Annotated in this window: 59 protein-coding genes (1 of these 59 only partly in view); 31 read left to right on the top strand and 28 right to left on the bottom strand. The window is 44.4% G+C overall.

Going from position 1 to position 56286, the window contains the following annotated elements; all coding sequences use genetic code 11:
* The 3 genes in view from pstC to pstB are tightly spaced (at most 55 nt apart) and all read left to right on the top strand, a layout consistent with a single transcriptional unit that may run on beyond the window.
* Nucleotides 1–461: the 3' portion of a phosphate ABC transporter permease subunit PstC gene (pstC, locus tag BS19_RS18740; protein WP_038177417.1), read on the top strand. 469 nt of this gene lie to the left of the window's left edge; 461 of the gene's 930 nt are visible here — the last part of the coding sequence; the start codon falls outside the window, past its left edge; the stop codon is at nucleotides 459–461.
* Between the two features lie 35 nt (nucleotides 462–496).
* Entirely contained in the window at nucleotides 497–1360 is an 864-nt protein-coding gene (gene pstA / locus BS19_RS18735; RefSeq protein WP_038177566.1) for a phosphate ABC transporter permease PstA, read from the top strand.
* Between the two features lie 55 nt (nucleotides 1361–1415).
* Nucleotides 1416–2165: a phosphate ABC transporter ATP-binding protein PstB gene (gene pstB / locus BS19_RS18730; RefSeq protein WP_038177416.1), complete on the top strand. Its 750-nt coding sequence runs from the start codon at nucleotides 1416–1418 to the stop codon at nucleotides 2163–2165.
* Nucleotides 2166–2623: 458 nt separating this feature from the next.
* On the opposite strand, the gene BS19_RS18720 is transcribed toward pstB, so the two are convergent.
* Together BS19_RS18720 and BS19_RS18715 are read right to left on the bottom strand one after the other, a co-directional pair.
* Nucleotides 2624–3574 (bottom strand): curlin, encoded by a 951-nt coding sequence (locus BS19_RS18720; protein ID WP_038177413.1) that lies wholly within the window; start codon nucleotides 3572–3574, stop codon nucleotides 2624–2626.
* Nucleotides 3575–3627: 53 nt separating this feature from the next.
* Nucleotides 3628–4263 (bottom strand): minor curlin subunit CsgB, encoded by a 636-nt coding sequence (locus BS19_RS18715; protein ID WP_038177412.1) that lies wholly within the window; start codon nucleotides 4261–4263, stop codon nucleotides 3628–3630.
* Nucleotides 4264–4668: 405 nt separating this feature from the next.
* Between BS19_RS18715 and BS19_RS18710 the strand changes: the two genes are divergently transcribed.
* Genes BS19_RS18710 through BS19_RS18700 form a run of 3 tightly spaced genes read left to right on the top strand, consistent with a single transcriptional unit; the run spans nucleotide 4669 to nucleotide 6401 of the window.
* Nucleotides 4669–5127 (top strand): curli production assembly/transport protein CsgE, encoded by a 459-nt coding sequence (locus tag BS19_RS18710; protein WP_038177411.1) that lies wholly within the window; start codon nucleotides 4669–4671, stop codon nucleotides 5125–5127.
* A gap of 46 nt (nucleotides 5128–5173) precedes the next feature.
* On the top strand, nucleotides 5174–5551 hold the full coding sequence (locus tag BS19_RS18705) for a curli assembly protein CsgF (protein ID WP_051686585.1): 378 nt from the start codon (nucleotides 5174–5176) through the stop codon (nucleotides 5549–5551).
* A 13-nt stretch (nucleotides 5552–5564) separates the two neighbouring features.
* Nucleotides 5565–6401 (top strand): CsgG/HfaB family protein, encoded by an 837-nt coding sequence (locus tag BS19_RS18700; RefSeq protein ID WP_038177408.1) that lies wholly within the window; start codon nucleotides 5565–5567, stop codon nucleotides 6399–6401.
* Nucleotides 6402–6485: 84 nt separating this feature from the next.
* On the opposite strand, the gene BS19_RS18695 is transcribed toward BS19_RS18700, so the two are convergent.
* On the bottom strand, nucleotides 6486–7856 hold the full coding sequence (locus BS19_RS18695; protein WP_038177407.1) for a YjiH family protein: 1371 nt from the start codon (nucleotides 7854–7856) through the stop codon (nucleotides 6486–6488).
* A 240-nt stretch (nucleotides 7857–8096) separates the two neighbouring features.
* Entirely contained in the window at nucleotides 8097–8762 is a 666-nt protein-coding gene (locus tag BS19_RS18690) for a YoaK family protein (protein WP_038177406.1), read from the bottom strand.
* Between the two features lie 208 nt (nucleotides 8763–8970).
* On the opposite strand from BS19_RS18690, the gene BS19_RS18685 reads away from it, so the two are divergent.
* From BS19_RS18685 to shyA, 3 genes are all read left to right on the top strand, one after another.
* Entirely contained in the window at nucleotides 8971–9582 is a 612-nt protein-coding gene (locus BS19_RS18685; protein ID WP_038177405.1) for a hypothetical protein, read from the top strand.
* 102 nt (nucleotides 9583–9684) lie between these two features.
* A complete protein-coding gene (locus tag BS19_RS18680; RefSeq protein ID WP_038177403.1) occupies nucleotides 9685–9984 on the top strand; it encodes an isoamylase early set domain-containing protein in 300 nt (99 codons plus the stop codon).
* 151 nt (nucleotides 9985–10135) lie between these two features.
* Nucleotides 10136–11440 carry a peptidoglycan DD-endopeptidase ShyA gene (gene shyA, locus BS19_RS18675; RefSeq protein ID WP_051686579.1) on the top strand — a complete coding sequence of 435 codons (1305 nt, stop codon included), beginning with the start codon at nucleotides 10136–10138 and terminating at the stop codon, nucleotides 11438–11440.
* 77 nt (nucleotides 11441–11517) lie between these two features.
* Here shyA and ppsA read toward each other — a convergent pair whose 3' ends face one another.
* Nucleotides 11518–13905: a phosphoenolpyruvate synthase gene (gene ppsA, locus BS19_RS18670; RefSeq protein WP_084186073.1), complete on the bottom strand. Its 2388-nt coding sequence runs from the start codon at nucleotides 13903–13905 to the stop codon at nucleotides 11518–11520.
* 155 nt (nucleotides 13906–14060) lie between these two features.
* Here ppsA and ppsR point away from each other — a divergent pair, with 155 nt between their 5' ends.
* Nucleotides 14061–14894 (top strand): posphoenolpyruvate synthetase regulatory kinase/phosphorylase PpsR, encoded by an 834-nt coding sequence (gene ppsR / locus BS19_RS18665; RefSeq protein ID WP_038177400.1) that lies wholly within the window; start codon nucleotides 14061–14063, stop codon nucleotides 14892–14894.
* Here ppsR and BS19_RS18660 read toward each other — a convergent pair.
* The 7 genes from BS19_RS18660 to BS19_RS18630 all read right to left on the bottom strand — a co-directional run bounded on the left by BS19_RS18660 (nucleotide 14891) and on the right by BS19_RS18630 (nucleotide 20224).
* Nucleotides 14891–15628, bottom strand: coding sequence for a substrate-binding periplasmic protein (locus BS19_RS18660; RefSeq protein ID WP_038177399.1), 738 nt, complete (start codon nucleotides 15626–15628; stop codon nucleotides 14891–14893). The genes ppsR and BS19_RS18660 overlap by 4 nt on opposite strands.
* A 61-nt stretch (nucleotides 15629–15689) precedes the next feature.
* Nucleotides 15690–16472, bottom strand: coding sequence for a heme ABC transporter ATP-binding protein (locus BS19_RS18655; protein WP_038177397.1), 783 nt, complete (start codon nucleotides 16470–16472; stop codon nucleotides 15690–15692).
* Nucleotides 16472–17509 carry a FecCD family ABC transporter permease gene (locus BS19_RS18650; RefSeq protein WP_038177396.1) on the bottom strand — a complete coding sequence of 346 codons (1038 nt, stop codon included), beginning with the start codon at nucleotides 17507–17509 and terminating at the stop codon, nucleotides 16472–16474. Before BS19_RS18650 ends, BS19_RS18655 begins: the two co-directional genes overlap by 1 nt.
* A 12-nt stretch (nucleotides 17510–17521) precedes the next feature.
* Entirely contained in the window at nucleotides 17522–18367 is an 846-nt protein-coding gene (locus BS19_RS18645) for a heme/hemin ABC transporter substrate-binding protein (protein WP_038177395.1), read from the bottom strand.
* A gap of 14 nt (nucleotides 18368–18381) precedes the next feature.
* Nucleotides 18382–18792, bottom strand: coding sequence for an ExbD/TolR family protein (locus tag BS19_RS18640; protein WP_038177394.1), 411 nt, complete (start codon nucleotides 18790–18792; stop codon nucleotides 18382–18384).
* Nucleotides 18789–19493, bottom strand: coding sequence for a MotA/TolQ/ExbB proton channel family protein (locus tag BS19_RS18635; RefSeq protein WP_038177393.1), 705 nt, complete (start codon nucleotides 19491–19493; stop codon nucleotides 18789–18791). The genes BS19_RS18640 and BS19_RS18635 overlap by 4 nt, the downstream gene beginning before the upstream one ends.
* Complete coding sequence (locus BS19_RS18630; RefSeq protein ID WP_038177392.1) at nucleotides 19493–20224, bottom strand: energy transducer TonB; 732 nt, start codon at nucleotides 20222–20224, stop codon at nucleotides 19493–19495. Before BS19_RS18630 ends, BS19_RS18635 begins: the two co-directional genes overlap by 1 nt.
* Before the next feature lie 318 nt (nucleotides 20225–20542).
* On the opposite strand from BS19_RS18630, the gene hutX reads away from it, so the two are divergent.
* Together hutX and hutZ are read left to right on the top strand one after the other, a co-directional pair.
* Nucleotides 20543–21064, top strand: coding sequence for a heme utilization cystosolic carrier protein HutX (gene hutX, locus BS19_RS18625; protein ID WP_038177391.1), 522 nt, complete (start codon nucleotides 20543–20545; stop codon nucleotides 21062–21064).
* Between the two features lie 19 nt (nucleotides 21065–21083).
* Nucleotides 21084–21608 (top strand): heme utilization protein HutZ, encoded by a 525-nt coding sequence (hutZ, locus tag BS19_RS18620; protein ID WP_038177390.1) that lies wholly within the window; start codon nucleotides 21084–21086, stop codon nucleotides 21606–21608.
* A gap of 98 nt (nucleotides 21609–21706) precedes the next feature.
* Here the strand turns inward: hutZ and BS19_RS18615 are convergent, their stop codons facing one another.
* Together BS19_RS18615 and BS19_RS18610 are read right to left on the bottom strand one after the other, a co-directional pair.
* Nucleotides 21707–22258 carry a DUF924 family protein gene (locus BS19_RS18615; RefSeq protein ID WP_038177389.1) on the bottom strand — a complete coding sequence of 184 codons (552 nt, stop codon included), beginning with the start codon at nucleotides 22256–22258 and terminating at the stop codon, nucleotides 21707–21709.
* Between the two features lie 10 nt (nucleotides 22259–22268).
* Nucleotides 22269–23687 carry an aminotransferase-like domain-containing protein gene (locus BS19_RS18610; RefSeq protein WP_038177388.1) on the bottom strand — a complete coding sequence of 473 codons (1419 nt, stop codon included), beginning with the start codon at nucleotides 23685–23687 and terminating at the stop codon, nucleotides 22269–22271.
* Between the two features lie 99 nt (nucleotides 23688–23786).
* On the opposite strand from BS19_RS18610, the gene BS19_RS18605 reads away from it, so the two are divergent.
* Nucleotides 23787–24680 carry a DMT family transporter gene (locus BS19_RS18605; RefSeq protein WP_038177387.1) on the top strand — a complete coding sequence of 298 codons (894 nt, stop codon included), beginning with the start codon at nucleotides 23787–23789 and terminating at the stop codon, nucleotides 24678–24680.
* 119 nt (nucleotides 24681–24799) lie between these two features.
* Nucleotides 24800–25528, top strand: coding sequence for a substrate-binding periplasmic protein (locus tag BS19_RS18600; RefSeq protein ID WP_051686584.1), 729 nt, complete (start codon nucleotides 24800–24802; stop codon nucleotides 25526–25528).
* 63 nt (nucleotides 25529–25591) lie between these two features.
* Here BS19_RS18600 and BS19_RS18595 read toward each other — a convergent pair whose 3' ends face one another.
* Together BS19_RS18595 and nadE are read right to left on the bottom strand one after the other, a co-directional pair.
* Entirely contained in the window at nucleotides 25592–26140 is a 549-nt protein-coding gene (locus BS19_RS18595) for an MSHA operon transcriptional regulator (protein ID WP_038177385.1), read from the bottom strand.
* Between the two features lie 310 nt (nucleotides 26141–26450).
* Entirely contained in the window at nucleotides 26451–27278 is an 828-nt protein-coding gene (nadE, locus tag BS19_RS18590; RefSeq protein ID WP_038177384.1) for an ammonia-dependent NAD(+) synthetase, read from the bottom strand.
* Nucleotides 27279–27464: 186 nt separating this feature from the next.
* Here nadE and BS19_RS18585 point away from each other — a divergent pair, with 186 nt between their 5' ends.
* On the top strand, nucleotides 27465–27977 hold the full coding sequence (locus BS19_RS18585) for a nicotinate-nicotinamide nucleotide adenylyltransferase (protein WP_038177383.1): 513 nt from the start codon (nucleotides 27465–27467) through the stop codon (nucleotides 27975–27977).
* A 96-nt stretch (nucleotides 27978–28073) separates the two neighbouring features.
* Here the strand turns inward: BS19_RS18585 and BS19_RS18580 are convergent, their stop codons facing one another.
* Both BS19_RS18580 and BS19_RS18575 read right to left on the bottom strand, forming a co-directional pair.
* Nucleotides 28074–29921: a putative bifunctional diguanylate cyclase/phosphodiesterase gene (locus tag BS19_RS18580; protein WP_038177381.1), complete on the bottom strand. Its 1848-nt coding sequence runs from the start codon at nucleotides 29919–29921 to the stop codon at nucleotides 28074–28076.
* Between the two features lie 118 nt (nucleotides 29922–30039).
* Nucleotides 30040–30924: a LysR family transcriptional regulator gene (locus BS19_RS18575; RefSeq protein ID WP_038177380.1), complete on the bottom strand. Its 885-nt coding sequence runs from the start codon at nucleotides 30922–30924 to the stop codon at nucleotides 30040–30042.
* A gap of 111 nt (nucleotides 30925–31035) precedes the next feature.
* Here BS19_RS18575 and BS19_RS18570 point away from each other — a divergent pair, with 111 nt between their 5' ends.
* The 3 genes from BS19_RS18570 to BS19_RS20715 all read left to right on the top strand — a co-directional run bounded on the left by BS19_RS18570 (nucleotide 31036) and on the right by BS19_RS20715 (nucleotide 32813).
* Nucleotides 31036–32214, top strand: a complete 1179-nt coding sequence (locus BS19_RS18570; RefSeq protein ID WP_038177378.1) for a multidrug effflux MFS transporter — start codon at nucleotides 31036–31038, stop codon at nucleotides 32212–32214.
* Nucleotides 32215–32252: 38 nt separating this feature from the next.
* Nucleotides 32253–32603, top strand: a complete 351-nt coding sequence (locus BS19_RS18565) for a hypothetical protein (RefSeq protein WP_038177377.1) — start codon at nucleotides 32253–32255, stop codon at nucleotides 32601–32603.
* 75 nt (nucleotides 32604–32678) lie between these two features.
* On the top strand, nucleotides 32679–32813 hold the full coding sequence (locus BS19_RS20715; protein WP_281170154.1) for a hypothetical protein: 135 nt from the start codon (nucleotides 32679–32681) through the stop codon (nucleotides 32811–32813).
* Between the two features lie 134 nt (nucleotides 32814–32947).
* Here the strand turns inward: BS19_RS20715 and BS19_RS18560 are convergent, their stop codons facing one another.
* Together BS19_RS18560 and BS19_RS18555 are read right to left on the bottom strand one after the other, a co-directional pair.
* On the bottom strand, nucleotides 32948–33547 hold the full coding sequence (locus tag BS19_RS18560; protein WP_038177375.1) for a glutaredoxin domain-containing protein: 600 nt from the start codon (nucleotides 33545–33547) through the stop codon (nucleotides 32948–32950).
* Nucleotides 33548–33604: 57 nt separating this feature from the next.
* Entirely contained in the window at nucleotides 33605–34489 is an 885-nt protein-coding gene (locus BS19_RS18555) for a DMT family transporter (RefSeq protein ID WP_038177374.1), read from the bottom strand.
* A 245-nt stretch (nucleotides 34490–34734) separates the two neighbouring features.
* Between BS19_RS18555 and BS19_RS18550 the strand changes: the two genes are divergently transcribed.
* Entirely contained in the window at nucleotides 34735–36282 is a 1548-nt protein-coding gene (locus tag BS19_RS18550) for a DUF3369 domain-containing protein (RefSeq protein ID WP_038177373.1), read from the top strand.
* Nucleotides 36283–36431: 149 nt separating this feature from the next.
* The gene (gene trhO / locus BS19_RS18545; protein ID WP_038177372.1) at nucleotides 36432–37412 is read left to right on the top strand and encodes an oxygen-dependent tRNA uridine(34) hydroxylase TrhO; all 981 of its coding nucleotides are present in this window, start codon (nucleotides 36432–36434) and stop codon (nucleotides 37410–37412) included.
* Between the two features lie 92 nt (nucleotides 37413–37504).
* Here trhO and BS19_RS18540 read toward each other — a convergent pair whose 3' ends face one another.
* From BS19_RS18540 to norR, 4 genes are all read right to left on the bottom strand, one after another.
* The gene (locus BS19_RS18540; RefSeq protein WP_245609311.1) at nucleotides 37505–38839 is read right to left on the bottom strand and encodes an MATE family efflux transporter; all 1335 of its coding nucleotides are present in this window, start codon (nucleotides 38837–38839) and stop codon (nucleotides 37505–37507) included.
* Between the two features lie 186 nt (nucleotides 38840–39025).
* Nucleotides 39026–39634 carry an HAD family hydrolase gene (locus BS19_RS18535; protein ID WP_038177370.1) on the bottom strand — a complete coding sequence of 203 codons (609 nt, stop codon included), beginning with the start codon at nucleotides 39632–39634 and terminating at the stop codon, nucleotides 39026–39028.
* 24 nt (nucleotides 39635–39658) lie between these two features.
* Complete coding sequence (locus BS19_RS18530) at nucleotides 39659–40018, bottom strand: glutaredoxin family protein (protein ID WP_038177368.1); 360 nt, start codon at nucleotides 40016–40018, stop codon at nucleotides 39659–39661.
* Between the two features lie 91 nt (nucleotides 40019–40109).
* Entirely contained in the window at nucleotides 40110–41699 is a 1590-nt protein-coding gene (norR, locus tag BS19_RS18525; RefSeq protein WP_038177367.1) for a nitric oxide reductase transcriptional regulator NorR, read from the bottom strand.
* 237 nt (nucleotides 41700–41936) lie between these two features.
* Here norR and hmpA point away from each other — a divergent pair, with 237 nt between their 5' ends.
* Nucleotides 41937–43112: an NO-inducible flavohemoprotein gene (gene hmpA / locus BS19_RS18520; RefSeq protein WP_038177365.1), complete on the top strand. Its 1176-nt coding sequence runs from the start codon at nucleotides 41937–41939 to the stop codon at nucleotides 43110–43112.
* A gap of 40 nt (nucleotides 43113–43152) precedes the next feature.
* Here hmpA and BS19_RS18515 read toward each other — a convergent pair whose 3' ends face one another.
* The 3 genes from BS19_RS18515 to BS19_RS18505 all read right to left on the bottom strand — a co-directional run bounded on the left by BS19_RS18515 (nucleotide 43153) and on the right by BS19_RS18505 (nucleotide 44506).
* Nucleotides 43153–43695 carry a hypothetical protein gene (locus BS19_RS18515; protein WP_038177364.1) on the bottom strand — a complete coding sequence of 181 codons (543 nt, stop codon included), beginning with the start codon at nucleotides 43693–43695 and terminating at the stop codon, nucleotides 43153–43155.
* A complete protein-coding gene (locus tag BS19_RS18510) occupies nucleotides 43688–44227 on the bottom strand; it encodes a YaeQ family protein (RefSeq protein WP_038177363.1) in 540 nt (179 codons plus the stop codon). The genes BS19_RS18515 and BS19_RS18510 overlap by 8 nt, the downstream gene beginning before the upstream one ends.
* 69 nt (nucleotides 44228–44296) lie before the next feature.
* Nucleotides 44297–44506, bottom strand: coding sequence for a cold-shock protein (locus BS19_RS18505; protein WP_006960450.1), 210 nt, complete (start codon nucleotides 44504–44506; stop codon nucleotides 44297–44299).
* A gap of 376 nt (nucleotides 44507–44882) precedes the next feature.
* Here BS19_RS18505 and BS19_RS18500 point away from each other — a divergent pair, with 376 nt between their 5' ends.
* Complete coding sequence (locus tag BS19_RS18500) at nucleotides 44883–45089, top strand: alternative ribosome-rescue factor A (RefSeq protein ID WP_038177362.1); 207 nt, start codon at nucleotides 44883–44885, stop codon at nucleotides 45087–45089.
* Nucleotides 45090–45155: 66 nt separating this feature from the next.
* Here the strand turns inward: BS19_RS18500 and BS19_RS18495 are convergent, their stop codons facing one another.
* Complete coding sequence (locus tag BS19_RS18495; protein WP_038177361.1) at nucleotides 45156–46319, bottom strand: threonine/serine exporter family protein; 1164 nt, start codon at nucleotides 46317–46319, stop codon at nucleotides 45156–45158.
* A gap of 474 nt (nucleotides 46320–46793) precedes the next feature.
* Between BS19_RS18495 and BS19_RS18490 the strand changes: the two genes are divergently transcribed.
* From BS19_RS18490 to BS19_RS18450, 9 genes are all read left to right on the top strand, one after another.
* Nucleotides 46794–47150: a hypothetical protein gene (locus BS19_RS18490; RefSeq protein ID WP_038177360.1), complete on the top strand. Its 357-nt coding sequence runs from the start codon at nucleotides 46794–46796 to the stop codon at nucleotides 47148–47150.
* A 186-nt stretch (nucleotides 47151–47336) separates the two neighbouring features.
* The gene (locus tag BS19_RS18485; protein ID WP_038177563.1) at nucleotides 47337–48503 is read left to right on the top strand and encodes a D-alanyl-D-alanine carboxypeptidase family protein; all 1167 of its coding nucleotides are present in this window, start codon (nucleotides 47337–47339) and stop codon (nucleotides 48501–48503) included.
* Between the two features lie 168 nt (nucleotides 48504–48671).
* Nucleotides 48672–49028 carry a helix-turn-helix domain-containing protein gene (locus BS19_RS18480; RefSeq protein ID WP_038177359.1) on the top strand — a complete coding sequence of 119 codons (357 nt, stop codon included), beginning with the start codon at nucleotides 48672–48674 and terminating at the stop codon, nucleotides 49026–49028.
* Between the two features lie 60 nt (nucleotides 49029–49088).
* Nucleotides 49089–49304 carry a DUF3820 family protein gene (locus tag BS19_RS18475; protein WP_038177357.1) on the top strand — a complete coding sequence of 72 codons (216 nt, stop codon included), beginning with the start codon at nucleotides 49089–49091 and terminating at the stop codon, nucleotides 49302–49304.
* Nucleotides 49305–49342: 38 nt separating this feature from the next.
* Complete coding sequence (locus BS19_RS18470; RefSeq protein ID WP_038177355.1) at nucleotides 49343–49588, top strand: hypothetical protein; 246 nt, start codon at nucleotides 49343–49345, stop codon at nucleotides 49586–49588.
* Nucleotides 49589–49872: 284 nt separating this feature from the next.
* Entirely contained in the window at nucleotides 49873–51528 is a 1656-nt protein-coding gene (locus BS19_RS18465; RefSeq protein WP_038177354.1) for an ABC transporter transmembrane domain-containing protein, read from the top strand.
* Nucleotides 51525–53600 (top strand): peptidase domain-containing ABC transporter, encoded by a 2076-nt coding sequence (locus tag BS19_RS18460; RefSeq protein ID WP_038177353.1) that lies wholly within the window; start codon nucleotides 51525–51527, stop codon nucleotides 53598–53600. Before BS19_RS18465 ends, BS19_RS18460 begins: the two co-directional genes overlap by 4 nt.
* A complete protein-coding gene (locus BS19_RS18455; RefSeq protein ID WP_051686578.1) occupies nucleotides 53593–54918 on the top strand; it encodes an HlyD family type I secretion periplasmic adaptor subunit in 1326 nt (441 codons plus the stop codon). The genes BS19_RS18460 and BS19_RS18455 overlap by 8 nt, the downstream gene beginning before the upstream one ends.
* A gap of 15 nt (nucleotides 54919–54933) precedes the next feature.
* Nucleotides 54934–56286: putative Ig domain-containing protein (locus tag BS19_RS18450; RefSeq protein ID WP_038177351.1), on the top strand; the 1353-nt coding region annotated here is incomplete at its 3' end.

Below are 56286 nucleotides of genomic sequence, written 5' to 3'. Positions count from 1 at the left end.
ACATTTTTCAAGTGCCAGCGGGTAACACCATTTTGGCCGGTATCATTGTCTTGGGTGTGATGATTCTGCCAACCGTTATTACGGTATCAGAAACGTCCATTCGCGCTGTGCCACGCACCTATAAAGAAGGCTCTTTGGCATTGGGTGCTTCTAATATTTTTACGATATTCAAATTATTAGTTCCCGCGGCTCGCAGTGGCATTATGACTGGCGTCATCCTTGGTATTGGTCGTGCACTTGGTGAAACCATGGCGATCATCATGGTGATGGGTAACGCGCCTGCCATGCCTGAAGGAATTTTAGATTCCGCACGTACGTTGACGGCCAATATTGCGATTGAAATGTCATACGCAAGTGGTATTCATGCAAATGCGCTCTATGCGACGGGCGTGGTGTTACTGGCCTTCATTATGTCTTTGAACGCTATCCTTCTGTACTTAAATCGTGAGAAGGCGAGGTAATGACAATGTCTACAATCAATAACAGCGCAATGGCGATGCATAAGGTTAAGCTTAAAAAAGCTCGTCAAACCAAAGATAATATTCTGACCGCCTTTGTATGGGCAGCAGCAGCGCTTACGGTTGGTTTTCTATTCTGGATTATTTGGTACATCTTATCTAACGGTCTTCAGCATGTGGACTGGGCTTTTATCACTGACGACTACACACGAACAGGTGATGAGCATGGGATCTTTCCGATGATCATCTCAACTATTTATATGGTTTTTGCTTCGATAGCGGTTGCTGCGCCTCTGGGCATCATGACAGCTATTTATCTAACCGAATACGCCAAAGTGGGCAGCCGATTAGTTAAAATCATACGTTTTTGTACCGAGTCGCTTGCAGGGATCCCATCCATCATCTTTGGTCTGTTTGGTATGACCTTTTTTGTTGCGATTCTTGGTCTAGGCTTCTCGATACTTTCGGGGGCTCTGACTCTGAGTATTTTAATTCTTCCAGTGATCATCCGGACGACAGAAGAAGCGCTAATGGCAGTCCCACAGACATACCGTGAAGGTTCTTATGGGTTGGGCGCTTCAAAAATTTACACCATTTGGCGCTTAATTTTGCCAAGTGCCATTCCTGGTATCTTAACCTCAGTAATCCTGAGTATTGGTCGGGTTATTGGCGAATCAGCGCCAGTATTTCTAACCGCAGGGATGGTTGCACGAATTCCAGATTCGCTGCTTGATTCAGGCCGCACTTTGACGGTTCATTTATACAAATTGACGACCGAACTGTTTACGGTAGAAGAGTGGAACCAAGCCTACGGCACTGCGACCGTACTGATTGTTGTCGTGCTGCTTATCAACACGTTAACTAAACTGATTGCTAAGCGATTCAATACAGCAACTTACTAAACTTGCTGAGCATTTAAAGCGACACGACAGAATTATAGAATTAAGAGATATCGACATGAATAAGTTTAATATTGAAAACCTCGACCTATTTTACGGTGATAATCAGGCGCTTAAGTCAATCAACTTGCCAGTACCCGAGCGCCAAGTTACTGCGTTGATCGGCCCCTCTGGTTGCGGTAAGTCGACGTTACTGCGCTGCTTGAATCGTATGAACGACTTGATTGAAGGCGTCAAGATTACGGGGCGTTTAGAAATGGATGGTGGTGATATTTACGGCAACATTGACGTTGCTGATCTGCGCATCAAAGTAGGCATGGTGTTCCAAAAACCCAATCCTTTCCCGATGAGCATTTACGAAAATGTCGCTTATGGTCTGCGCGCTCAAGGTGTCAAAGACAAAAAGCATATTGATGAAGTAGTCGAGACTTCTTTGCGCAGCGCAGCGCTGTGGGACGAGGTTAAAGATCGCTTAAAATCGCACGCTTTTGGTTTGTCGGGTGGTCAGCAACAGCGTTTGTGTATTGCGCGAACCATTGCGATGGAACCGGACGTTATTTTGATGGATGAACCAACGTCAGCACTTGACCCAATTGCAACGCATAAAATTGAAGAGTTGATGGAAGAACTGAAGAAAAACTACACCATTGTTATCGTTACTCACTCGATGCAGCAAGCTCGTCGTATCTCAGACCGCACCGCTTTCTTTTTGATGGGGGAGTTGGTTGAACACAATGATACACAGGTCATCTTTAGCGAACCTAAAGACGACCGCACGCGCGGTTATGTTAATGGCGACTTTGGTTAAGTAAGTTTACAGGCACGAAAAATTATAACTATAAGCGATGGTACTTTGCCCCTCTATATTGAGGGGCTTTTTTATTAGCGATAGACAAGATTAGGTTGGTTTATAGGTTAGTTTGCACTGGTGGTTGAGGGTAAAAAGTGCGGTGTGGTCTGCACTTGTTAAGGACAGCTCAATAGGAAAATCAGAGTTGCTCAGGGACAGGCCTAGGCGTGAATTAGGGGTAAGTGAAGTGCTCACCGAACTGGAACCCGTGATTTTAATTCTGCTTCCAACTGGTGTATTTTGCTTAGTAGTAATCACTATCTGAATTGAGGTTGTATGCACTTCACACGCCAATTGCGCATAGTCTGATAGGTCGTACATATCGGTACCTTCAACGCTGAAAGAGCTAACGGATAAAACCAATAAAGCGGTACCATATGGCACCGCTTTTGATTTAGATAGAACGTTCATTGATGTTAGTTCTGAACGATGTTAACAGTGTTGTTGTTTGAAGCGTAACCACTAACCGTTGCTGAATCGTTAGCATTTTGCCATACCGAGATAGCATTGTTGCTTGAGTAGGCTAGATTAACCAATGCGTCAGAGCCGTTAGAGGTTTGATCGATTGAGATTTCGTTCAAGTCACTGTACAAACCAACATTAACGTATGCATCGTTGCTGTTGTGCTGACTAATGTCGATGTCGTTGCCATCACTGCCCCAGTAAACGCTAACACTTGCGTAGTTACTATCATTCTGAGTCACATCAATTTCATTGAGATCTGAACCACTACGCACACTCACATAAGCATCACTGTGGTCGCCGTTCTGAGTGGTATTGACAGTGTTGTCGTTGCTGTTTCTCACCAATACGTGCGCATCGTTTGCATGGCCGTTATTAACCACACTTGTTACGCTGTTATTGTTGCCGTTAACGATCTTAGTTTTGATATGGTTGTTATCAGCACCGCCACCGTTAAACTGAGCGACGGTAGTGTTACCATCACCACTGACGTCAACGTCTGCATCATTGTAATCACCGTCATCAACGCTGACAGTCGATGTATTGCCATTACCTGTTTGAACGATGTCTAGGTCGTTGTAACGATTAAGAGCACCTTCTGTCTCAATGGTTGCCGTGTTTTCGTTGCCGGTTTGCGTAATGTCAAACTGAGAACGAGAAGCATGAGTTGCATCAACCGTTGCTGTGTTTTCATTACCTGTTTGCAAGATAACCGTGTCGTTTTTATACGTATTAGTCATGTAGACGAAAGCATCATTACCTAGAGCTGGGTTGGCATGGGATGTATTTTGGGTAATTTGTACATCATCACCGTATGCAAACTGCAGCTCAGTTGTCGCTTCATTACCCGCGTAAGCCGCGCCTGATGCTAGAATAGCTGAGATTGTAATAGCTAACTTTTTCATGAATAGATCCTTTATTTGTCCATTTATAGTGATTTTATCCTTCACGTTGGGCATCACTGCCTAACGTAAATACCGCGATTCATATTGCTAAAAATGACGATCGAGTCACCGCCATCTTGTGTTATGCCGTAATTGGAGTTTCCTCTATCTACGACCAGTGCAAAGTTGTCGTTGTTTTCCTGAACAATACTGATATCACTACCACCATTGGTGTTGGTACAGGCTAAACCGCGACACTGCTTTAAATAAGCAAGGTTATTACTGCCACTTTGACTGATGTAGCTATTGTGACCGTACCCTGCTTGTTTAATCTCTGCGTAATTATCTTGTCCTTCAGATTGCTCAATCACCGCTAGATTTTCAGCGCCCGATTGAGAGATCGCAGCCTTATTTCCGTTGACATTACTCTGTATTACCTTGGCTTTGTTGGTTCCCCCGCCTTGGTTGTATTGAGAAATGACGACTTCGGAGTCAAAGGCATTTTCTAACACTACTTCTGCATAGTTATTAGCTGATAAATTCATTTCTGAAAGTTCGGAGTAAATGGTCGAACCTTGAGTATTGAACTCCCCAAATTCCGTCGACATCTCATCTGAGTATTCAATGTTTTTATTTCCAGCGTAGGCAGATGTAGCCATTAAGAAAGAAAAGACAACAAAACCTATGTTCTTTATTACTTGATTTTGCACCTTAACCTCCGATAAGAGTTGGATTAACTATCGAACTCGGATTAATTATGAGTTTTATACAGTTAAACTCAATGAACTTAGAATTGAAAATATAGATATTGATTTTTATTTTAGGTTTACCTTCTGGTAAAGAATGATAGGTAATAGTTTAATTTTTCAGGTTATTAATTTGGTACTTTATGATTAGACCTATACTAAGTTGTTGATTTTTATTTATTAAATTATTGTGTAATATTGATTTAATTTCTCGGTGTAATGTTTGTTTTGTTTATTCAATGAGATTTAAATCTGTCTCATAAATAAGATGGGCCTATTATTGAGTCTATTTTAAGTTTAATTATTAATTAATTGATATACCTTATTGTAAGTTTTAAGGTATTTCTGATTTAGGTATCAAGGGAATGTATGAATTTAAAGAATATAAGCCTGATCATCTTTGTTATTACCAGTTTTACCTCACAGCATGTTTTTTCTAGCGAGAGTAGCTTTGAAAACAAAGAGGAAATTGAGTCAAAGACGGATGCTTATATATTAGAAAACGAAGTGGACGGATTGATTATTGACCGAACGATGACAAGGTTAGGTGACGATTTTTATTTCTTTTTTTCTCAATATTTAAATGAAAGGCACGGTTCATTGAAGGAAAACTTAACAGTAAAAGAGCGACCTACAGCATTATCAGGAAGTATCATCAGTGTGCTACACCGCGAAAGAGTCATTTATAGAACGGCGTTGTCTCCGGGTAGGAAGCAAGCTGAAAATAAAGCGAAAGCTGCGATGAATGCGGTGACCTCTTACTTGATTCGGTGGAAAGCTCAATTGAGTTACCAAGATACTTTCGATCTTGAACGGGATGAGTTTTAAAAAGGGATTTACTATGAAATCAAAATTATTGAGCTATGGTGCGATCATGTTCTGTATCTCATCTTATTCTGCGTTAGCGACCGAATTGGTGTATACCCCAATTAACCCAAGCTTTGGCGGGAATGCACTCAACAGCTCTCACTTGTTCGGAGTGGCCAATGCGATTAACGATTATAAAGCACCTATTGATGAATCTGGGTTTGAAAGCGAGTCGTCATTAGAGAGGCTAGCAAATAGCCTAGAATCACGCTTGATAAGCCAGTTACTTGCTGATGTAGGTAATGGTAATACGGGTCAATTAGAGACCGACGACTTTTACCTAAACATTGTCGATGATAATGGCACTTTGATCGTGCAAATTGTCGACAAGGTTTCCGGTGAATCCACCGAAATTAAAGTTGCTGGCTTAAACCCTGATCAATAGAGTGAACAGAATAATGAAGAAACTGCTATTACTTCTTGTGATTGTTGGTCTCGGTGGATGCTCAAATTCAATGACGATTCCTGACGCAGACCAAGCTCCAACGTTAATGCCTCGTGGTGCGAGTTATCAGGATTTAGTTCAACTACCTTTGCCTAAAGGTAAGATCTTGGTTTCTGTGTATGATTTTCGCGATCAAACAGGTCAATACAAGCCTCAGCCAAACAGTAATTTTTCTACCGCGGTCCCTCAAGGCGGAACTGCATTGCTAACCGCCTCTTTGCTTGACTCTAATTGGTTTATTCCATTGGAAAGAGAAGGGCTACAAAACCTACTTACTGAACGGAAAATCATACGTGCAGCACAGAAAAAAGGTCAATCAGGTGTCAACCACGGTGATGACCTTTCAGCGCTAAGTTCAGCGAATGTCGTTATTGAAGGTGGAATTGTTGCCTACGATTCGAACATCAAAACGGGAGGGGTGGGGGCCAGATATTTAGGCATAGGATCTTCAGGAAAATACCGTACCGATCAAGTTACCGTTAATCTAAGAGCTGTGAACGTTACAACGGGTCAGATTCTGTTAAGCGTGACGACCAGTAAAACGATTTTTTCTCATGAATGGACGGCTGGGGCCTTCCGATTCATTGACTACAAAGACTTATTGGAAGTTGAAATGGGTTATACCAACAACGAACCAGTGAATGTAGCAGTGATGTCGGCGATTGACTCTGCAGTCATCCACCTGATTGTTCGTGGTATTGGCAAGGGGCTATGGCAACCCGAACATCGCGAGGACATTAAAGATCCACTTATCCAGAAATATGCACGTCAAACCCATCAGATCCTTTAATGAACAGAGCTATAGGCATCGCTCTTTAAAGTTTTTTGGATTAAAAAAGCCCCGATTTCGGGGCTTTATTGATATCAATATTGATTAGAAGATCAAGTGTGCAACACCTGCAATAACCGGAAGGGTGATCAGCGTGCGCAGGATAAAGATGGTGAACAGTTCAATCAAGTTAACCGGGATACGGCTACCAAGTAGCAATGCACCCACTTCTGACATGTAAATCAACTGAGTGACTGACATTGCAGCGATGACGAAACGTGTCATTTCATTGTCGATAGAGGCTGCAAGAATCGCTGGAATGAACATATCAGCGAAACCAACCACGATGGTCTCTGATGCCGCAACTGCTTCAGGTACGCCGAGTAGTTCTAGAAACGGAATAAATGGTTGGCCTAGAATGCTGAACACAGAGGTGTATTCGGCAATAATCAATGCAATCGTACCAAGCCCCATAACCACTGGTAGGACGCCAAACACCATATCAACCGCGTTACGAATGCCTTCTGAAAACACACTACGTACCGACTTCACTTGCGCTGCTTTGCTAAGGGCTAAGTGCATACCCCAAGAAAAAGTGGTGTGATCATGTGGAATCGCGTCAGCATCGCTGGCAGGTTTCGAACCATCGATAAAGGTGTCTTTTTTTAAGCTCAGTGGCGGTAGACGAGGAATAATCACCGCAGCCACAAAACCAGCTAAGCAGATCGCACCGTAAAATGGCAAGAATAGGTGCTCAAGTTCTACTTGGGCAATCACGACCAAGCTAAACGTTATTGAAACGGCAGAGAATGTAGTACCAACGACAGCGGCTTCACGCTGAGTATAAAACTTTTCTTCATACTGCTTGCTAGTGAGCAAGATACCGACAGAGCCGTCGCCAAGCCACGAGGCCATACAATCAATCGCACTGCGACCAGGAAGGTTAAACAGTGGGCGCATGATTTTGCTCAACAAGGTACCAAACAACTCAAGTAGACCAAAGTTAAGTAGCAGCGGTAGCAAAAGGCCTGCAAAAATAAATACAGAGAAAAGTGTCGGTAACAGGCCTTCAAGTACTAAACCACCAGTATTTTCTTCCCAAATGGCTTTTGGTCCAACTTGGAAAAACGTCATGATGACTGCAGCACCACCAATTAAACGAACGGCAAGCCACAATGAGCTCGGATTAAACAGTCCGTTAAGGAACGCATTATTTGCAATGAAAGTCGGCGTTTTAATACGACATGCTGCTGATGCGATTGCCATAAACGCAATGATAGCTGTCACGATGTGAACTAAGTAATCACCAAAAATGGCTTGAATAGACTTTGCTAAAACGGCAACGGGAATGGTGAGATCACCTTGATAGCTGATCGGCGCCATAAAAAGAAACAGGCCAACTAACGAAGGGATAAAAAACATCCAAAAGGTCGCTTTGCTTTTGGTCTGTTCGACAGATTGTGCGTTATTTTGCATATACTTCTCGAGTTACAACTAGTTAAATATCGTAGCCACTCCTTGTGGCATAGTTATTCACTAAACATCCATATTTTATCAAATTGGCGCAAGGTTAATAGCTTTTAACCTTGCTTGCAATACTATTCAATAAATATCGTTAAATATTCACTATAAAGCATTGAATATTTTGACGCATTCAGTTTAATGTGTCGAGGATGTTAAATTGTTTAAAATTGTGTTTCAAGCAAGAAGTGTCAATTAGTGATTTATATGTCGGTTGGCTATAAACAGCCAGTAGGTGACGGCCAAGGTAAGAGCGAGCAGTATCGGTACGATTAAGGCCGCAATCGAGAGACTTGCGTATAAGTTCGCGCCGATAATCCCACCGGATAGAAAACCACTGAAAATAAACAGAAACAGTTTCGCTTTGCGAAAATCAAAACTTTCACCACGTAATTTAGCGCCAATCATGATACCCAGATCCGTCATGATCCCCGTCATGTGGGTCGTGCGAATGATAGCGCCACTGAACGTTGTGATCATCGCGTTTTGCAAGCCACACGCTGCAGAAGCGAAATATTGCCCCGATTGATGGCCATTGCTGAGCAAGTAGTAAGATAAAGCCAGGAGGGCACTTTCGATACAAAGAGCGACCCCATAGCGTCTGCCAAGTTTCAGTGCGGTGCTTTCGATAAATGTGCCGCTGAGTGTCGCGCCAAACAAAAAGCTTAACAAAATCAGTAATAAGTGGCCGGTTTGTTGGTTGAACTCTAAGATAGATGTGCCAAGCAGCGTCACTGTGCCAGAGATATGTGACACGGCTTGGTGTTGAAAACCGAGTAATCCGATAGCGTTGACAATGCCAGCTAGCAAGGCGAGTAGAAAAGCGCCATATTCTACCCAGCGTGGAAGTTTTGAAATCACGATGTGCTCCTGTTGCTGAGGGGCGCAATTATAGTCCCACAATAAGGTTACTGATAGGGGGCTGGTCTAAAAAACCGTGTGATCAAATGAGCTTTTTCTAATGTTGTGGTTATGACCCTTTCTATTGTCGTTGCTAGGTTGTTGTATCTAGTCAAGCTAGCCTGATACCATAAGCAATCAAAAAAGCATTCGAGACAAAGCAACGCTAATGAAAAAACGTTTGTTACCTATCCCACTGATTTTGTTGATTCCCATTGTATTGTTAGTTGTTGTTTCGGCGGCAGGTCTTTATCGGTTCAGCTTATCAGATGAAGAAGTTTTGGCTAAGTTTCCCAGTTATTCCGCACAAAATGACACGATTATGCAGTCGTTGTTTTCACTAACTACACCTAATCCATGGACAATCAAAGTCCCTGAAAGTGGGGCATTCACCTTTATAAAAAGCAACAATCAGCCAAGAATTTATAGTGGTAAATATCAAGATGGCGTTGAAAGGGGAAGCGTGTCAATCGACACTCGTTATCTATTAAAAATTGCTGACAATCGTTACATCCACCCTTTAAGTGTCAGTAATCAAGGTTCTGGTGTCTTTTACTATTTAGCGCTCAGTCATTACGATACGGCTCGCCAACGTATGGTGAGTGAGAACGCACAACTGCTAGGTGACAGAGTCCATGTCGAGGGCATTGTTGTCGATGGTGATAGGGTAACGGTCACCATCCAAGAACGTGATGCTCATCAAGCGATGTCGGAGGATCCGACAAAAATAACCACTATACTGTTCAAGATAACTGAGCAAGATAGCTTAGAAAGGCAATAGTTGTGCGGCGAATATGCAGTATTGAGTATGTGTGATGAATTGCTTATTATTTAACCTAGCAAGTTATGAGATGGACCTTAATTGTCGTTAATGGAGTTAAATATGATCAATAAACGCTTTTTCAAAACCAAAGATGAAGTTGAAGTTACGTTTGAGCTCGATGCTGAACACGTTAATCAATCTGTTTGGATTGTTGCGGATTTTTTAGATTGGCAACCAACCGAAATGAAAAAAGTCGCTAAATCGAAGAGTTACAAGTTCAAAACACGCTTACCTAAAGACAGTCATTTTGAATTTAGGTACTTGGTCGATAAAGAAAAATGGGTGAATGACCCACAGGCTGATCAATACCGACCTAACGGGTTTGGTGAAGATAACGCCCTTGTTTCGACCTATCAGTAACGGTTATCGTTAAAGGGCTTACAGTTCATTTGAATCAATAAAGGCGCATTTTGCGCCTTTTTTACCTTAAAGTTGACATATCACAGGTGACAACTTCTAGAGAAATTCGTACTCTTAGGCCTTTGGTTATTTCAATTATTGGGTCAAATTTGTGCAATCTAGAAGTTTGAAGTCTCGCTTCCAAGAGTTATCGCGTCCAAAGAAGCTAGTATTATTAACACTGCCTATTCTTGCTGCGGTTGCTCTTTCGTCGTCTGAACGTGGCCGATACCATCGCACCATTGATCTTTCTCTTCCTGAATCAACGCTAGTTAATGACATTTTGTTAAGTAACGAAGTGACGGCTGATCTTCCTAGTTACGAGTACGAGATCAAAGCAGGTGATAACTTAAGCAACATTTTTAATCAGTTGGGCTTTGGTTACAGTGAACTGATGAAAATTATGGAAACGGATCTAAACTTTTTAGCGTTAGATACTCTCAAACCTGGCAACAAATTGCGTTTTTGGCGTGACGAAAACTCCCAAGCCTTGGCGAAAATGGAACTTGAGTTCAGCATGGTTGAACGAGCCGTTTACACACGAATGGAAGATGGTGGTTACGAATTTAGTGACGTCAAGATTCCTGGTGTTTGGAAGCCTTTGCCACTGGTCGGGGAGATCAATGGCAGTTTCTCACAGTCTGTTCATGCGCTTGGTTTAGGCAACAGTGAAGTTGAGCAAGTGGTCAGCTTGTTGAAAGATAAGATTAATTTCTCACGCGATCTAAGAGCTGGTGACCGTTTTGAAGTGGTTCAATCACGTCAGTTTGTGGATGATCAATTGACGGGGAATCGTGAAATACAAGCGATTAAGATTTACAACCGAGGACGAGTACTTTCAGCCTATCTGCATAGCGATGGTCAATATTACGATGCAAAAGGTGACAGTTTACAACGTGCCTTTCAGCGCAAGCCTGTCAACAGTAATTATCGGTTGAGCTCGCAATACAATCCGACACGCAAGCACCCCGTCACCGGACGTGTTGCACCGCACAATGGTACTGACTGGGCAACGCCGACAGGGACACCGATTGTATCTACTGGTGATGGTGTCGTGATCATGACACGCAAGCACCCTTATGCGGGTAATTACGTTGTGATTCAACATGGTAGTCGATACAAAACACGCTATTTGCATTTAAGTAAGATTTTAGTGCGTAAAGGACAAAAAGTGTCTCGCGGTCAACGTATTGGTCTGTCTGGTGCAACGGGGCGTGTGACTGGGCCACATATCCACTATGAGTTGATTGATAGAGGGCGTGCGGTTAATGCGATGAAAGCCAATATCCCAATGGCTAAATCCGTGCCTAATAATCAAATGGCCGCTTTTAAAGCCAAACGTGATGAGATGGATGTCATGCTCAAGCAGCGAGAAATTGAATTGGCTCAGCAGGTTAACCCTCAGCCAACCAGTTAATTGACACTAGTTATCAGTTTTAAATGATTAGACAAAATAAAAAGGCTTCCCCACGGAAGCCTTTGTTTTATCGCTAGTTACTTAGCTGCTTTGCCAAGTTTTAACCAGGTATCAATCACGGTATCGGGGTTGAGTGACACTGAGCTAATACCCTGAGCCATCAACCATTCAGCGAGGTCTTCGTGGTCCGATGGACCTTGACCACAAATACCGACGTATTTGCCCGCTTTAGTTGCGGCGTCAATGGCCATCTTCAACATGGCTTTCACCGCTGGATTACGTTCATCAAACAGGTGCGCAACGTCGCCTGAGTCACGATCAAGGCCCAGTGTTAGCTGAGTCATGTCGTTTGAGCCGATCGAGAAGCCATCAAAGTACTTGAGGAACTCATCCGCCAGAATAGCATTGGATGGTAGCTCACACATCATGATCACTTTTAGACCTTGGTCTCCTCGACGTAGATCGAATTTAGCCAATAGATCAATTACCGATGCCGCTTCACTCGGTGTGCGCACGAAAGGAATCATGACCTCGACATTTTTCAGCCCCATTTCATTGCGCACACGTTTAATGGCTTGTGTTTCTAGCTCGAAACAATCTTCAAACGCCGGAGAAATGTAACGAGAGGCGCCACGGAAACCAAGCATTGGGTTCTCTTCATGTGGCTCATACCCTTGTCCACCGACAAGATTGCTGTATTCGTTCGATTTAAAATCCGACATACGAACAATCACGCGTTTCGGCCAGAAAGCGGCGGCGATGGTGGCGATACCTTCGGTAAGCTTGCTGACATAAAAGTCGATAGGATCTTGGTAACCGCGAATACGCTGGGTGATCTCTGTTTTTATCTCATCGCTTTGTTGTTCAAAGTTAAGTAGCGCTTTCGGGTGAATACCAATCATTTTGTTAATGATGAACTCCAGACGAGCAAGGCCTACGCCTTCATTTGGAATTTGTGCAAAGTCGAAGGCACGATCTGGGTTGCCAACGTTCATCATGACTTTAGTTGGCAGCATCGGCAGCTCATCAACCGCAGAGCGCTTGACCTCAAAGTCTAATTCGCCTTGATAAACATACCCCGTTTCGCCTTCTGCGCAAGAAACCGTGATTGTCATACCGTCACTGAGGCTTGAGGTTGCGTGACCGCAGCCAACGATAGCGGGAATACCCAATTCACGAGCAATGATTGCCGCGTGGCAAGTACGACCACCACGGTTAGTGACAATCGCCGAGGCTTTTTTCATCACCGGTTCCCAGTCTGGGTCGGTCATGTCAGTCACTAAAACATCGCCTTCTTGCACCAGTGACATTTGATCCAATGAATCGACTAAGCGCACAATGCCTGAGCCAATACGCTGGCCAATAGCGCGACCTTCAATCAATACTTCTGCTTTGTTGTTAAGCTCGTAACGCTCGATAACGTTTTGTTCGTTTTGAGAGCAAACCGTCTCTGGGCGGGCTTGAACTATGTATAGCTTGCCATCAATGCCATCTTTGGCCCACTCAATGTCCATTGGACGTTGGTAGTGTTTTTCAATGATCATGGCTTGTTTAGCCAGCTCTTTGATCTCTTCATCGTTTAGAGAGAACTGGTTACGCTCTTGCTCGCAGGTGTCAATGATGTCGACTTGCTTACCAATTTCTTGATTGGTGGAGTAGATCATCTTGATGAGCTTTGAACCAAATGTTTTTTTCACGATTGGATGTTGACCCACTTCAAGCATTGGCTTATGGACGTAAAACTCATCAGGGTTAACCGCGCCTTGTACAACCATTTCACCCAGTCCCCACGATGAAGTGATGAAGACTACTTGATCGAAACCAGATTCGGTATCGAGGGTAAACATCACACCAGATGAGGCTTTATCAGAGCGCACCATACGTTGGATGCCCGCCGATAACGCGATGCCGCGGTGGTCGAAACCTTGGTGAACGCGATAAGAGATCGCGCGGTCGTTAAACAGGGAAGCGTAGACATGCTTGGTCGCTTCTAGCACTGCCTCAATGCCTTTGACATTAAGGAAGGTCTCTTGTTGACCTGCAAACGAAGCATCTGGTAAGTCTTCGGCTGTCGCTGAAGAGCGCACCGCGACTGATAATTCGTCATTGCCTTCAATCAGTGTTTGGTAGTTGTCGCGGATATCTTGTTCGAGTTCCGCAGGGAATGGGGCTTCTAATACCCATTGACGTATGATGGCACCTGTCTTGCGCAGGGCTTCTACATCGTCAACGTCTAGTTCATCGAGCAGTTGGTGGATGCGATTGTCCAATCCTTCAAAATCTAAGAATTGATTGAACGCATAGGAAGTGGTGGCAAAGCCATTCGGCACAGACACTCCAGCATTGGCTAGGTTTGAAACCATTTCACCAAGTGATGCGTTTTTTCCGCCGACTTTGTCGACATCTTCCATCGATAGACCATCGAACCAGAGGGTGTTCTTTTGCATGTACTTCTCCAGAAACATTGCAGCGTAGGGATTAAAGGCAAACGATTACGTAAAAGCACAAAAAAATTCACCAAGAATTTTTAAAGCTGTGGGGGACGTAACAGTCAGCCAGGTTTTATTATCGATATTATGTCGACTATCCTACTCAAAAGAATTTTAAAGTTTAAAATAAAATGCAAATTGAAAGTCAAAGTCGTGATGTGTTCTATGTTTCTGATGGAACGGCCATAACATGTGAGACATTAGGCCATGTTGTTTTGGGTCAATTTCCGTTTAAAGCCAATGAAAAAACCTTCCCGTTTGTTGAAAGTGAAGATAAATTGGCTGACCTGATCAAAGAAATTGAAACTTCCTACCAAACTCACGGCGTGAAACCGTTGGTGTTTTTCTCTCTGGTGATCCCACAGCTGCGACAAAAGCTATTGGCGTCTCACTGCTATGGTTATGATGTGCTCGAAAGTATTGTGCAGCGAGTACAAGATGATATTCAATTAGCCCCCAAACCTAAGTTGCAGCGCTCACGAAGTGTCGGGCGCGATAGCGTGAAGTATTTCGATCGAATTGCTGCGATTGAGTACACCTTAGCGCACGATGATGGCATCACCCTCAAAGGACTTGAAGAGGCAGACATTATACTGCTTGGCGTATCACGCAGTGGCAAAACGCCAACGAGTTTATACATGGCAATGCAGTTTGGGCTACGCGTTGTGAACTACCCATTTATCGATGACGATTTAGCACGCATGAAGCTGCTACCTGAGTTTGAAATTCATCGTCATAAATTGTTTGGCTTGACCATTAATCCCGAGCGATTGACACAGATTCGTCAAAATCGTTTAGCTGGCAGTGACTATGCGAGCAACGAGCAGTGTCTGCATGAATTACAAACCGTCGAAGCGCTGTTTCGCCGTGAAGCGATTCCTTATATCAATACCTCAGCACTCTCAGTTGAAGAGATTTCAACGCGGGTACTTGAGAGAACCGGTCTTAGGCGTCGTTTGCTCTAATTCTGCTCTCGTATCAAACGGAAGTAGTTGTCGAGTAACGTTTTCAGAGTAGGGGCACTCTCGAGCTGACGAGAGATCAACATATAAAATTTGTGCGGTTCCATGTTGGGGACCGCCAAAGACATGATGTCATCTTTGAGATAGGATTCCCCTCGTGGATTTTTATTGCCAGTCAATATCTCAGCCCAGCTAATATAGACCTCGCACTCACCGGTTTCCAACTGATTTAAAGAGTGTTGAATCGTGTGTCCTGAGCGTTCGATCGTGGTTAGCTCAAAATCTGAGTAGTTATAGTTGTGATTGCCGCAGACTTTGTAGTTGTTTAAATCGTCAACGTTGGAGATAACCAAACCATCAGGAAAATGCTTAACTGAAAACAAGTAGTAGGGGGTAACGGTGTAGTACCACTCGGTGTAGAGATAATCCTGCACTCGTTCTTCACTGTAAGATGCGCTAACGGATAGATCAAAACTGCCCGTCTTGGTACCTTTAAGGCAGCGTGACCATGAGGTCATTGTCATTTCATAGTCAATGCCATGCCGCCCTAGTGCTTGGTCGAGCACTTGTTTATCAAACCCTTTTACTTCACCGTCTTCTTGATAAATGTAAGGGCGCCAGTCAACCGCATCACCGCACACTTTTAACAGGGGGATGTCGTTAAAGGTGTGCGCGAAAACATTAACACCAATAACTAGGGTCACAACGAGCATTAGTCTGTGGGCAAAGTGCAGCATGGTTGTCCCTTTTGTTACGTATTCAGTCAAGAGTATAGTTAAGCTTTGCCCAGCTTACTGATTAGTTGTCAGGATGAATCTGCGGGAACCCTAACGTTGGATGCGTTGTCACTATGGCGTTGTAGTCATAGACATGTTTGAGCATAGCCACAGTAAGTGCTTGTTTTGGAGGTGCGTCACAGACAATATCTCCGTTGCGTAAAATGACCATGCGGTCAGCATACTGCGCGGCGAGGTTAAGGTCATGTAATACGACTACCACCGCCGCATTGGACTCGGTAGCTAATCGACGGGCGATTTTAAGCGTATTCTGTTGATGAGATAAATCCAGCGCTGATGTTGGTTCATCGAGCATGAGGATCTTTTTATCGGTGGATTTTTCAAGTTGAACTAAGACCCGAGCTAAGTGCAGCCGCTGTTTTTCGCCTCCAGATAGTGAGGGGTAGAGTCGCTTGGCAAGGTGCCATACATCGGTTAAACGCATGTATTTCTCGGCCACAGCGCGAGTCGCACTGTTGGTGAGTTTGAGCGGGATCGCGCCAAGTTCAACGACTTCATGGGCCAAAAAAGGAAAACTCAAGGTGCTATGTTGCGGCAACATAGCAAGATGTTGAGCCAGAAGATTGGCAGGCCATTGCTGGCGAGGTACATCGAAATAGCGTATATCACCCGTTGAGGGAATCTCGCCGCTGAGCAGCTTAAGTAAGGTGCTTTTGCCTGCACCATTAGGGCCAAGCAGTGCGGTCACTTCTCCACAGCGTATGTCGATATCAATGGCGTTTAACACAGCTCGGCCAGCAAAAGTCATCGACAGATGACGACCGGATAACGCAATGGCACTCATCAGAGTATTTTTCCTTTTTGCTGAAACAGTAAATAGATAAAAAATGGTGCACCAACCAGTGCGGTCACAATGCCAACCGGAAGCTCTGCAGGGGAAAGTGCAATGCGTGAAATCATATCCGCGCCGGTAAGCAGCAGTGCGCCCAGCAAGGCTGAAATCGGTAGCAACGAGGTATGATTGGGCCCTGAAATCATCCTGCCAAGATGGGGAATAACTAGACCAATGAAACCTATCATCCCTGCGACGCTGACGGTAACGCCAACGCCTACCGCCGTAAGTAAAATCAGTTGACGCTTGAGTTTTTGGAGTGGAATGCCTAAATGATATGCTTCGGCTTCACCAAGTAATAACGCATTAAGAGCCGTTGACTTTGCAATAAAAATTGTCAGTAAAAGACTCAGTGTTATCGTGCAAAGAATAAGACTAGACAAGTTTGCACCAGCGAGTGACCCCATTGACCATAAAGACAAATCGCGCAGCATCTGATCATCAGCAACAAAATTCAGATAACCAATCCCCGCACCAGACAAGGCACTAATTGCGACACCAGCGAGTAGCATAATGGTGACTGATGTGCCCATTTTACTCGTGCCTAGTTGGTAAACTAGCAGGGTCGTCAAAGCGCCGCCAAGAAAAGCAAACAGTGGAACAGCCGCAAGATTCATCAGTTGTGGGTAGTGCTGGAAGATATCGCTAAACAACACAATCGCTAGTGCGGCGCCGAGTGAGGCTCCTGCGGACACACCAATAATACCGGGCTCTGCCAGTGGGTTACGAAATAGCCCCTGCATGACAGTGCCACATATCGCGAGGATGGCGCCAACCAACATACATAACAATGTTCTCGGCAGGCGAATATCGTGAACCACTAAGTTGATGTGTGGCGCTAACTGCTCGGAGTGAAATAACAGGCTTTGCACACTTTGCCACAAAGTGATGTTCATCGGCCCGACGGTCACTGAACTTATCGCGGCGAGCAGCAAAATACTGCTAAATAGAATCATCAGGTAGCGTAGTGGAAGTCGACGTAATAACATTTTAATCTCTCGTTAGTGAAGCTGCGCGCTGATACGCTGTGCTTCAGCCAAGCTTTTTAGACCGAGGCCGCCCACCAATGCGTGTCCATCGACTTGGATAAATTGTCTGTTCTTACCCGCGGGTGTTGCGGCAAGCATCGGCATTTTTTTGAGAATTTCATCTGCGCCACCGAGAGCTTTATAACTGCGTCCACTAACCAAAATGACGTCAGGCTGCATTTCAATCATGGCTTCGGTGGATAAGGGTTTATACGAGGAGAGTGTTTTCGCCGCTGGATTCACGCCACCTGCGAGTTCAATGATCGTGTTGGGTGTGGTGTTCGCGCCTGCAACGTTCGCTGGTCGACCTTCGTGAAGCAGTAAAAACAGGACTTTTTTGCTCGTGCCGAGCGGATGTTTATTAGCTGCTAAAGTGTCGAGTTGCTGATTCACTTGTGCTTTTAACTGCAAAGCTTGCTGCTCGGCGCCAGTGATGGCTGCAATGTCATCAATACGCGCTAACAACCCTTGAGGCGTTGGTTCAGTGTTAATGATATCTACGCTGACCCCTGCTGCGCGAAGTTGGCTGAGTGCGGTTTTCGGCCCCATCTCATCTGAGCCAATTAATCGTGTCGCGCCCAGCGCGAGCAACCCTTCCGCAGACAGTTGACGATGGTAGCCAATGGTTGGCAATGATAACCCTTGCGGAATGTCACTCGTGACATCAACCGCGATCAATTTTTTTTGCTGGTTTAAGGCGAACAGCAACTCTGTCACGGTGCTACCGGCACTAATGATGCGCTCACTAGCAAAAGAAGTGATGGAAAATACCAGCAAAAGTAATGTACTTGAGAGGGTGAATAAACGTGAATTGAACATGATAGACTCGACTATTATTTTTCTTCGGTTAAAAGTTGGGTGGCTTGAATCCCATTTTGTTGCAAGAATCCAAGTAATTTGACTAGGTGTTGTACATCCGCGGTTTTATCGGCGGCGATTGCAATCGACTGCTGTTTTGCATGGTGTTCTTCGAGCAGAGCAAGGGTAAAGTTCTGCCAGTCAATATATGTTTTGCCATTAATGGCCCAGTGCGGTTGGTCAGCCAGAATATTAATGGTTAACGAATCACTTTCTACGGCTGACGTAACCGGCGAATCGGTTGCAGGCAGATCCACTTCTAACGATTCAAGCTTCACTGCGGCGGTAAGCATTAAGAACACCATGACAATGAAGATGATGTCTAGCAACGGAGTGAGATCAGGGCTAAAGCTCATTAGAGTGTCGCTTTTAGGTGCTTTGATCATAATGACGCTTCTGTGCTGATGAGATCATTGTCGCTTGGCGGTATAACATCCGTCAGCGAAGTTGGGGCGGGTTGCCAATGGATGCCTTCTAGCCATAAATTGACATAATTGAGCGTGTGTTCGAGCTTCGCTATGACTTTGTCTGCCCACAAGCCGAACAGCTGAGCGGCAGTAATGGCAGGCAGAGCAACCATCAAGCCCGCCGCGGTAGTGCGCATTGCGATGCCTAGTCCTTCTGCTAAATCATTGGGGGTGATGTTGCCAGATGACGCGGCAACGCCTTTAAACATCTCTATTAATCCAAGTACGGTTCCCAGTAAACCGATCAGTGGGCTGAGCACGCCAATTAAAGTCAATAAACGCAAGCCAGAGTGTAACTGGTGACGTTTCTCTTGTAGCCACATTCCTGCCGCGTCTTCACGCAGTGTTTTGGCAAAAGCGTGATGAGCCAATAACATGGCGACACCTTTGTATAACAATGGTCGTTTGGTTGACATCATTTCAGCCAGAGTTTCAATTTGCTGGCTGTCGGCCGGGGAAATCTGTTGCAGCTGTTGGCCAATGGCACGTTTGCCTACGCCTAAGCTAATCAAAACTTGAAAGAGTCGTTCAACGATGATCATTAAGGTGAGTGCTGAGCACACGATCAACGGCCAGGTCATTAAGCCCAGTTGCTGTTGTAAAAGTTGTATCTGTTCCATTATCGATCCAATTTAAAGCGAATAGGGATTTGCACGCGATGAGCCATGGTTTGACCATCAACAGAATGGGGCGAGAATTTCCAATCTTTTATCGCCTCCAATGCTGACTTATCGAGCAAGGTGGCCCCGGATGACGAAATCAATACTTGCTTTACTTGGTGGCCATTCTTATCAAGCCATATCTCATACAATGCCACGCCTTCGATGCCTCGTTTGCGCGCCATCCTTGGGTATTGCGGGGCGCGAGGGCGAGATAAAAACGAAGGATTTTCAATCATTACTGGTTCAGCGGTGACGCCTCGATTTGCGACCTGATTTGTTGTTTTCTCAGGTTGCTTTTTATCGACCTGTGGTTTTTGTAGCTCGGTCTTCTCGCTTGGTGTAGCCATCTTCGTTCGTGCTTGAGCCTTGGTTTGTTGGGGCGCTAGCTTGGGTTGATTGGGCGTATTATTCTCTCGTTTTTGGGTCTTAATCGGTGGCGATTTTTTTACGACCTGGTCGGTTGCGGTAGGTGCGAAAGTCTGACTCTGTGCTGGTGTGTTGGCTTTTTGGGGATCTAACACAGTTTCGGTCTTAACCGGAGCAGCGATGGCCTTAAAGTTAAGTGAAACCGACGTCGATTGTGAACCCACAGGCATAGCGAAAGCCTTGGGTTCGTGCGCCACGAACAGGACTATTGAGTGGGCTGCCAGAGATAAACTCGCGGCAATCGTGTATCGTTTGATATTCACTTGACTGTGCCTTTTACAAATCCTTGATGACTAAGATAAGTCAATTATTGCCCAACATGCAAATAATATCAATTATCAATTGCATTCGTATTTATAGCAATTTATGATCAGTGACAAATCAAAGTTAACTGCGCGAACTATAAGTTCAATGCATATCAAAGTATTCGATATATCAATTGGTTAGCTTGTATCTTTGTTGAGTGAAGCACATCAGCTTGTTTTGAGCGACTTGCCATATCGATGCTAATCGATTACGACTACAGTTTAACCATCAACAAAAAGCGCGCTTATGTTGTCGCTGTTTAATTGGAATAACTCATGGATTCATTATCACAACGAGTGGCTAAATTACTCGAGCAAGACCCCACGTTGCTGCCTGCGGCGATGGCCCAACAACTGAGTGTGTCAGAATTTGATGTGGTGGCGGCGTTACCAACAGAAATGACAGCGATTGTCGATGGCGCTCAAGCACAAGCGATCTTAGAAAATTTGGTTGGTTTTGGGCCAGTAACAACGATTGTTCACTCGTTTGGTTCAATCTTTGAAGTGAAAGCGCCTTTTCCAAAGGGCAAGTTGGCTCGTGGTTACTACAACCTAATCGGGAGTGAAGGTGAGCTACATGGTCATCTTAAACTCGATAACATCCAGCATGTTGCCTTGGTCAGCAAGCCATTTATGGGACGTGAAAGCCACTATTTTGGCTTTTTCTGTCCAGCCGGTAATAACGTTTTTAAAGTCTACCTTGGTCGGAATGACAAACGTGAATTGATCGCTGAACAAGTGGCCATCTTTAAGCAGTGGCAACAAGAATTTAACAACAGTCATTTGACAACAATATAGGCTAGCAAGGAGAGTGAATATGGATCAGCAGGTTAAGCAAGAGCGTTTACAAGGGCGTTTGGGCCCGGAAATTAAAGAGTTTCGCCAGCAACGTAAAACATTGCAATTGGCTACCGTTGATGCCGAGGGGCGCCCAAATGTCAGTTATGCGCCATTTGTACAAAACCAAGATGGCTATTTTGTGTTGATCTCAGAAATTGCTCGTCATGCACGCAATTTGCAAGTGAACCCGAACGTCTCAATCATGATGATTGAAGATGAAGAGAGCTGCAAACAACTGTTCGCCCGTAAGCGCTTAACCTTTGATGCCGTCGCTTCTGTGGTGAAGCGCGATAGCGAACAGTGGCAGCAAGTCATTGGCCAGATGCAAACCCGATTTGGTGAAATAATCGATGGGCTGAGTCAATTACAAGACTTCGTTTTATTTAATCTGAAGGCTGAAAAAGGTCTGTTTGTAAAAGGTTTTGGTCAAGCCTATCAAGTCGCCGGTGATGATTTAGTCGATTTCGTCCATTTGCAAGAAGGGCATAAAAAAGTCTCTTAGCCAACACTGTTGTGGTGGTGAAAGAGGTTGCGGTGGTGAAAGAGGCTGAGTTTGTCAGTCTCAGCAATTAAACTAAACGCTAGCGCCGCATGATTAGGCTAAAAGCTCGAATCAGGCTGTGTTAAAAACGCAATTTCTTGTGGGGTACTTTCACGGCCAAGGATCTCGTTACGATGAGGATAGCGGCCAAACTGATCGATAATGACTTTGTGTTTGAGCTCAAACTGATGGTTATTCTCCATGCCAGGCGTGCTAAATAATAGCACCGCTTGCTGATGAATCTGACGTGATTCGCTGTGCATAAATGGCATATACAGGAAGCTTCGTTGCTCTAATGACAGCGCTTGATCTAGGCCTAAACCAATAGCCTCTTGTGCGAGAGCTAACGCGAGTGGGTCTTGACTAAAAGCACGGGGTGTATTGCGGAAAATATTACGCGAGAACTGATCAAGGACAATCACTTCAGCGAGCCTACCTTGGGCACTGCTGCGCCAACTAACCAGTTCACATTGCGCCGCGCGCTCTACTAGGGGTAAGAATCGGGTTGTGATTTTCTGATCCAGTTCAAGGTTAGTCGTGAACCAATCTTTCGCTTCAAGTTCAGTAAACCAGAATTGAATCACATCTTCAGGCGGTATCGGTGTGTGCATAATCGACTCCTTAGCGGTTTACTTGATGATGGATGAGCTCAGCCAGCTTTGCAACGCCGTTTTTCCAGTCAGTGTGGGTTAGGAAGTTTGAGCAACTAAAACGAACACAGTGTCGATACTGCCCTTCGGTAGCAAATAAGGTTCCGGGAAGAATACTGATGTTCAGTGCTTTTGCCTGTTGATAGAGTTGCTCGCTGTCTAAATTTGCTGGCAATGATAACCAAACGAGAAACGATCCTTGCGGGCAATAAAGCTGATAACGGCCATTTAGGTTTGCGTAGGCATCCAGCGAACCCGATAACTGCTGGCAAAACATCCGCACATTGGTTTGGTATTCGCGTTGCATTCGTTTGACATGCTGTTTGTATTTGCCGCTATTGAGAAAGTCAGCCACCGCAGATTGCATCAGGTTGAGGCTGCCCATGTTGTCGCTGACTAGGAACTTCTCAATTTGGGCTTGATAGCGACCGGCAGCAATCCAACCAATGCGTAGCCTGGAATCAAGCATTTTCGAGAGCGAGTTGACATAAATGACTCGATCGCGCTTGTCGAGCGTTTTGAGTGGCGTAATGTTTTCATCAAAGGTGAGCGCGCCGAACACATCATCTTCAATAATGGCAACCGATTGAGCCGCATCAAGTAGCGCAAGACGTTTTTCTAAAGGCATCTTGGCCCCAGTAGGGTTGGTAAAGTTCGGCGTGACGACGATAACGCGAATTGGCCACTTGGTTACCGCTTGCGCCAATAAATCAGGATCCATACCACTGCGCGGACAGCTTGGTATTTCAATAACTTGCAAACCTAAAGATTCCATCAACAGCAAGTTACCGAAATAGCACGGCGATTCAACGGCGACAATATCACCTGGCTGGGTCAGCGCGCGCAGTGCGAGGCTAATCGCCTGCTGAGCACCATGAGTGACCGCGAGATCACTGACCGACACCTCGACACCAAGGTCTTGGCTTATCTTAGTTAAATGTCGAAGCAGCAGGGTATTTCCCGGAGGTAGTTGATAGTGGCTTGGAATCTGACTTTGCTGACGACTGTGACGACCGATTTCTGCATACAGCGTTTTTATCGCCGGGGTATCAATATTAGGATGTGCAGAGCCAGTGGCCAACCACTCGCGTTTAGGAGAATAGGTCAATATTTCTTTGCACAGCGACAACAGATCGACATGGTTAGGTTGTGTCACCTGCGATGCAACGTGATGTGGTGTCTGTACCCGATAACCTGATTTCGCCACCGCATAGATAACACCTTGTCCTTCTAACTCTTGATAAGCACGAATCACGGTATTTTTACTGACGTTTAGCTCGTTACTCAAATCGCGGATTGACGGTAGTTTGTCTTCGTTGGACAGTTGTCCTGCATGGATTCGAGTTTTGATATGGTCCTCGACCATTACGTATTTATTGTTGATGCCCATCCATCTGTACCCATATAAAAAGTCCAATCTGTGTCTTTATGATTTTTCTGTACCCAATAAAGTAGCCTGATATCTAATCAAAAAGCCAGAGGAAAGGCGATGTTAGTTCGATTAATTCCTTTTATATTTGTTGTGTTGTGGGCGTCTGGCTTTGTCGGCGCAAGGTTTGGTCTTCAATACGCTGAACCTGCGACCTTGCTTTCGATTCGTATGACCGCCAATGTTGCGCTATTTCTACTGCTTGTTGTCGTACTACGCAGACGAATCCCAACGGGAAAAATGCTATTCCACTGCGCGGTGGTTGGGGTATTAATTCATGGTTTCTATCTTGGGGGTACCTATTTGGCGATTAGTCTCGGTATGCCGGCGGGATTGAGTTCATTGTTGGTTGGCTTACAACCGATTTTGACCGTGTTGCTATTGGTGAGTTTTACCCAGCATGCCTTTAAGCCATCGCAATGGCTTGGCTTGATGCTTGGCTTTGTCGGCATCAGCTTAGTGTTGATGGGCAAAGTGGACTGGCAGTCAGATCAGCATCGCACCTTAGCGGTCGTGGTGTGCTTGGTCTCTTTGGTTGGTATTACTTTGGGAACCCTATATCAGAAAAAGTACTGCCAAGGTGTCGATATGGTCGGCAGTGCGGCTATTCAATATTTTGCGGCGGGCATGTTGTTCATCCCTTACGCGGTGAGCTTTGAAACCATGCAGGTTGAATGGAACTATTCATTGATTCTAACGTTAGTTTGGTTGGTGGTGGTACTGTCTTGTGTTGCGATTTTACTGCTTTTGTACATGGTAGAGCACGGTGCGTCGTCCAGTGTTGCGTCGGTGTTTTATCTAGTGCCGCCGACCACGGCGGTGCAAGCGTGGTTAATGTTTGACGAGTCGTTTGACGCTCTTGGTGCGCTCGGTTTTATGTGCGCTGCTGGCGCGGTGTATTTGGTGGCAAAAGCGCCACAGGTTGGCCAATTAAAATTACTTTTTAAGCATTAATTTATCATTGTGCTTAGAAGTTATGGGTTGAGTGAACTAACTTTAACTGAGACGCTGAATGGAGATGGCCTGTGATTGTACGTAATTTTATTTGCCAATCGGCCTGTGCTTTGTCGTTGATGTTGTCAATATCATCGGCTGTCGGCGCTGAAAACGACCTTCGAGAACTGGAGTTTTTTACAGAGGCTTACCCCCCAGCCAATTTTATTAAAGATGATCATATAACGGGTTATTCGGTCGATATTTTACTGGCGGCAAGTGCATTGGTAGGAGAGCCTATTACTTTGTCGCAAATTTCCTTACAGCCTTGGGCCCGCTCCTATCGTCGAGTGTTAACGCGCCAAAACACGGTTCTATTCTCCACAACGCGTTCCGAGCATCGGGAGGCGCTTTTTTATTGGGTTGGCCCTATCGTGGACATCAAAGTTGTCGTCCTTGCGCGTCGAGGAGACAATATTAAAATAGATAAACCGTTAGATATGGCCAAATACCGTATTGGTGCCATACGTGATGACATCGGTGAGCAGAGTTTGCTGGAACTGGGGGTTCCGCGTGCCGCGATGCAAGAAGCTATCGATGTGACGGTGCTGGCTGAACAGCTCCTGAAAAAGCGAATTGATTTATTGGTGTATGCCGAGCGTGCTGCTTACTGGTGGGCTCGACAAGTTGGGATTGATGCTGATTTATTTGAGCCGGTGTATGTGGTTAAAAAGGGCGATGTCTATTTTGCGGTTAACCGAGATAGTGATCCCGCTGTTGTCGAAAAGCTCCAAAAAGGATTAGATCTCCTTAAGCAAACTGATCAATCAGGGAGCAGTCGTTACCAAGAAATTCTGGATAAATATTAACGATGAGTGGAATCAAAGGCGCACTATGCTGCCTTTGATTGATCAGATTTTGGCTTTTTTGACTCAAACTTTGGCTTTTTTAACAAAGTAAGGGTTGTCGAATTTATTCGCACTTCCTAGTAGTGAAACCACCAGTTTGTTCCACAAAGTGACATCAAATTCCCCCTTCGGTATGGAAGGGTAGAGTGTATCGGCCTCTTCGTTGGCGTAGCGCATAAATTGCTTTTTCTTAATTTGGTTGTATTTATCTGCGACTCGGTTGTGTTTTGAAATCCACTCGCGTTTAAACGCGATTAATCCGGGTTGTGCTTGTTCTATGGGCAAACGAGAAAGGTAAATACGCTTATATGACACCTTACGGTCAAGCATAGTACGCATCGCCGTTTGAATATATTTACCGTGATTGGTGATCGAAATAGTTTCTTGGTCGAATCGCTGCACACACCAACCAGAAGGAAGAAAGGTAGGTTTGCGATATTGCTTATTACGCACTTCGATTGCCTGATGCATAATCAGATCAGAGGTGCCATTGAAGGTTTGTTGCCATTTACCGATTCGGATCTGGATAGCCGTTGGCAATCGATAAATATTAGTAAACTTATCTTGTTCCATATATGAATACACTATTTTGCGTCGATAGGTTTTAAATCAAGCACTTCAGGCGGCCAGAGGTCACCACAGATAGGTAGATTGAGTGCTTAAGCCAGCATAGTGTAGTGAAAACGCTCGCGACTAGCTAGTGATCAATAGCAACAAATAGTAAATTGTGTGACGGCTTAGCCTTACGTTGACGAAAGATATCAGTTAGCCTTATGCGCACATATGCGTCGCTATTAGTATGGTGTGCAACTTTATTTGACTACGACAAACAATAAGTTAAGCCCTTATCGAATGATAAGGGCGAAAATAGATCTAACGATGATTAGTCGTAAATTGTCGGAATCGGCTCACGCTTATGTTGGGTAACGGTATAGATGTGGACCAAACGCTCACAGACTTCTGGCGCAACAGGTTTACCTTCCAAAAAATCATCAATTTGGTCGTAAGTCAGATTAAGAGCTTCTTCATCGGCTTTCTGTGGTGCCAGCTCTTCTAGATCTGCGGTAGGTACTTTTCTGACTAGTTGCTCAGGGGCACCTAAGGTTTCAGCAACTTGGCGAACTTGACGTTTGCTTAAGCCAAACAGTGGAGCCATGTCGCAGGCACCATCTCCAAACTTGGTGTAAAACCCGGTAATATTCTCAGCCGAATGGTCAGTACCAATGACCAACCCACCGACAAAGCCTGCAATCTCATATTGAGCAACCATACGTGCGCGTGCTTTTACGTTACCTTTAACAAAGTCAACTTTTGCGCTGTCTTGAGGTAGCAAGCCAGTACCTTCAAGCGCTGTTTGACTTGCCGTGTGAAGCCCATCGACGCCCGGTTTAATATTGACTGACACAGAATACGTCGGCTGAATAAATTGCAAGGCAAGTTGCGCTTCATCTTCGTCTTTTTGTTGACCATAAGGTAGGCGCACAGCAATAAATTGATAGCCACCCTCGATCTCTTGATTGAGTTGGTCAACGGCTAATTGAGCTAGGCGACCACAGGTTGTAGAGTCGACACCGCCACTGATGCCGAGGACAAGAGATTTGCATCCAGCTTGTTGGAGTTTGCGTTTGATAAAGTCCACGCGGCGTGAGATTTCGAATTGAGGGTCAATCGTTGGCAGAACACGCATTTCATCGCGAATCAACTGTTCCATTATGTATCCTTCCTGCAAGCAATATATCTAAAAAAACAAAACCAAAAACGGTAATTTTATCAGGTCCACCTCATCTGGGATTCTCAGCGTTGAAGGGGACGTGTTAAACTCACCTTGTCGTATCATACCTTAAACAACGAATTAGAAAACCGTGATCACAGTTTTCATTAATAGTGAATGAGAGAAATGAAAAAAATCGCCGTGTTTGGAAGCGCATTTAATCCGCCAAGTTTAGGTCACAAAAGTGTGATTGAATCATTATCCCATTTCGATCAGGTTTTGTTATTACCGAGTATTTCTCATGCTTGGGGTAAACAGATGCTTGATTACTCAATACGTTGTCAACTAGTCGATGTTTTCATCGCAGACTTGAACCTGCCATACGTCATGCGCAGTGATGTTGAAGAGTGTCTTTATCAGCCAGAACAAAGTGTTACTACGTTTGCCGTTTTAGAAGCATTAGAGCAACGTCACCCAGAGGCTGAGCTGACCTTTGTTGTTGGCCCTGACAATTTATTTAACTTTAGTAAGTTTCATCGTTGTGATGAAATCCTTCGTCGCTGGTCTTTACTCAGTTGCCCAGAAAAAGTGGCAATTCGCAGTACTGACATTCGTTCAGCACTGAGTCGCAAGCAAGATGTTTCTCAACTTACGACAGAAAATGTCGCCCGCTTATTGAGTGAGAAAGCGCACTATTAACTATTAAATTGTGGGTTAGCATTAGTTTAAAAAGGGTAACAGCGCGGCAATGTGATGACAAAGGCTAAACGGTCGCTTTCGCTTCAATTTTGTCGTTTAGCCGTTAGAGACTCGTTGTGCTTCGAGGCGGAGTAAATGCCTCTCGATAAGTTGATGGGGTTTCTCTGGACGTGAAAAATAGTAGCCCTGAATCCAAGTACAGCCCATTTGATACAATTTATCCAACGTTACTTTATCTTCAACGCCTTCAGCAACCAGAGCAACACCCAGTTGCTGAGAAAGCTGCACCATCAGCCACACCAATCGTTCGGCCGTTTCGTTGCTAAGCATATTACGAATAAAACTCGCATCAATTTTTATACAATCAATCGGGTAACTATGAATGTAATTAAGGCTTGAGTAGCCAGTGCCAAAGTCATCCAGTGCAACTTTAAAGCCTAAAAGACGTAGCTTACTCAGTATTTGTTGTACCTCGTTGGTCCGTATTAGCAGCACGGTTTCTGTTAGTTCAATGGTAAAATCTTGAGGAGAGAAGTCGTAATCTTTTAGGCAATTCATTAAATGCTGAAGGTATCGATTAGAGTTGTGAAACTCGTTCGCTGAGCAGTTAATGCTCAAACTAACTCGATGGCCTAGACCTTGCTCAAGTTCAAATTTGGCTTTACATGCTAATTCAATGATCCGCTCGCCAAGTTTGACAATCAACCCAGATTGCTCAGCGGCTTCAATGAATTCGACCGGATAGACATGCCCAAGTGCTTTGCTCTGCCAACGCGCCAAAATCTCATAATAGTCCCATTGATCGCTTTCTCTTTTGACGATAGGTTGAGCGACCACATAAATTTCACTGCTACTAATATCTCGGCTTAATTCATTACGTAGAGTATCGATGACGAGAGCGCGGCGGTGGTATTGCGCGCTCAGATGAGTGTCATAGCACTGCACATTGGTGTGCTTGGTCTGCTTACAGTCTTTAAGCGCTAAACTGGCATTGTTGAGAATTTGATCAGCCGAATGTATTTGATCGCTATTCGTCGCTAGCCCTATGCTGACATTAAACTGAATATTATGGGTGTTGTCCTGATAACCTTTGTCAAGGCGTTGGATGATCTCGTGACAGACCGCAAAGGGATCTCGCGAACGACTGATAAAAGCAAACTCATCTCCGGCGATTCGACAAGCTAAATGTTTGTCTTGAATGGATTCTTTGATGGTGGTGGCGACAAATTTAATGATCTGATCACCAATATAGTTGCCATACAAATCATTGATCGTTTTAAAGTTGTCAATATCAAGGTAGGCCAGAGTAAATTGCTGCTTATTTTCACTGATCAGTCGTTGAAGAGTATCAGACAGATAGCTGCGGTTGAGTAAACCAGTTAAATTATCGTGGGAAACTTCATAACTGAGCTGGTCGACCAAAGAGTCTGCTCGTGCGGTTAACCATTTTGCTTTGAGATGATGGGCAACAATATTGGCGATCAATTTGTGGTAGTAAGTTAACGATTCAATGTCTCGACTTGCGAGTTTGTGCGTATAGGTCGAAAGGAGAATACCTAATATCTCGCCGTTTTGGGCTTTAAGTGGGATTGCGATGTAAGATTCAATGTCATTATCAAGAATAAAAGATTCGGTACTATGCTGCTGGCAAGCCCCACTTTGACAGACAATCGCCTGCTGATTTGATTGGCTTACAAACGTGTACGCTGTACGACTGATTGGAGTAAGGCACAGACGACGATTTAATGTTTGGTCTGATGCACTGGCAATAAGATTCGATTTCGCGGTAAATTGATCCAACTCTATCACGCAGGTACAAAGTGCCCCTGAGGATTGACGCAGCTCGTGGGTGGCTTTGTTGAGTAGTTTTAGCCCATCTAAACTCAGAATATCATTAAGGGTCTCAACATTTAATGACATCTGAATCGACGTTGTCCTAACCATAATGGGTAACTCACTTATTAGTGTGGCTTGCGCCACTTATCCGTTGATTGGGTTACCTAATAAATATGGTATTAGTCGCATAGTATTGCAAACCTAAATCGATAATCCATCGATAGTGTTAGTGCTGCTCTTGTTTAAGTCTTTGTTTTAGATAGTTAAGGAAGAGCTGTGTTCGAGTATGCTGATAGTCAAGTTTAGGGTAATAAGCATAGACAATCGCCTCGTCTGCAGTGATACCCGGCAATACGCGTTTGAGCGCGCCTAATCTAAGATCTTCTTTGATCATGACGTCATTGGTCAGCAGTAATCCCATGCCACTTTTGGCCGCATAAAACAGCGCTTCAGGGTTGGTGGTCGCAAAGTTGCCACTTAAGTTGAGTTTTTGCCCGTTTGTTAGGGTGATTTCACGTTGAGTACGCTCGCCCCATATCAACATATTGTGCTGCGTAAGATCTTGAGGCTGCAAAGGTTGACCAAACTCTTCAATATAACCAGGAGACGCATAAAATCCTGCTCGATGTTCAAATAAAGGGCTGGCTTTGAAGCTAAGTGAGTTGAGTTGTTCAATTTCTCGGCTAATGAAGAGATCCAAGCTTAATGTCGGCAGTTGTCCCGGAGTCGTGGTGATCAACTGAATTCGAATATCGGGGTACATTTGCAAAAAGTCGTTGAGATACTGCACCAGAAATTTCGAACCTACCGCAAGAGTAGCGCCGATTTTGAGTAGTCCGGCTGGAGATTGCGATACCGAGCGTGTCTCGTCGAGGACCGACTGCCAACCATCAATTTGTACTTTGGCTCTTTGGTAGAACAGTGCGCCAGCTTCAGTTTGAGTGACCGAACGCGTGGTACGTTTGAGTAATTGGACACCAATTCTTTCTTCAAGCCAGTGAATGCGTTTACTGATTGCTGAGCTGGTGGTGTTGAGTTTACGTGCTGCGCCATTAAAGCTGCCTTCATCAACAACACGAATATAGCTCTGAACACTTTGCAACCAATCCATAGACCCTCCTATTAATTCCTTATGGGAACTAATTACTTTCCAATTCGATATATTATCATTTACTAGTGATTAATCTACACTGCTGACACAGGGCTAATTGGGGAGATGTGAATGAGAAAAATGCCGATCGTATTGGCGATGATGATAATTGCAACTGGCCAAGTTGGTGTGAGTATTTATCTACCTTCACTTCCTTTGATTAGTCAGACGCTAGAAGCAAGCCAGGCTGATGTGCAACTTTTGGTGACACTATTTTTGGTCGGTTTTGGGGCTTCTCAGCTATTTTATGGTCCACTCTCAGACGCGATTGGTCGTCGTCCGGTGTTTATCCTTGGGCAAGGTATTTACCTGCTTGGAACTGTGATCTGCTTGTTATTTTCTCACCATCTTGAATCACTTATTCTCGGTCGATTATTACAAGGCTTAGGGGCGGGAAGTGCGTCTGTCTTGGGGCGCAGTGTGTTGCGTGATAGCTATGATGGAGCGCAACTGACTCGCGCACTATCCTATATATCGGTCACCGCTTCGATTATGCCGATTCTTGCACCGGTCATCGGAGGCTGGCTGGCGTTTTATCTTGGCTGGCAGTCGGTATTTATGTTTGTTTTGTGCTATCTAATGGCCATTTTTACTTTAGGTTATTTTGTATTACCTGAAACCATGTCTTACGGTAAATCGCGCTTCAGTTTGCGTCAGGTCGTGTCTAATTACCGTCAATTGATTACCAGCCGACAAGTTCTGACCAGTGCGAGTTACAATTGGGTGAGTTATCTAGCAAGCTTAGTGTCATTGTCGGTGATGCCTTTTTTATTGCAACATGAGCTAGGGTTAACCGCTGCGGAATATGGTTCTATAATGATTATTCCATCGGCTGGTTTGATGATTGGTAGCTTAACCCTCAATGTACTTACCCGCTATTTATCTTCTAAGCAACTGCTTTCTATAGCGATTTCATTGTTGATGCTTGCGGGTATCTGGTTAGTATTGGCACCAGCAAGCTTGATAAACTTAGTCGCGCCTTTTACCTTACTTGCTATTGCGCAAGGCTTGTCATTCCCTATCTCGATCAGCTTATTGCTTGAGCCTCATAAACGTCAGGCGGGTGCGGTATCAGCGCTTTCGGGATCAATACAGATGTGTTTAGCCGGAGTGCTCGGTGGCTATTTGGTTGAAAGCTGGGTACACAGTCAGTATGCAATGGGCATTTTTTATCTGCTATGTGCGTGTACGATGGCTACGGTGTTGAGTTTGTCCAAGGCCAATCATAATGTGCAACAAGAGTTGGCTTGACGTACAATACGCGCAATTATCTGCGATAGAGAAATCTGATGGAATACAATCAATTTGAAGCACTGGTACTGTCACTGTGCGAGCAACAAACTTTACCTCAAGCATTGGCTATACTCAAAACTTGCGATGATCAAGAAGTGGCGCAGGCGGCAGATTCATTAACGGGTCAGTTTGCGCTGGCGGAAACTGAAGGAGCAAGACGTATTTACCATGTTACGTTGCAGGAAAACGAGCAGGGCGAAGAACAAGAGTTTGTTGAGCATGTGATGGATGAGGGTGATGATGTGATTCGTTTCGTTGCTTGGTTCTTTGAAGCGATGTTTGATGTAAAACGTAAAGATACCTACCAAGCTGCGGGTAAAACCTATCAACAACCCAAGCGTGCTTGATGATAATGTGATCTACATCTTGATTTTGTATTAAATGTGATTAAAATCACACTCCTTACTATCGAGGAGAGACTCATGAATCACGAATTAGGCAATGCATATTTAGGTCAAATGATCGCAAGACAAGCCATGCACGATGCGCTTTACGCCAAGCCTAAAGCGAAGAAAGCTTCTTTCATCAAACGCATGATGAAAAAAATGGCGAAGTAATCGCAATTGTGAACTGGCATTCATGCTCAATGATAGGGTCACGAACCTGTCTATGATTGAGCAAAACAAAGCCTCGCTAATTTAGCGAGGCTTTGTGTTTATTGGGACTTTACTTGGCTATAAAGATGACTTAGTCATAAAGAGACAACATTATCAGGAACTTTATTAAGTCCTTTCTCTTCAATCCAAGCCGCAAGGTTATCGGCACCACCGATATAATGCCCATCGAGCCAAATTTGCGGCACGGTTACTGGCGTTTTTTCGCCGATAATGGCTTTTACCTCTGGAATCATACGATACAGCGCGGCGCTGTCTTTAACTACATCGTGGTATTGGTACTCTATTCCTGCGTTATCAAGTAATTTTTTCGCTTTAACACAATAAGGGCAGGTTGCTTTACCGTAGACAATATTTCCTTTCAAGGTGTCACGTTTGGTCCACTCGGCAATCACCGATTGAACCAGCACACCGCGATTTAACGCTTCGCCTTGGCTAATGACCTTGCCCTCAACCATCACAATCGGAGCATGCCAGGAGCCGGCTTTTAAAGGTTCCCACCAGTGAGAGAGCCAATCTTTAACCTCAAGTTCAACCTCTATGCCAGCCAATTCATTCTCAAACACATCGGTTAGAATATCTTTGGTCAAGGTGCATTCCCCGCAAGGAATATTGACCTTAAAAGGGCCCCAGCTTCCTGCCCAGCGGTAAAGGGTTAATTTGATTGGATCTGCCATAGGGTTCTCTCCCGTAAATACTATGACTAATTAGAACGAACTCAGCGGTAATTTCTTTCACTTGGTTGGCTTTTTTGTTTCCCAATGGGTGATGAAGGCGACAGATGCAATGATAATTGCCGCCCCGAGCCACAAACGGCCAGGTGGTACCCAGCTAAACACCAGCCAGCCTGCCAACACATTCAACGGCAGCTTGGCGTGATCGAACGGTTGGACAAAAGAAGCATCTGCCACCGAGTATGCCTTAACAATAGCCCACTGAGCCAAAGCCGTCATCGCGCCTGCGACGATTAATACTAGCCATAGCTCACCGCCGACAGGTGTTTGCCAATCTGGCACAGCAAGTAACAGATTGAAAGGTGTGATCAAAATAAGTAGATAAACCACCATGGTAGAAGGTGAGTCGTCTGAAGAGAGTTTTTTCACCATCAGTGAGTAGCATGCCCAAAAGAACGCGGCACCAACAGGGAGTAGTGTTGCCCAACTAAAGTCGCTTGCCCAAGGTTGTAAAATGATCATTGCGCCAATGAAGCCAGTCAAGGTTGCTCCCCAACGGGCAAAACCAACCTTCTCTTTCAAGAATAATCCCGAACCAACCGTGGCGAACAAAGGTGAGGTCATCAGCAGTGCGATACCTTGCCAAATTGGTACAGGATAGGCCAAGGCCCATAACCAAAGTTGAATTCCGATCACCGAAAGAAAGACTCGAAAAACATGCATGCCTAAATGCTGAGTGCGAAGCGAACGGCGAATTCCAAGGGTTTTCAAATAGGGTAAAATAACCACCAAGGCAATCGCGTATTGAACAAGAGCGACGGTTGTTGAGGAGAGACCAAAGTTAATGCTAGCAACTTGCGCGAGACTGTTGACGATAGCAAAAGCAAAGCCTGCCGCTAGCATCCAACTCGCCCCTTGAATAGGGTGATGGTTATGGGAATTCATGTTTTAAAGGGCTGAGGAATAAGTACGCTGGATGATACGTTTTTCTGTTACGAAAATCACCTAACATGTTGTTGTGGTTATCACTTGATTAACTAGATTGCCAAACAGTCGTGAAGCAATAATACTTTTTTGCTCCGCTTGGTAATGACTGATCGGATGCGGCTATTTATATTAATCAATTAATCCATTAGTAATTTTTTTGTGCTAAACCTTAAGTATTAATATAGTTCTGGGAATGGTAAGCAATGAATTTTTTTGCGGATAAAATAACAGTAGACGATCAGACCAATACTACGCCAATAGAATCCAATAAATCGGAGCAACAGTGGAATATTCTGTTGGTTGATGATGAACAACAAATGCACCAAGTGACTAAATTAGCGCTTGCTAACTTTGAGTTTGAAGGGAAGCGATTAAATTTATTGTCGGCTTTATCGGGTGAAGAGGCCAAATTGATCTGTCGTCAAAATGACAATATTGCCCTTGCTCTGGTAGACGTTGTGATGGAATCTGAAACCGCGGGCCTCGAATTAGTGAAGTTCATCCGTAATGATCTTGGTAATAAACTGACTCGACTGGTTCTTCGTACCGGGCAAGCGGGGCAAGCACCAGAAGATGTGGTGATACGTGAATATGATATTGATGACTATAAAGAAAAAACCGAACTTACTACTCAAAAGCTTAAGACTCTGCTTTATTCTATGCTGCGCAGTTACCGTGATTTATGCTTGATTGAGGAACAGAAAGAAGGGTTGAGAAAAGTCATTGAAGCTTCCTCTTATGTTCAAAATACCGATAGTTTACAAGCTTACGCTGAAGCTGTTTTGTCACAAGTGACTTCTTTACTTAAATTGGAGAAATCGGCTTTTTACTGCCTCGTTCATCCGTTACCTCATGGTGAGGAGGCTCGTGCACTAATGTTAGCGGCTACGGGTGACTATATCGATTGTTATTCAGAATGTGCGTTTGAGCGTCTCCCTGAGTTGGTGGCCGAGCGTTGTCGACAAACACTAGCAAAAGCAAAAAGTAACAATTATGGTGATGCGTATGTGTTGTATACCCACGATGCTGATGGTGTGGAATGCTTACTGTATGTCAATGTAAATCGTGACCTTTCTGATCTAGACAAACACCTACTCGAAATCTATATGCAGAATATTGGTTTAACCTTTGAAAACCTCACCTTGTTAACCGATATCCGTGAAACATCGAAAGAGCTGGTCTTTAACCTAGCGAACGCCGTTGAGGCGCGAAGCAAAGAAACGGGAGCACATGTACAACGCGTATCGTTAATATGTGAAAAACTAGCCTTGTTATACGGTTTGCCTGAGCAAGAAGCCAAAATGATCAAGTATGCCTCTCCTCTCCATGATGTTGGCAAAGTGGCAATTCCCGATAGCATTTTACATAAACCCGGTAAGCTTGATGCTGAGGAATGGACGATTATGCAAAAACACGTAGAGTATGGCGTTGAAATCCTTAGCCACTCCAAACGTCGTTTGATCAATGTAGCCAAACAAATTGCCGGCACCCATCATGAAAAATGGGATGGCAGCGGTTATCCTAACCAATTAAGTGGCGAGTTGATTCCGGTCAGTGGGCGTGTTGCCGCGTTAGCCGATGTATTTGATGCTTTAGGGTCTAAACGCTCTTACAAACAACCTTGGACCGATGAAGCGATTATGCAAGAAATAGAAGCTCAAAAAGGTAAGCATTTTGAGCCCAAATTGGTCGAACTAATGATAGATAATTGGGGTGATTTCATCGCCATCCGAAATTCACTCCCGGATTGATATGACACATGCGTTAGGATCGCATTCTGATGTGGACGCTAATATCCTCAATAATTGTCCGTATTTGTCCTTGCGACACTTGGTTATACTCGCTGCGATTAAAACCAAAAGCTCTGGATTTACGATCCAAGTCGCTATAAGGAAAAGAAATGACAGATTACGTAGTATGTGCCTTGTATAAGTTTGTGCGCCTTGAAGATTATGTTGAACTTCGTCAGTCGCTAAAAGCGTTGATGGAAAAGCATCAAATACGCGGTACTTTATTGCTGGCTAGTGAAGGGATAAACGGCACCGTTGCTTCGACTCGAGAAGGCATTGATGCTCTCATTGTTTGGTTCAAACAGGACGCGCGATTAGCTGATATTGTGTACAAAGAATCATTTGAAGCCACTCAGCCTTTTAACCGTAGCAAAGTGAAACTAAAAAAAGAAATTGTCACATTAGGTGTGGAAGGCATTGATCCTCGCCATGTGGTGGGTACTTACGTTAAACCGAATGAGTGGAACGATCTTATCTCTGACCCTGAAGTGTTTGTTGTCGATACTCGTAATGATTACGAAATTGAAATAGGCACCTTCAAAAACGCAGTCAATCCCAAAACGGCAACCTTCCGTGAGTTCCCAGAGTACGTTGCTGAAAACATGGATCCAACCAAACACAAAAAAGTTGCGATGTTCTGTACCGGCGGTATTCGTTGCGAGAAATCGACGGCTTACATGAAAGAGCAAGGCTTTGAAGAGGTTTACCATCTTGAAGGCGGTATTCTGAAGTATCTTGAAGAGGTGCCAGAAGAAAAGAGCATGTGGCAAGGCGATTGCTATGTGTTTGATGGCCGAGTTGCGGTTAACCACCAGTTAGAGAAAAGTGAGTATGAGATGTGTAACGCATGTCGCTTGCCAATCACTCAGCAAGATATCGAATCCGAGGCGTTTGAGAAAGGTGTGAGTTGCCCTAAGTGTATCGACAAGCATACTGATGAGCAGAAAGCACGTTTCCGTGAACGCGAAAAACAAGTTCAATTGGCAAATGCGCGTGGAGAAACTCATGTGGGTGGTGAAGCGGATCAATTGATTGCGCAGCGCCGACAAGAGAAACTGGCCCGTAAAGAGCAGCAAAGAAAATCAAAATAGCCAAATTGGCAGCTAGCCATCTTCGATAAGCGATTTAATAAATGCCGTTCACATTTGTGTTCGGCATTTTTTATTGTGTTAACAACGGCTATTTATTGAACAAAGAGCAATTTTTGCTCTATCTGGCGGAGCGCTTTTTGGTACATCAACCAAGCGGTGGCCCCCGCCAATATGTTGCCAATAAACGCGCCCCAGAACAGGCCTTCGATACCACCCCATTGTGACCCTAACCATAAGCATGGCAGGAAGAAGGCAAACAAGCGCAGTGCTGAGATGGTCAGCGCGGTATAAGACTTGCCCAGAGCATTTGAGACAGAGACCATCAACATACAGATGCCAAGTGGGCCTAAACTAAATGGCACCACCATTAAGTGATAGTTGAGAATGTTGCCTACTTGCGACTCGCTGGTCATAAGATTGGCGAGTAATCCTGAGCTGATTAACGTGATCAGGCCGATAACGAGTTGGAACCCTATCACAAACTGAGCCGCTATCGAGACCAGTTTACGAATGTCAGCGAGATTATTTTGTCCAAGACGTTTGCCGATCATTGGTGGCATCGACATCGTCAGTGCCAGTACTGCGACGATAGCAAAAAACTCATAGCGCGATCCCAATGCCCATGCTGCAACCGCTGCAGTGCCGTAGCTTGCGAGTAGTTTGGTCGCTAGCATCGAAGATAATGGCGGCAGCAATTGGCTCACCATCGCAGGTCCCATAATATGGCTGATTGAACGAAGACTGTCAGCGACATTAAGATCGCTCCAGTCAAAGCTCATCCACTGCTTGCGCGCCACTTTAGGTGCAACGAACAAGATGCCGATACCAAACGCGAGGATGGTCGCGATGGCCGCGCCATTGATGCCTAGATCGAACGTAAAGATGAAGATCGGGTCGAGTATTAGATTGAGAGCGCTGGTGACCATCATCATCGTGCCCGGCAACATGGTATTGCCATTGGCGCGACAAAGACTATAGAAGAAGTACAGCACTGCACCTGTCCAAGAGCTTACCAACCAGTAAATCCAATAGCTGTCAATAATCGCAAAGACACTTTGTGGGGCGCTAAGCAGTAGTAAAATCGGCTCGCGTAACAGGTATAGGCTGATGCAAATCAAAGCAACGCCGATACTGCCGAGCGCGACCACCAAGCCGCCGAGTTGTTTCGCATAACGATCGTCACCGGCTCCAATGGCCTTAGCGATTACGGCGGTAGTGGCAATGCCTAATCCGACTTGAATACCGATGATCACCATTTGTATCGGTAGGGTAAACCCCTGAGCAGCAAGCGGTAATACCCCTAGTTGACCGATAAAGGCACTGTCAACCAATTGAAAACTCATCAAAGACAGCACACCAAACAGCATCGGCCATGTCATTTTGAACAGTTGCTGTCTCAGCGAAGAAGAGGAAGAGGTGTTTGTCATAGCCATGCTACCGTTAAGGTTTTTTATTTGGGAAAACAAATAACCGAGACATAAGAGCCTCGGTTAAATCGATACTTACAACATCGTTACGCTGTCGCCCATTTTCAAGGGGCTGGCGAACTTTAATCGTCGGTTTAGCGATGAAGTGTTTAAATCTTAGTGGGTGTCGCCGATGGTATATAGGATTCAAATACGCTGAGCAAATCTCGTTTCTAGGTCAGTTAGATGCTCAATCACTAGTGATGCATGTGCGGTAAATGGGCTTGCGTTACCATGGGTGACTAAACACGAGGGCATATCGGCGTTGAAAGCTGCTTGCAGATCGTACAGATAGTCGCCGACATACAAGATCTGGTGCCTACCTATTTGCCATTCGTTAGCCAACGAAATCAACGCATCGGGTGCAGGCTTAGGTGGATAATGTTCACGTGTAATTACGCGTTGAATATTCAACTGATTATGGGCCATTTTTTGTTGAGTCGCTTCGGCACAATTACGGGTAATAACGGCTGTGTGTAGCTGATTACTGTCAATGAAATTAAGCAACGAGTGACAGCCAGGCATCGGTTGAGACGTTTGGGCGTCTTGCAGTTCGTGATCAAGAATAAGCTGATGCGCTTTGCTTGCGGTGTCTGGACAATCGATTTTTTCAACAAAAGAGAGCAGATCGTTGTCTTGTGGACAGCCAATTTGCTCTCTAAGCCATGAGAAGTTCATGTCGGACGTAACCAAAGTATTATCGAGATCAAACACAATAGCTTGGATATGCGAAATATTGAGTGGAACGTATGACATAGGCACTTCCTAATGGGCTTGAAGTTAAGCGAACTCTCGCTCTAAGTAGGCAACAATGTCTGAAGATTCATACATCCATTCGACTTTGTCGTCTTTTGCAATTCTTAGGCAAGGGACTTTTACTTTGCCACCACCCGCTTCTAACTCTGCGCGGTGTGTCGGATTATTTTTGGCATCGCGCAATTCGATATTGACCGATTGACGCTTCATGGCACGGCGGACTTTGACGCAGAAGGGACAAGCATCGAACTGATACAGAGCGAGAGATTGAGCTTTGCTGTCTGCTACCTGTTGCTGCTGCGTTGAGCGCTTGACGCCACTTGGTGAAAAAATAAAGTTGAGTAAAAGGATCACGCGTCCTAAAAACCAGCGGATAAACTTCATAACCATCCTATTTGTTGAGCTTGTTTGACTATTTGAGTAACTATTAGGTTACGTATTGTATCTGAGATGTGATCATTTCGGTACAGCAAACTCAGCTCACCTTGATTTGATGTTGGGTCGTCACCTGTATTCCCAGTCGTTTCGCCAATCGGGTTAAATTAGCTCGATCGGTTTTCAGCGCTCGAGCCGCTTTAGCCCAATTGAATCCCGCTTTTGTTAACGCTGCTAACACCAGTTGACGTTGGTATTGATCGGTTGATTCTCTAAGGCCTAATTCGGGATCTAACGTATGCGTTGCAACGTGTGTTTTGCTGGGGGCTGAAGAGGCAAGATTAGCCAGCGATTGCAGTTCGCCAATATCTTCGACAGACACGGTAATGAGTGTCCCTTGATGGCGGCGAGCACGGGCTTTAAGTGCTGCGCGATTGATCACGTGCTCAAGCTCGCGGACATTGCCCGGCCAGTTATAATTCGAGAGCAGCCATTGCGCGTCTTTACCGAGCTTAAGCTGGACAATACCTAGTTTTCGCCTAGCTTGTTCCAAGAAATAACCCGCTAATAGCACGCTGTCTTCGTCGCGCTCTCTCAGGGGGGGCACTGTAATGGGATAGACACTTAAACGATGGTAAAGATCCGATCGGAAGTGGCCTTTATCAATCTCCTGCTTAAGGTCGCGGTTGGTGGCAGCAAGCACACGAACATCAATGGTTTCGACCTTGTCTTGTCCCACAGGTTGGATCTCGTTGTTTTGCAGCGCACGTAAGATTTTACTTTGTGCGGCAAGGGGCAGTTCGCCAATTTCATCAAGAAACAGGGTTCCGCCATCGGCAAGAGCAAACTTACCAAGACGAGACTTATCTGCTCCGGTGAAAGCGCCTCGAACGTGGCCAAACAGCTCACTTTCAACCAAGTTTTCCGGTATTGCAGCGCAATTGACATAGACCATAGGCTGCTTTCTGCGTGGTGACAGATGATGAAGGCTGCGGGCAACTAATTCTTTACCTACCCCCGTTTCGCCGTGAATTAGAATATTGAAGTTGGATGGGGCAACCACTTCGATATCAGCTTTTAGCGCCTGTATGGCTGCGCTATCACCGATGATTTCGCCGCCATCACGTTCCCACGCCTCTTCATTGAGCTCTTCGAATCGTTGCTGAGTTTGCTTCGCTTGGTGCTCAAGTTGGCTTACGGTAAGCGCCACTTTAAGCGTTGAAGCTGCAATGGCAGACAAGGCATCTAAGCTGCGACTCGGAAAGTGATCAAATGCACCTGGAGTTAAACTGTCCAGCGTTAAGACCCCTAGTAACTTATCGGCATAATAAAGTGGCAAGCCCATGCATGAGTGCATCGGAAGATCGCCGTCATGGTCGATCAATAGATTATCAAATGGGTCGGGTAACTCGCAGTCAGAGTCAAATCTAACCGTTGTTTTCGATGCACAAATATGTGCGAACCTAGGGTGTTGGTCTATCTTATAACGACGCCCTAATGTATCTCGGGTTAAACCTTGCATCGCGAGAGGGACTAAGGTGTCCCCTTGCAGCGAAAGTAGCGCAACGCAATCGCACTGAATCGCTTTACGAATAGCATCAAGAAGGTTGTTGAAACGATCCTGATCATTGTCTCCGCGAGCGAGACTGATTGTCATGTCAATAAGTGTTGAAACAGAGATATCTTGCATACAGTACCAAGAGATGAGGCGAGCGAGCCCCGTGCGTACGAGTGATGCAGTGAAATTAACCATATCATTGAGGTTATTGCAACATTAAGTAGTCATAATGACATCAAGCAGTGTGTCTATTTGACTCGGGTTTGGCAGTGAAACATCAATAAACCCAGTAACTTAGGGTATCTATAAGTTGGCATGTATCCTGCTTTTAATAGGACAGAAAAATAAAATAATGAGGAGAAAGTCGAGATGCTCAACAACCATCATATTGAAGTAGTAAAAAGCACCATTCCATTGTTAGAGTCTGCAGGCCCTGCACTGACTGAACATTTCTATCAGCGTATGTTCAACCATAACCCAGAGCTGAAAGATATCTTCAATATGACGAACCAGAAGACTGGGCGACAGAGCGTTGCTCTGTTTGAAGCGATCGCAGCTTACGCCAAGAACATTGAAAACCTGTCAGCATTGACAACTGCTGTAGAGCGCATTGCCCATAAACACACCAGCTTTAATATCCAAGCGGAGCACTATCAAGTTGTTGGCCACCACCTGATTGAAACGTTACGTGAGCTTGCCAGTGATGCTTTCACTCCACAAGTGGAAGAGGCGTGGACAGCCGCGTATCTGTTTTTAGCGCAGATCTTTATTGATCGTGAAGGGGAGCTCTACCTGCAGCGTAAACAAGCGGTTGGTGGCTGGCAAAATGCGCGCCGTTTTGTGGTGAAAGAGAAAAAGCCTGAGTCTGAATTCGTTACCAGTTTTGTGTTGGTCCCAGAAGATGGCGGTACGGTACTCGATTACCAGCCAGGTCAATACATAGGTATTGAACTCAAACCTAAAGGTAGTCAATACAAGGAAATACGTCAGTATTCGTTATCGCAAAAGCCGAATGGTCAAGATTACCGCATCTCTGTTAAGCGTGAAGTAGGAGCGCACAATGGCGTGGTATCAAACTACTTACATGATGATGTTGATCAAGGTGATGTCGTGAGTCTCTATCCGCCAGCTGGTGATTTTTTCTATCAAGAGAAGGGTCAACCAGTCGTATTGATTTCGGCTGGTGTCGGGGTAACACCGATCCAAGCGATGATACAGTCATTAGCGCATCAGAAAAAGAAAGAGGTGACAGTGCTCTATTCGTGTAATGGAGACAAACAACATACCTTTAAACAAGAGTCTGCGCAGCTTGCTCAAAGCAATCAATGGCCTCAATACACTTGGTATTTAAACCAAACTGGGGCTGATTTTTCAGGTCAGATCGATATTACTTTGATTGCCAAAGAGCTACCTTTGGCGAAAGGAGATTTCTATCTGTGTGGTCCAGTGGGCTTTATGGAGTCAGTAGTACGTCAGTTGGAACAGGCTGGGGTGGAGCGCGATCGAATTCATTACGAAGTTTTTGGTCCGCATACTTATCTATAAACAACAGCGAACATGCAATAAAGGCCCGTTTCGGGCCTTTTTATTGATTTTTCGTGAGCCACTGTTTCACGCGCGCTACTATGCCGAACTTACGCTTGAGCGGAGAGTGAAGATCACCAAGATAATAACTCTCAAGATAGTGTGTTCTTAGCGCTTGGGTATCGTCTTTAGTGATCGAATTGATCAGTTGCGCAGTGGAGTCGGCATGTTCGTTGGCCAAACTGAAATCCATTTTAAGATAGCCCTGCATATACAGCCATAAGTGCGTGACTAATTGCAATTGCGCCATGCCTTGCTCTTCGAATTTATGCCGATGGGCGTCACCTAAACCAGTTTGCAGAACATCGTGCATCGCCGCCGCAGACTCGCGCTGAGCATCAACCTGACAGGACGCTTCAATATGCGCTTTGGTCAACACACCGAGTAAGTGATGTTCGGCGGCAGTGTCTGGTTTGGCTTGCAAAACTTGTTCAAACAGTGGTGCATGTTGCTGGCAAAACCGCTCATACACCGCAGCTTTATGTTGCACTATTTCAAGCTGATTAGCATGGGTTGTGCCGAGCCATTCGCTGAGTTTATTCATGGCCTTGTAAGGTATCTAAGGTAATTTCAAAGGACCCTTGGTCTGTATCAATAAATAAGCTGTTGCCTGAGATCATCACCGATAGATCCATCGTGCGGGTGACAGTTGCCGCTAGGGCTTCAATCGCTTGGCTGTCAAGACGATAGATATTTGCATTGTACTGATGCGCTTTGTTTTTGCTCTGCTCCCACCAGACTTCAGACTTACTATTGAACGAGAAAACATCCACTCGCTTAGCCAAGCGACACGCTTTTTTAAGGCGATCTAGGGACGGCTCGCCAATCTCAACCCAAAGCTCAATTTGGTCATCGAGAGATTTAACCCATAGGTCAGGTTCTTCAACGGTCGACAGCCCTTTGGTTAAGGCTAAATCTGGTTGCCATTTTACGCAATACGCCAAGATACGCGCCATCATACGCTCAAGGGTTTCAGATGGGTGTTGAGCAACGGTTAATTGTGTAGAGTCGTAAAGATCTCGGTTGGTGTCAGAAAGTGAGATGCGAAATTTATAAATTGTGGGTTTGAGAGCCATAACCTGTTCTTATATATAAAAAAATAGCCAGCGAGCTGCTGGCTATCATAAATTCTGTTTAGTTTAAAATTAAACTAGTTTGATGTTCTCAGCTTGAGGACCTTTTTGGCCTTGAGATACAGTGAACTCAACTTTTTGGCCTTCAACTAGGGTACGGAAACCGTCGCCAGTGATTGCAGAGAAGTGTGCGAATACGTCTGGACCGTTTTCTTGTTGAATGAAACCGAAACCTTTAGTTTCGTTGAACCATTTTACTGTACCAGTAACAGTGTTAGACATAGTGTATTTCCTTGATAAATCTTGTAAAAGCCATACGGCATCGATAGCGTGGAAAAGGAGATTGCTAATGCGCACGACGTTACGACAGATATACAAGTAATCTAACGGAACGGCGAATATAAACAAGAACCGTTTTCTAGCTGCCAACCAGTCTAATGCGAAGTGCAACTAAGTCAATAAAAATAAGGAGTAATGTTTGGGTTTAAGCGGTGTTTTCATTAGAAATTTGCGCTAGGTAGAGTTTCGAAAATATTACTGATTTAGGTATAATTAGTGTAACATTCGTTTGGCTGGTGACTTAGGTAAGAAAGCTAACCTTTAGTGAGTATAAACGCAACAATCACCAGTTGTTTGTAAACAACAATGTGGAGGCTTTATGGCAAAGCGAAAACAACGATTTACCGTTGATAATAACGCTACAGAGGTAGAGTTTGGACGGGGTCAAATCAAAGACAATGCGCTCAAAGCAATCGTCACGAGCTGCCTGTTTAAGGCGAAAGTTGAAAAAGCGAAAAAAGGCAAAGGAAGCTTTCAACGCAACATGAAACATAAGGGCAGAGAGCCCTATTCAAAAGTGGCTTAATGAGCATCGTTTGAATAGGGCTTTTTTATATGGCAAGTCAGTAATATCGTTGAGGGTGTGTTGGCTTTAACGCTCAATCTGAGGCGAATAGATCGAATACGCGGTAATTTGACCTGCGACAATGGCTGAGAACATAAACAGAGCCGAAAGACCAATGCTCGGTATCGGTAAAATCGATTGTTCAAACACCGATTGGCCTGCGCTGACTAATACGCGGCTGCCGGGAACTAAGATAATGATCCCTTGAACAATGTAAATTGACCCCGTTAACGCCATTTTTTTTGCCACCCAGGTGCCATACAAGGTAATGAGTACGGTTGTAACCCAAGTGCCAACGACCCAGCCACTTTCGAAGCCAAGATATAACGGCCCCCACATGCCAAGCGCTGCGACTGGTAAACCGAGCAGAATATCTTTTGGCCGAGCATTAAAGATCACACCCAATGAAATTGAAATCAAAAGTAGACCAAATACATGCAGCCACATCGGCACTTCATTAACGTATTTTAATGACTCTGCTTGCCCCCATATTGCCTCACCAATATTTAGTCCCATAACAATGCCGACAAACAGTTTTATCAGCGTTAGGGCACTTTGTCCGAGTAAGCTAGTGCCAGAGACGAGATCATTAAATGCTAAACACTCTAGTGAGTTGGCGATCGACAATCCGGGAACAAACAATACGATGGCGGCTATGCACAGAGCCCAAACTGGAATAGCGAGGCCAGTGCTGGAAAAGAATGCGACCAATATACCAGTCAAAATGGCGGCTAAAAATTCTGCAGCAATAGAGCGTCGTGCTCGGCATACTTGTTGAGTTAGCCACACCACAAACCCAAGCAAAGCGGCGAAGTAAATCGCGTCGATAGTACTGCCGACTAACATCAAATATGCGGGTGGAATCCCCATATTCGCCAGCGCGATGACCCATTTAGGATAACCAATCGGTTCGGGGACGGGTTCACTACTGGGTTGATTAATACGAATAATAGTGTTGGCAAGCAAACTCAAATTGATTGAGGCTGGCTGATGGCGCTTCATCACTACGGCATTGTTGTCATCTGGAAACTGGTAATTAACCGTGGTTGGTGTCGCTTGGATCATGACATCAACACCGTGTTTACGGGCATAGAACTGGGTATATTTTTCAAGTTTGTACGGGGCGCAACCACTGCGATGCAAGGTGTCGCCTATCTCTACAATCTTGTTAATTCGAAACTCGGAAGGCATGAGTGTTCATAGGTAATATTGGGTGGCGCAAAAGTAGCAAACCGTCTTAGTTGATACGAGGCGCAAAGCGTCGAACAGTGGTTAACTTCACACTATATTTTTTTGTGCAGTCAGGATGAGTTGTTACGTGCAGCGTAAACTTAGTTTTTGATTTGGCATGTGACGATCGTTTAACGTTAATCATTATGTGCTCTATCACATATCATAAAATATTTTCAGATGTTTCAAATGTTATTTAACTGTAACATTTATCACACTTCATTAATGGCTGTTACTACGGGTTAAGGTAGAGTAAGAGTTGAACGATATTAGATATTTAACATCTTATTTACACGGTGTTAAAGATCACTTTTTGGTTAATAATTGGACAATAAATAGTACTTGTGTTTCGTCAATAAACAGCGAAACTACATGTAATATGAGATTGCAAAAATGGAATTGAGCTTTTTTTCGACATAGAAAGCGAGGCCGATTATGAAACTATTTATTCTATTTATTATTTCGATCACTGCAGGTATCGCTTCTGCTGAACACCTCCATTCATTTTTGTTGGGTTTGTACATCTCAACCCTAGCGGTCGGGTGTTGTTACTGGCTAGCGTTTCGTAGCAGCCGTTTCCCACAGTTAGCTCTGTTGCTGCTGATCAGCGGTTTTTTGGCTAAGATTGTGATCACAGTGGCAGGAGTGAGTTGGGGTATGTCACAGCAGTTAATCAGTTCTCCGTTTGTGTTTGCTCTTTCGTACCTGTTCTTTTCTATCGTCGCAACTTACTTTTGGTTTACTCATCGCGAGAAGTTGATGGCAAAACAACAGACGCTGAAAGTTGCCTAAACCTATTCAGTCTTGATATCAAGCCAGTGCTTAGCGCTGGCTTTTTTGTATCTACTAGCGTGACTTTGAGCTATTTCTGATAAAGCAGGTTGAATAGTAACGATTAGTTTCAAAGTGGCTGAAACTCTGCGCCGCTTGTCTATACTGTGTGAGTTTATCAACACTTATAGTGAGACGTTGCACATCATGATTATGCGTTTACTTCAATCTTCAGCGCTCTTTACCACCCTTTCCATATCATTTGGTGCGATTGCCGCACCAACGGTTATTCCCGATCCTCCAGCTCTTGGCGCCAAGGGATATATCTTAATCGATTATCATACTGGTGCTGTGTTAGTCGAGAACAACGCAGATACCAAACTCAACCCTGCAAGCTTGACCAAGCTAATGACGGCGTATGTCGCTGGGCAAGAGGTCAACCGTGGCAATATTTCACTCGATGACCAAGTGCGCATCAGCCGCAATGCATGGGCAAAGAATTTTCCAGACTCATCAAAGATGTTTATTGAAGTGGCTACCGACGTCAAACTGATGGACCTCTATCGCGGTTTGATTGTTCAGTCAGGAAATGATGCCAGCGTGGCTATTGCCGAACACGTAGCGGGCAGTGAGGATGCGTTTGCCAGTTTAATGAACAGTTGGGCACAAACTTTAGGCATAAAAAACAGTGCGTTTACCAATCCTCATGGCCTAGACAGTGAAGGGCTTTACTCTACACCTCGTGATATTGCCATACTAAGTCAAGCCATTATCCGCGACTTACCAGACATTTACCCCTTGTATAGCGAAACGGCATACACCTATAACGGCATCACTCAGTACAACCGAAATGGTTTATTACGCGATCGAAGCCTTAATGTCGATGGGATGAAAACCGGCTATACCAGTGGGGCAGGGTATAGTTTGGCGACATCAGCCACCAGTGGCGACATGCGCTTAATTTCGGTGGTCATGGGATCAAGCAGCACTCAAAGTCGCGAGTCTGAAAGTAAGCAATTGCTGAGCTACGGCTTTCGCTTTTTTGATACGGTTGCGCCTTCTCGTGTCGATGACACTTTAGCCGAGGCTCGAGTGTGGATGGGTAAGGTTGATAATCTCCCTGTTGGCATCAGCCAGCCAGTATTGCTGACACTTGCAAAAGGGGACAGTAACAAGCTAACGGCTGAGCTAGAGTACTCAAATGATCTTATTGCTCCGATAAGTAAAGGTGACATTGTTGGCAGCGTTATTTACCGTCTAGAGGATGAGCAAGTTGCTCGCGTTGATTTGGTGGCGCAACAAACGGTTGAAGAAGGTGGTCTGTTTAAAAAAATAGTCGATTGGTTTAAGCGGTTAATGTTGAGTTGGTTCTAAATAATCACGATCAGACGGATACATTAGGTAGCTTTTTTGGCGCTTCTTTTAACTAGCCAGCGCGAAAGGACAGTTTCAACACGGTTATGACTTTCATTAACCCAGCGCTGACAATCTTAACGACAAAACACCGACAATTCACCCAACAAATTAGAGTGGGGGAAGATCGTGGAGTTTACTGATAAAGATAGAGAAGCTTTGTATCAGTCTTGGATGTCACAAAAGTCAAAAATGCGTCTAACACAGATGGAGTTTGCTAAAAAGCTTGGCATGAGTCAGCTTGCCTTTTCGCAATTATTACGTGGTGAAAAACCACTGACAATGTCGTTTGTCAGCCAGTTTTGTCGTTTATTGCGCTTGGAACCTCATAATGTGTTTCCGTCATTGAAAGAAGATTTAGCCAATGGACCTAAAGTAATTTACCTGCAAAGCAGAATGAGTGTTGATGGCGATATCCAAAATGCTTACATTGAAGGAAATCAAATCGTGGTAGAGTACGCTCATACTGTGACGCCTCAGCCTTAGTTGTTGTCTTTGGCTTGAAAAGTGTAAACTGTCACGACCGAATCCACAGAGTAAAGCCTGATGTTAGAAAAAGAAAACCTGATAAAACTGGCTCGTATGCCGATGCCATTTGGTAAATATGCTGGGCGGGCATTGATTGATCTACCAGAAGAGTATTTGTTGTGGTTCGATAAGAAAGGCTTTCCCGAAGGCGAGTTGGGTAAACTGCTGCAGCTCTGTTTAGCACTCAAAATTGAGGGGTTAGATAGCGTGGTTAAGCCTTTAAAGCGAATGTAACCACCCCAGTACTCCTAATTAAAACCAAAAGACTTACTATGAATTGCGATATCAATGCATTGAGACACCACCAATTGGTCGAAGATGGTCAACTAGAAGGGTGTTACATTCATCAGCCTGCTCAGGGTAGTCAGCAAGATGACAAAGCTGTTTTGGCAGAGCGCCTAGCGCTGGAAAAAATGGGCTATAAAGTGATACAGGTTAAAGCTAAAGGCGGGACAACAACGTTTGCCGAGGCTATGCGCAAGCTTGCGGAGAAGACTGGTCATCAGTCCCAAGAGTAAGCGAGTGTAACCTGCCACTGCTCCCTAAGCTCTTCCTCGATACCATGTATTTTCATTCAAAAGAGTCAGAACGTCAGACTGACTCTTTTTTGCCCCAAAGTTTGTTACTCAGTTAAATGCTATATTCTTCATTTCAATCTATTAGACATATTTTTAGTAATGCAAATTACGTGGGACTGAACGTTCAGATAGTTTCCTAATATTAAATTCACTAAAACTCGGAATGTTGATATTTTTTGTTCTATAACATATAGATACCTCTTTTAATTAATAGGGACTTTCTGTTGATAGATCACATTCGAGTACTGAAAAGCAATCACAATTTCACGCAATTGTTGCTCTCTTCTACATTTATCAATTTGCTATCGATGGCGCTGCCATTCAGTATGTTGCAGATTTACGACCGCATTCTTCCCAACGAAGCTTATGGAACTGCCAATGTCCTTCTAATTGGCGTCAGCATTGCGATAGTTTTAGAGCTTCTTTTACGCTATGTCCGAAGTTGGTTCTTAGCATCTTCCGCCGTAAATTATGAATATTCTGTAACGGCTAAGTTAGTTAACCGTCTTTTAAAATCAGATTTTCGATATTTAGAGAGTCTGGGTTCGGGAAAAATCCTTAGCGGTATAAAAAACATTGCTGTAGTGCGCGATTTATATTCTGGTCAAGCTGCTGTGGCCATGATGGACGTACCTTTTATTCTTCTTTTTTTGTTTCTCATTTTCTATATCGGAGGCTGGGTTGTTGCTGTTCCTTTATTGGTATGGGTACTCGCTGGTATTTGGGTCTGGGTCATCAGTAGAAAGTTATTAGAAGCGACAAAAAATCTAGCAGTCAGTGATAGTGAAAGGACGCGTGTTCTTGTTTTAGTTTTATCGGGGTTAACGACCGTAAAAGCTTTGGCAATAGAAGCGCGAATGACTCATAGGTTTAAAGAGTTCAACTATACGCAATTCAGACTTCAGACGGAGGTAGATTTGCTTTCGTCTCGGCTTCAGGAAATTGTACAGGGTGCATCTTTGGCGACGACTTTGACCATTGTAATTGTTGGGTGCTTATCTGTTCTTGATGGCTCTTTAACGACAGGTGGGTTGGCGGCATGTTCTATTTTAGCTGGGCGGGCTGTAGCCCCTTTAAGTTCAATCGGTAGTCTCCGAGCGAAATTCTCTTCAGTGAAAGTCGTGAGTCAGGATATCGAAAATCTGTTGAGCGCTCCTTTAGAACAATTTACAAGAGAAGTCAGTTATCAGGCTAAGTTACCGTTGGGGCCCGTGCATTTCGAACAAGTCAGTACTTCAAAGAAAGGGGCCAAGTTAACGGGGATAAATGTTGAAATACCTGCAGGCTCGATAACGACAGTTACCTCAAACCCAATGAGCTATGCCAGCCTGTTTCTTGGTTCTATCGGTGCTTTCTATCCTGTAGAAAATGGCGTGATCAAGATAGCAGGCATACCTTTGTTTCAGCATGATGATTTTGAGTTCAGACAATCTGTTTGTTATGTGTCTCCCTGGGGGTCACTCTTCCAAGGAACGGTGATGGATAATATGACGATGTTTCATCCTGAAAACGAAGCTTATGCCACTGAGTTATCAGAAAGGTTAGGGCTTTCTGAAACTATCGCTAAGTTACCTTATGGTTTTCAGACCCAAATAGGCAGTGGTCAGGGACAAATCCTAAATAAAGGTGCACTGAAGCTGGTTTCGTTGATACGTGCATTATCTCAACAGCCATCCATACTTTTACTGGATGAACCAATGGTTTCACTGGATGCGGATTCTCAATCTAAGTTGTCAAATTTATTAAATGATAAAAGAAATAATATGACGATTATCGTTGCGTCATATTTCACCGAAATGTCTGCTATCAGCGATTTGAAACTACACATCGGTCTCGATGGGATAATCAGTAATGAAGCGACACAGGGAGTGAACTTATGAAAGATGAAAAAGCTCCTATAAAGAACTTTAAACCCGCACTGATCCTGTTATTTAAGCATCTGGGTTTAAATGTTCAAGCAAGCAATATTGAACGAAACGTCTTAGATCAGGGATTAACTTATCTTGAAGCCTATGTACTGTTTAAAAAGCATCAGGTTGATGTAAGTGTACAAAAGTGCAACAAACATACATTAAGAGATTTACTGTTACCGTTTATTTGGATTTCGGAGGAGGGAATACCTCAGGTCATGAGGCTCAATAATGGTACTTTTGAGTCGCTAGATGAGAGAAACCATTGGGCTGTAATGTCTAAAAGCCTCGAAGGTGGCTACGTATTCCTCGTTGATTCACTGCCAGATATGGGCAAGAAATCGCGTTTTTTTGCTACTCAGTATGCCAAGTTAACTAAATGGTATCGTCCTGTATTCTGGTTAAGTCTGTTATCCAGTTTAACCGGCTTAGCGATTCCTTTGTTTACAATGGCAGTGTATGACCGAGTTATTGCTGGTCACGCTCCTCAAATTCTTCCAAATATTGCTGCTGGCGCTGTTATCGCCCTTGCTGTGTTGGTTGTTAGTCGTATTTTGCGATCAAAAATTGTCACCATTTCAAGCAACCGATTCTCCAGAGATTTATCTTCAATTACGTTTAATCGATTGTTGAGTATGCCGCTATCTGTACTTTCTCGAGTGGGGCTTGCTAATCATATGTCGCGGATTAGAAATACAGAGAATATTAGGAAAGTGATGGCTGGCCCAGCAGGATCTGGCTTATTGGACTTACCGTTTTCCATTGTTGTTCTTCTAACGATTGCATTGTTAAGCGGTTGGCTAGTTGTTGTACCTATTGTCATGCTGGCACTGTTTTATTTAGTGATGAAGCTGGTTGAAAAATATGTCAAAGCAGCCACACCTACTATTTCCAATGAATACCAAAGTAGCTTTAATGAGTTATCAAAAAATATCCTCTACCTGAAGGCAGCAGGAGAACCAGAAGGTTGGTATAACGATTTTATGCGTCGTGCAAAAGAGAACTCACGGCAAAATTTTAATTACACCAAACGGAGTGGGTTAAATGCCGCGATTGCTCATGCTATGGGGTTGATTACCGTTTTAGTCACGGTGTTTACAGGTATCTATTTAACCTTGAACCAAAGCATCACTCCTGGAGCACTTATCGCTTGTACTATGCTTATTTGGCGAATTACAGGTCCTGCTCAACTTGCATTTTCTGCTCGTCAGAAGATTGCGATGGTTAAGGGAACGGCCTCTCAATTTGATCGTTTTATGGAAGTACCTACTGAATTTAGTGCAATGCGACTTGAGCTACCTGATATTAAAAATCCACCCTCAATGAGTTTTAAACATGTCACTTTAAGGTATAGCGCAGAGAGTGAACCTGCATTATCAGGGGTTAATTTTGATATTTCACCAGGCGAAATTGTGGCCGTTATTGGGCCAAATGGTAGTGGGAAAACATCTTTGCTGCTCTCCGCGTTAGGAGTTTTAGAGCCTCAAGCTGGGTACGTGATGGTAAACGGTAAAAACTGTAAACAATATGACACGGAGGCGTTACGTCGTTGGGCGGCATACAGTCCCACTCATGCCGATATTATTCCTGGTTCTTTGGCGCAAAATATAAGAGTCGCTTGTCCCGAAGCAACTGACGATGAAGTTCGAGAGGCACTTATTAAGGCGGGTGCTGGGCCGATACTGAAAGCATTAAATAACGATGTTAATGCCGAGGTATTTGGCAAAGGTGCCAGCGTATTCTCATCGGTCGAAAGTGGTTATGTAGGTTTAGCGGTCGCTTTAGCTAAACGTTCTTCGTTGTTAGTTCTGGATGAGCCTATTGCTAACAGAAATCCCGAAGCCAAACGTGATTTTATATCAACACTGACTCAGCTAAAGGGGAATACCACGGTTTTGTTTAGTAGCCATGACAAAGATTTAATTCATCAGGCAGATAAAGTCATCATCTTGGATAAAGGATCAGTTGTTTACACCGGTCCTATTATGAATAAAGAAAATGAAGCAGAGAAAGCGGTCGAGCAAGGGGAGCAAAATGGCTAATCGTGAGTTAAATAATCGCTATTTACCTGAACATGAGTTCACCGAAGCAATAGAAGCGCCTTCCGAAAGGAAATTAATTCTGCGTGTTATGTTGTTTATTGTTGCATCTGTTTTTGCCGTCTTGGTTTGGTCAATTTTTGCCAATATCGAAGAAGTTGCCAAGGCAAAGGGGCAAGTAATTCCCCTCGGACATAAACAAGTTATTCAGTCCCAGACTGGCGGTACTTTGGCTTCTGTACTTGTATCAGAGGGGGATTTAGTTAAAAAAGGTGACACGATCGCAAGCTTTGTTTCTGTTGATAGCCAAGCCGTGGAGGAAGAGCTGCTAGGGCAAAAAGCTAACCTGGAATTGAAGATAGAAAGGTACAATGCTTTTATTGAAAGAAGAGAGCCTAACTACGAAAGTTACAAAAACTTGTATCCAACGTTGGTTGAACAACACTTAAAAAGTTTAGATAGGATGAATAAGGAATATGAAGCTATCGTACAATTGTCACAATCCGATATAGAAAAGTCTACAGCAGAGCTACATAGTATTGATTTTGAAATCCCACCATTAAAAGACCAGATTAGATCTTCCGAACAATCTTTGAAAATGATGAACTCAGAGAAAGGAAGTCAGGCGGTATCCAGGCTGACTATGTTGGAAACTCAGCAGAAGTATGACTCTTATGTTAGAGAGTTAAAAAGTTTGGAGGGGCGACGAGGCGTTGTAGAGCGAAGCATCGACAATCTACATAGGCAGTTAGAGCAGAGAATTGCCACTCTATATAAAGAAGTCGGGGAACAACGTACTGACGCGCATTCGGAGTTAATTGGGGTTACTGCAAGGCTCAAATCATCAAGTCTTCAAATTCAGCAAGACACTATCATTTCACCTGTGGATGGTATTATTCAATCGATTCCCAATTCTTCATCAGGAAGTGTCATACAACCGGGAGGAACAGTTGCTGTCATTGTACCAACAACAGCAACAGCTCTTTTGGAAGCGAAATTGTCACCCAGAGATATTGGCTTTGTCCGAGTAGGTCAATTAGCCAAAATAAAAATAGACGCTTATGACTACAGTCGATATGGCTCTATTAATGGAACAGTTAGGAAAATATCACCGACGACGGACGCAGATGAAAAAGGTGGAGTCTATTACAAGGTTCAAATCGATATACCCAAACCTTATTTTGGCAATAATCCTGAAATGCTACGCCTATTACCTGGTATGACGGGAGAGGCAGACATCGTGACTGGTGATAAAACTATTTTTCAATATTTGTGGAAACCAGTATTTACTAATATCCGAGAATCTTTTGGTGAGCGATAAAGAAGGGTAAACAATATGAGTGTTCAGAAATCGGAAGATGCCAGCAACAAACAAACACGCCCTTCAGAAGAAAAAAATGCCAAAAAAAGGGATGACAAAGCCAAAACCAGGGCTAAAGAGTTAGATGAAAAAGCCAAACTTCTCAAAGCTAAAGAGTTTCGAAACACCAATGTAGAATCTGATTTTAATCGTGACTTAGTGGCTGACAAATCGTGGCACTCTGCCCACGCACAAGTGATACCAGAAGAAACACCGTCGCAAGGTGAGTTAGATGAAAGTACGACAGATATTCCAGAGTCTACGTCTGCTTCAAGGAGTGAAGACGTAGACGTTAATGATATCAATTCTTTCGTTGATACTAATGATAGTCAGGTTGAGCCAACAGCAAACAAAGATTTAGGTACTCATCGTGGCGGACACCATATCGCTGTTGATGTTAAAGAAACAGTTTTAGGGGGTAATAATTTTAAATCAACGCTTGTGGCTCATAGTGACAACAATCAAGCAGAGCTGGTCATTAACCTCCACCATTCCCCGGCAAGCAATCATTCAGCGAATCAACTTCCTCAAGCCAATACTGTGGCTCAACACACTTTGGTCATCAATCATTTGCCTCCTGTTCAGTCCTTAAAAGAGGATGCTTCTGTCAATACTGTTGATGGGCGATTAACTGCCTCTGGTGATGGTAGCCAATCTGTGAGTTGGTCTGTAGCGTCTACGCATGGCAAATACGGCGATCTGCAACTCGATAGCAAAACAGGTGAATGGCATTATCATTTGGATAATCGTCTTGTCGAGACGGATCAACTAGGCGAAGGCGAAGTCCACACTGAACATTTTACTGTTACGGCAACGGACAAATTCGGGCATGTAATACAGACTCAAGTCAAGGTAAATGTTGAAGGTACGAATGACGCGCCAACAGTCACTCATGCTGTTGCAGACCAAGCAGTTGATCAGGATGGCACACTTCAGTTTGCGCTTCCTGCGGATACCTTCAGTGATATTGACCATGGCGATACGTTGATGCTGTCAACGGGCACGCTGCCTGCCTGGCTGCATTTTGATGCGAGTACGGGCACCTTCAGTGGTACGCCAGCCAACAGTGATGTGGGACAAACCAGTATTACAGTGACCGCGACCGATACGGCCGGAGCGCAAGTCTCCACCACGTTTGACTTAACCGTTAACAACGTGAATGACGCCCCAGTGCTGATACCGATGGCCACCGTGAAAGTCGATGAAGATGGCGCGACGGCCTCTGGGCATGTGTACGCTACGGACATTGATGCGGGAGATACGCTGACGTTCAGCGCAGGACAAGTGGATGGATTGACCTTCCAGCCCGATGGCAGTTGGACCTTCGAT

This window comes from Vibrio pacinii DSM 19139 (assembly GCF_000711795.1).
Classification (GTDB): domain Bacteria; phylum Pseudomonadota; class Gammaproteobacteria; order Enterobacterales; family Vibrionaceae; genus Vibrio; species Vibrio pacinii.
This window is presented reverse-complemented; position numbering and strand designations above follow the sequence as displayed.

What these genes read in the sequence shown, in the direction of transcription:
- BS19_RS18460 (WP_038177353.1), top strand. Translation starts at nt 51,525, where the DNA reads ATGAAAGATGAAAAAGCTCCTATAAAGAACTTTAAACCCGCACTGATC.
- BS19_RS18695 (WP_038177407.1), bottom strand. Translation starts at nt 7,856, where the DNA reads ATGCAAAATAACGCACAATCTGTCGAACAGACCAAAAGCAAAGCGACC.
- BS19_RS18540 (WP_245609311.1), bottom strand. Translation starts at nt 38,839, where the DNA reads ATGACAAACACCTCTTCCTCTTCTTCGCTGAGACAGCAACTGTTCAAA.
- BS19_RS18685 (WP_038177405.1), top strand. Translation starts at nt 8,971, where the DNA reads ATGAAAAAACGTTTGTTACCTATCCCACTGATTTTGTTGATTCCCATT.
- BS19_RS18500 (WP_038177362.1), top strand. Translation starts at nt 44,883, where the DNA reads ATGGCAAAGCGAAAACAACGATTTACCGTTGATAATAACGCTACAGAG.
- BS19_RS18535 (WP_038177370.1), bottom strand. Translation starts at nt 39,634, where the DNA reads ATGTCATACGTTCCACTCAATATTTCGCATATCCAAGCTATTGTGTTT.
- BS19_RS18575 (WP_038177380.1), bottom strand. Translation starts at nt 30,924, where the DNA reads ATGGATTGGTTGCAAAGTGTTCAGAGCTATATTCGTGTTGTTGATGAA.
- BS19_RS18595 (WP_038177385.1), bottom strand. Translation starts at nt 26,140, where the DNA reads ATGGAACAAGATAAGTTTACTAATATTTATCGATTGCCAACGGCTATC.
- BS19_RS18605 (WP_038177387.1), top strand. Translation starts at nt 23,787, where the DNA reads ATGTTAGTTCGATTAATTCCTTTTATATTTGTTGTGTTGTGGGCGTCT.
- BS19_RS18565 (WP_038177377.1), top strand. Translation starts at nt 32,253, where the DNA reads ATGGAATACAATCAATTTGAAGCACTGGTACTGTCACTGTGCGAGCAA.
- hutX (WP_038177391.1), top strand. Translation starts at nt 20,543, where the DNA reads ATGGATTCATTATCACAACGAGTGGCTAAATTACTCGAGCAAGACCCC.
- BS19_RS18580 (WP_038177381.1), bottom strand. Translation starts at nt 29,921, where the DNA reads ATGGTTAGGACAACGTCGATTCAGATGTCATTAAATGTTGAGACCCTT.
- BS19_RS18530 (WP_038177368.1), bottom strand. Translation starts at nt 40,018, where the DNA reads ATGAAGTTTATCCGCTGGTTTTTAGGACGCGTGATCCTTTTACTCAAC.
- BS19_RS18570 (WP_038177378.1), top strand. Translation starts at nt 31,036, where the DNA reads ATGAGAAAAATGCCGATCGTATTGGCGATGATGATAATTGCAACTGGC.
- trhO (WP_038177372.1), top strand. Translation starts at nt 36,432, where the DNA reads ATGACAGATTACGTAGTATGTGCCTTGTATAAGTTTGTGCGCCTTGAA.
- BS19_RS18510 (WP_038177363.1), bottom strand. Translation starts at nt 44,227, where the DNA reads ATGGCTCTCAAACCCACAATTTATAAATTTCGCATCTCACTTTCTGAC.
- BS19_RS20715 (WP_281170154.1), top strand. Translation starts at nt 32,679, where the DNA reads ATGAATCACGAATTAGGCAATGCATATTTAGGTCAAATGATCGCAAGA.
- BS19_RS18555 (WP_038177374.1), bottom strand. Translation starts at nt 34,489, where the DNA reads ATGAATTCCCATAACCATCACCCTATTCAAGGGGCGAGTTGGATGCTA.
- BS19_RS18550 (WP_038177373.1), top strand. Translation starts at nt 34,735, where the DNA reads ATGAATTTTTTTGCGGATAAAATAACAGTAGACGATCAGACCAATACT.
- BS19_RS18455 (WP_051686578.1), top strand. Translation starts at nt 53,593, where the DNA reads ATGGCTAATCGTGAGTTAAATAATCGCTATTTACCTGAACATGAGTTC.
- BS19_RS18720 (WP_038177413.1), bottom strand. Translation starts at nt 3,574, where the DNA reads ATGAAAAAGTTAGCTATTACAATCTCAGCTATTCTAGCATCAGGCGCG.
- BS19_RS18640 (WP_038177394.1), bottom strand. Translation starts at nt 18,792, where the DNA reads ATGATCAAAGCACCTAAAAGCGACACTCTAATGAGCTTTAGCCCTGAT.
- BS19_RS18655 (WP_038177397.1), bottom strand. Translation starts at nt 16,472, where the DNA reads ATGAGTGCCATTGCGTTATCCGGTCGTCATCTGTCGATGACTTTTGCT.
- pstA (WP_038177566.1), top strand. Translation starts at nt 497, where the DNA reads ATGCATAAGGTTAAGCTTAAAAAAGCTCGTCAAACCAAAGATAATATT.
- BS19_RS18710 (WP_038177411.1), top strand. Translation starts at nt 4,669, where the DNA reads ATGAATTTAAAGAATATAAGCCTGATCATCTTTGTTATTACCAGTTTT.
- BS19_RS18680 (WP_038177403.1), top strand. Translation starts at nt 9,685, where the DNA reads ATGATCAATAAACGCTTTTTCAAAACCAAAGATGAAGTTGAAGTTACG.
- ppsR (WP_038177400.1), top strand. Translation starts at nt 14,061, where the DNA reads ATGCAAATTGAAAGTCAAAGTCGTGATGTGTTCTATGTTTCTGATGGA.
- hutZ (WP_038177390.1), top strand. Translation starts at nt 21,084, where the DNA reads ATGGATCAGCAGGTTAAGCAAGAGCGTTTACAAGGGCGTTTGGGCCCG.
- norR (WP_038177367.1), bottom strand. Translation starts at nt 41,699, where the DNA reads ATGCAAGATATCTCTGTTTCAACACTTATTGACATGACAATCAGTCTC.
- BS19_RS18635 (WP_038177393.1), bottom strand. Translation starts at nt 19,493, where the DNA reads ATGGAACAGATACAACTTTTACAACAGCAACTGGGCTTAATGACCTGG.
- BS19_RS18485 (WP_038177563.1), top strand. Translation starts at nt 47,337, where the DNA reads ATGATTATGCGTTTACTTCAATCTTCAGCGCTCTTTACCACCCTTTCC.
- BS19_RS18515 (WP_038177364.1), bottom strand. Translation starts at nt 43,695, where the DNA reads ATGAATAAACTCAGCGAATGGCTCGGCACAACCCATGCTAATCAGCTT.
- BS19_RS18650 (WP_038177396.1), bottom strand. Translation starts at nt 17,509, where the DNA reads ATGTTATTACGTCGACTTCCACTACGCTACCTGATGATTCTATTTAGC.
- BS19_RS18600 (WP_051686584.1), top strand. Translation starts at nt 24,800, where the DNA reads ATGTTGTCAATATCATCGGCTGTCGGCGCTGAAAACGACCTTCGAGAA.
- BS19_RS18475 (WP_038177357.1), top strand. Translation starts at nt 49,089, where the DNA reads ATGTTAGAAAAAGAAAACCTGATAAAACTGGCTCGTATGCCGATGCCA.
- pstB (WP_038177416.1), top strand. Translation starts at nt 1,416, where the DNA reads ATGAATAAGTTTAATATTGAAAACCTCGACCTATTTTACGGTGATAAT.
- BS19_RS18660 (WP_038177399.1), bottom strand. Translation starts at nt 15,628, where the DNA reads ATGCTGCACTTTGCCCACAGACTAATGCTCGTTGTGACCCTAGTTATT.
- BS19_RS18615 (WP_038177389.1), bottom strand. Translation starts at nt 22,258, where the DNA reads ATGCACACACCGATACCGCCTGAAGATGTGATTCAATTCTGGTTTACT.
- BS19_RS18700 (WP_038177408.1), top strand. Translation starts at nt 5,565, where the DNA reads ATGAAGAAACTGCTATTACTTCTTGTGATTGTTGGTCTCGGTGGATGC.
- BS19_RS18505 (WP_006960450.1), bottom strand. Translation starts at nt 44,506, where the DNA reads ATGTCTAACACTGTTACTGGTACAGTAAAATGGTTCAACGAAACTAAA.
- BS19_RS18495 (WP_038177361.1), bottom strand. Translation starts at nt 46,319, where the DNA reads ATGCCTTCCGAGTTTCGAATTAACAAGATTGTAGAGATAGGCGACACC.
- BS19_RS18560 (WP_038177375.1), bottom strand. Translation starts at nt 33,547, where the DNA reads ATGGCAGATCCAATCAAATTAACCCTTTACCGCTGGGCAGGAAGCTGG.
- nadE (WP_038177384.1), bottom strand. Translation starts at nt 27,278, where the DNA reads ATGGAACAGTTGATTCGCGATGAAATGCGTGTTCTGCCAACGATTGAC.
- BS19_RS18490 (WP_038177360.1), top strand. Translation starts at nt 46,794, where the DNA reads ATGAAACTATTTATTCTATTTATTATTTCGATCACTGCAGGTATCGCT.
- BS19_RS18470 (WP_038177355.1), top strand. Translation starts at nt 49,343, where the DNA reads ATGAATTGCGATATCAATGCATTGAGACACCACCAATTGGTCGAAGAT.
- BS19_RS18585 (WP_038177383.1), top strand. Translation starts at nt 27,465, where the DNA reads ATGAAAAAAATCGCCGTGTTTGGAAGCGCATTTAATCCGCCAAGTTTA.
- hmpA (WP_038177365.1), top strand. Translation starts at nt 41,937, where the DNA reads ATGCTCAACAACCATCATATTGAAGTAGTAAAAAGCACCATTCCATTG.
- BS19_RS18610 (WP_038177388.1), bottom strand. Translation starts at nt 23,687, where the DNA reads ATGGGCATCAACAATAAATACGTAATGGTCGAGGACCATATCAAAACT.
- BS19_RS18705 (WP_051686585.1), top strand. Translation starts at nt 5,174, where the DNA reads ATGTTCTGTATCTCATCTTATTCTGCGTTAGCGACCGAATTGGTGTAT.
- ppsA (WP_084186073.1), bottom strand. Translation starts at nt 13,905, where the DNA reads ATGTTTCTGGAGAAGTACATGCAAAAGAACACCCTCTGGTTCGATGGT.
- BS19_RS18645 (WP_038177395.1), bottom strand. Translation starts at nt 18,367, where the DNA reads ATGTTCAATTCACGTTTATTCACCCTCTCAAGTACATTACTTTTGCTG.